Genomic DNA, 55933 nt, shown 5'->3' with positions numbered 1-55933 from the left:
CGACGCCACGCAGCCTGGACGTTCCCGGCGCAGACCTGGACGGCGTGTGGTCTCTGCGCACGTTGGCGGACTCCGATCGGATCGCCGACGCCCTCACTGAGCATGCCCACCTTGTGGTGATCGGCGCCGGCTGGATCGGTCTGGAGATCGCCGCTGCCGCCCGCCAGCACGGCGCCGCCGTGACCGTGGTGGAAACCGCGGACCTGCCGTTGCAGCGGGTCCTCGGCGACGAGGTCGCCCGGGTGTTCGCCGACCTGCACCGCCGCCACGACGTCACCTTCCACTTCGGCGTCGGAGTCCGACAGCTGCGGGGTACCGGGCGGGTGTCCTCGGTGCTGCTGACCGACGGCACTCAACTGGCCGCCGACACGGTCGTCGTCGGCGTGGGCATCCAGCCCAACGTGCAGTTGGCCGAGGCGGCGGGCCTGAAGGTGGACAACGGCATCGTCACCGACGCCCGGCTGCTCACCTCCGACCCGCACATCTACGCCGCGGGTGACGTGGCCAACGCCTACCACCCGCTGCTGGGCCGGCACATCCGGGTGGAGCACTGGGCGAACGCGCTCAACGGTGGCCCGGCCGCGGCGCGGTCCATGCTGGGCCAGCAGGTCGAGTACGCGCGATTGCCGTACTTCTTCTCCGATCAGTACGACCTGGGGATGGAGTATTCGGGGTGGGTAGACGATTACGACCGGGTGGTGTTCCGCGGCGATCCGGCGGTGGTGGATGGCACGGCGCCGGAGTTCATGGCGTTCTGGGTCAAGGACGGTCGGGTACTGGCCGGGATGAACGCCAACGTGTGGGACGTGACCGACCAGATCCAGGCGTTGGTGCGTGCGGGCCACGGGGGCAGGGCCGTCGACCTGGCCACGCTTTCCGACCCGCGGGTGCCACTCGGCGATCTTCTGGGCTGAGCACCGGGTCCCGCCTGGGGCCGACCTGCCGGTGAGCGTGGGCGCAGCGGCGGGGCGAGTCAGGCCGGATGGATCTGTACGCAGCAGGCGCCCGGACTGGGGGCCAGCCGCGCGCGGAGGTCCGTCAGGCCGAGCCCGTCGAGCAGGCCGGCGATGAAGGCCTGGTTCAGGCCGCACACCAGCTCGGTCTGCTGGGCGGCGAGTTCGTGGAAGGGGCAGTTCCGCAGCCGGATCAGCTTCTCGTCGTCGGCCGGTTCGAAGCCGAGTTCGGCCAGGACGGCCCCGACCGGCTCGCCACCGTCGACCTGACGACCGATGGTCAGGCCCCGGTCCTGTGCCAGGCGTAGGGCTGCCGATCTGGCATCGGTGGGGTCTTCGGCGATGGCCTGGGCGAGGATCTCGCCGATCAGGTCGTAGCGGCGCTCCGGGATGGTCAGCGAGATGCAGCCGGGCGCCGCCTCGTACACCTTTGGCGTTCTGCCACGGCCGCGCGGCTGGTCGGTCGGCGCCTCGTACCGAGCGTGCAGCAGCCCAGCGCCGACCAGCTTGTCGAGGTGAAACGCCGCAAGGTTGCGCGAGATGTGCTGTGCCTCGGCGGCCTCGTCCCGCGTCACCGGGTGGTCCTGGCTGCGGACGTAGTCATACAGCGCCCGTCGTACCTGGTCGACGAGGGCCGTCACCGCCTGCCACGGGGCCGTTGCCATGCCGGAAGTTTATCACCAGCAGATCTTGTTGAAATTCTCTACGCGGGCGTGACAGCCGGCAGGTCCCGGCGCAGCCGCACGGCGAGGGCGCGCACGACACCGTCGCCGCCCCGCACCGGGTACTGCTTGACCAGATCGGTCGCCGTGAGCATCAGCTTCTCCACTCGTGCGGGGGCACCCAGCATGCGGCCCGTCCCTGCATTCGCGTCTGTAGCGGAGGGCGGGTCGCGCACGCGTCGACGGCCAGCGAGCACCGCGGCCGAAACGGGCATCCTTCCACCGGGTCGGTGGCGGCCGGCGGCCGTCCGGGGATCTGGGCCAGCGACGGCCGGTCGTCGTCAGTCGGGTCGGGCAGGGCGGCCAGCAGCGCCTTCGTGTACGGGTGCTGCGGAGCGCTGAACACCTGTCGCACGGGCGCGTCCTCGACCACGTGGCCCGCGTACATCACGACGACCCGATCGACCAGGCGCGCCACCACACCGAGGTCGTGGGTGACCCAGATGGTGGTCATGCCGAGTTTCCGGCGCAGTTCCGCTAGCGTGCGCCGGTGAATGACATGCAGCCGAATGCGGCAGACGAGGCGAAGACCGGGGACCCGGCGCCACCGAGGCGAGTGCTCGACAGGTTTTCGGACTGGGGCCCCGACTACGGCCCGGCGATCATCGACGACTACGAGGAGCCCGCGTACGACGAGCCGGAGACTGAGGGCCGCGCGTGATAGCGGCGGCCGAGGCGAACGATGAGCGTGGAGCCTCGGCCACCGCGAATCAACCGACTCAGTCGAGGCGGCGGCCGTCCAGGACGTTGATCTGCTGGTCGTCGCGGCTCACCTCGAAGCCTCATCTGGCGGGTGGCACGGTGAAGGCGGCTCGGAACGCGTGCAGGGCGGCGGTGTCCTCTCCGGATGCCCACCCCTCGAAGCCGACCGTGCCCACATATCCGATGTCTGCGAGGGAGCGTGCGATGGCGGGATAGTTGATCTCGCCGGTGCCGGGCTCGCATCGTCCCGGGACGTCCGCCACCTGGATCTCTCCTATCCAGGGCAGGGCGCGGCGGCACAGCGCGGTGAGGTTTCCCTCGCCGATCTGCGCGTGGTAGAGGTCGAGCATGAGCCGCAGGTGGCCGCTGCCGACCGACTCGACGAGCGCCAGGCAGTCCTGCGCGCGGCCGAAGGGTACGCCCGGGTGGTCCACGGTGGTGTTGAGGTTTTCCAGCACGAAGGTGACGCCGTGGGCCTCGCCGAGGCGGGCGATCCGGCTGAGTGTGTGCCGTGCGGCCAGCCACATGGGGCCGGTGACCTCTGCGGCCGGCACCAGCGGCAGGCCGTCGCGGTCAAGGCCGGTGCCGTGCAGGTTCAGCCTCGGGATCCCGAGCTGTCGGGCCACCGCGATGGACTCCTCGGCGGTGGCGAGCAGTTCGTCCGCACCGGCAGGGTCGGTGAGGCTGCCGCGGACGTAACCGGTCATGGAGGAGTAGACGGCTCCCTCCTTGCGTAGGGCCGCCAGGGTGTGGACGTCGTGTCGGGTCCAGTCCCAGATCTCGACCTGGAAGTCCAGTTCGGTGATCCGCCGGATCCGATCGCCCATGGGCAGCTCCCGGAAGACCATCTCGGCGCAGACGGCCAGGGTGAAGGGTGCCTGTCGGCCTCGGGCGTTCATGCGGCGGCCCCGCTCGGCTCGTCGATGTCGTCGAGGCGGACCGGTGCGCCGGACTGGACGGAGGCGATGCAGGCGAGCGCGATCCGTAATGCGGCTCGGGCGTCGTGGCCCCCGACCGCCGGTGGCGTACGGTTGCGCACCGCCTGGCAGAAGCTGGCGAGCTCGGCCGCATACGCGTCGGAGAAGAGTTCAGTGTCGGCGCGGGCGGTCGGGCCCGCCACACCGGCGCTGCTCCAGTGCCGCACGGGCAGCTGCGCGGGGGTGCCGGCGGTCACCATTCCCGCCGACCCGAAGATCTCGGCGCGTACGTCGTAGCCGTAGGCTGCGGAGAAGCTGGCCTCGGCCGTGGCGAGCGCGCCGTTGTCATAGCGGATGGTTACCACAGCGGTGTCGAGGAGCCCGGCGGCTCTGCAATCGGGTGCGACGAGGGCGTCGGCCATGGCGTGCACCTCCATGGCCGTGGCGCCAGCGTTGAACCAGTTCAAAGCGTCGAAGTCGTGGATGAGCGTCTGGGTGAAGATGGTCCACGCCGGGACGGCCGTGGGGTGGGCCAGGTCCGGGTCGCGGGTGAGCGAGCGCAGCAGCTGCGGGGTGCCGACGGCGCCGTCATCGACCATCCGTTTGGCGGCGGCGAAGTCCGCGGCGAACCGGCGGTTGAACCCCACCTGCAGGGGTACGCCCGCTTCCTGGCAGGCGGCGATCGCAGCGTCGGCCTCTTCGACGCTCATCGCCATCGGCTTTTCGCAAAAGACGGCTTTGCCCGCCGCGGCTGCCCGGATGACGAGTTCGGCATGGGCGGTGGAGGAACAGGTGATGGCGACGGCCTCGACGCGCTCGTCGGCGAGCACGGCATCTGGGTCGGTGGTGGCCTCGACACCGAGCGGCGCGGCGAGGCGCTGGGCGGCGCCGTCGGCCGGGTCGGCGACAATCACGAGTTCGGCCTGCGGCAGCCGCCGGGCGAGGGTGGTGGCGTGGAAGGTGCCGATCCGTCCGGCGCCGATCAGTCCGACGCGGACCGGGACGGGAAGCACGGGGGGAAGCGACATGACGACTCCTCACTAGAGCGCTCTAGTTGGAGAGCATGTCGCACTTCGTTCCGCCCGGCAAGGGACTGTCTGGAGCGCTCTAGTTAGAGTGGTGGCCATGAGTGCGGCCCGCCCGACGATGGAGGACGTCGCGGTGCGCGCCGGCGTTTCCCGTGCGCTGGTGTCCATCGTCTTCCGGGGCGCGGTGGGTGCCTCCGAGGCCACCCGCCAGCGCGTGTTGGCGGCGGCTGCGGCCCTCGGCTACCAGCCGGACCGCAGAGCCAGCCGCCTGGGCAGCACGCGTACCCGCATGCTCGGCGTCGTGTTCGGCGTTGGCCACGCCTTCCATGGCGACCTGATCGACAGCCTGTACGCGGCGGCGGCGCAGTCGGACTACGAGGTGGTCCTGAGCGGTGTTACCCCGCGTCGTGGTGAGGAGGAGGCGGTGCGGGCCCTGCTCGGCGAACGCTGCGAGGGACTCGTCCTGCTCGGCTCGACGCTGCCGCCACGGGCGCTGTCGCAGATGGCGGGTCGACTGCCGACCGTCAGCGTGCTGCGCGGCGTACGGGCCGACGACCTCGACGTGGTCCGTACCGATGACGCCGAGGGACTGCGGCAGGCGGTCGCCCACCTGCACGGACTCGGCCACCAGCGGATCGCCCACGCCGACGGTGGTCCGGCAGCCGGCGCCGCCCAGCGGCGCCGCGGCTATCGGACGGCCGTACGGCGGCTCGGCCTTCCCGACACGCCACTCCTGCCCGGAGGCCTCACCGAGGAGGACGGTGCGCGGGCGGCCGCCGCGCTGCTGGCAGCCCCGCCCCGGGAGCGTCCCACGGCGGTGGCCGCCTTCAACGATCGCTGTGCGCTCGGCATCGTCGACGCCGCGCGGCGGGCCGGGCTGGCAGTGCCCGGGGGGCTCTCGGTGGTCGGGTTCGATGACATCCGGGCCGCTTCCTACGCTCATATCGCCCTGACGACCATCCGTCAGGATGCCGACGCGCTCGGGCGCCTCGCCGTCGAGCGGCTCGCGGCCCGGCTCGATCAGGTCGTGCCGCCGGGACCTGCCGTGGTCGTGCCACCGACCCTGGTGGTCCGGGCCACCAGCGGCACGCCCCGCTGACCGTGGCACCGTCGCCCTGGTGGAGGCCGCGGCGCGGCGGCTCTCCCAGGCATACCTCGACCGGGCCCTGCTCGGGTTGTCGGTCCTCGTCGGCTGCGCCTCTGCTGCGGTGACACCTCAGACAGGCCGCAGCCGCGCCGGAATGTTGTAGGGGGTCACCACCTCCACCCCGGCCGGCACCGAGGTCGGCGCCCCGGCCAGCAGCCGATGGTGGCGCAGCACCTGGCGCAGCGCGGCCCGCGTGTCGGCGCGCAGGTCGTGGTGCAGTACCGCGTGCAGCGTTCCGGCCCGGAGCAGGTCCACGTTGTGCTCGTCGAGGTCGTGGCCGAGGAAGACCTCGCACTCCAGGCCCGCCCGCACCAGCTCAGCGGCGATGGCCCGGTTGCCCCCACCGACGGAGTAGATGGCCCGCACGCCCGGGTGCTCGGCCAGCGCCGACCGGACCAGCCCCGCCATGGCCTCGTCGAGGCCGTTGGCGTCGGGGAGGACGACGATGCGCAGCTCGGGAGCAAATGCTCCCATCGCCGTACGGAACGCCTCGGCCCGCTCCCGCATACCGAAGAACACCGAACAGCTCAGCGTCACCAGTATGGTGCCGGCCTCCGACGCGCAGCCACTGCGCGACGAGGTAGGCCGCAGTGGCGCCCGCCGCCGTGTTGTCCAGACCCACGTACGCGATGCGCGGGCAGTCGCGTACGTCGGTGACCAGGGTGACGACGGGTACCTCACGCTGGTGGAGCCGGCGCACCGCCGCGGCGACCGCCGGGTGGTCCGGCGCCTTGAGCAGCACACCGTGGCATACCCGCCCACGGCCGAGACCGTCGAGGGTGGCCACGAGCTCCGCCGCCTCTCCCGACTCCCGCAGGTGGAACCGCGCCCGCACGGCCGCCGGTCGGGTCCGCTGCAACTCCGCCTCCAACGCCTCGCACACCGCACTGCTGAACCGCTGCGGCGCTTGCATGACCACGTCCAGCATCAGCGCCCGTGTGCCAAGCCTCAGCTGGGTCTGCTGCCGTCGAGATCCAGGAGGGCTTGTTCCACCGCGCGCACGGCCCGCGGACTCACCCCCGGTCGGATGTGCAGCACGCGATCCACCGTGGCTTCGCTCAGCCCGGCCTGCTCGGCGATATCCCGTACCCGATGCCCGCGTGCCATCCGTGCACGCTACCTGGGCGGCGGACACCGGCATGAGGTCTTTTTGAGGGGTTCTGGTGCTGGCAGGCCATACCGGCCGACCGCATGCTGAGGACCACGCCAGGACCGTCATCCAGGAGGACCCGTGACCACCACTCCCACCCGCACCACCGCTCAGGGGTGGCTGCGCGCCGCCGACGCCCACCTCGAGGACCTCCTCCAGGTGCTCGAGGCACAGACGGACCACGGCGACTATCCGCACGCCGCCCGCGTCGAGCAGCAGGTCCTAATGTACGACGCGGGCGCTCTTCAGGCTGCCGGGTCCGACCCCGAGCGCCGGCCCGCCGTGCAGGCGGAGATCACCCGCGCGCTGTCGGCCGGTCCCGGCATCGTCGTCGTCGATAACGCCTTCGAGGCCGCGGTCGTCGACCGGGTGAGCGCGGCGTTCCAGCGGATGATCGAGGAGCAGCGGGCGGCCGGGACGGCGGTCGGCGACCATTTCGCCAAGCCCGGTGCCAACGACCGGGTCTGGAACGCCCTGGAGAAGCTGGCCGTCACCGACGCCGACGCCTTCGTCGACTACTACGCCAACGACGTCGTCGCCCTCGTGGCGACCGCGTGGCTCGGCCCGGGCTACCAGGTCACCTCCCAGGTCAACGTCGTCAACCCGGGGGGCGAGGGGCAGACGGTGCACCGGGACTACCACCTGGGCTTCCAGTCGCCCGAGGTCTCCGCGCAGTACCCCGGGCACGTGCACGCGCTGGCCCCCGCCCTGACCCTGCAGGGTGCGGTGGCCCACTGTGACATGCCGGTGGAGTCCGGGCCGACGCTGTACCTGCCGCACTCGCAGAAGTACGACCTCGGGTACCTCGCGTACTGGCTCCAGGAGTTCCAGGACCACTTCGTCGGCCACCACGTCCAGCTGCCGCTGCATAAGGGCGACGCGGTCTTCTTCAACCCGGCACTGTTCCACGCGGCGGGATCGAACCACTCAGCGGACATCAGGCGCATGGCGAATCTGCTGCAGATCTCGTCCGCGTTCGGTCGGGCCATGGAGACGGTGGACCGCGAACGGGTCGCCGCCGCGGTCTACCCGGTCCTGCTCTCGCGCAAGGCCGCCGGCTGGGACGAACGCGCCCTGGCCAACGTCATCGCCGCCAGCGCCGAGGGCTACGCCTTCCCCACCAACCTCGACCGGGACCCGCCCATCGGTGGCATGGCCCCACCGAGCCAGGCCACGCTCGTCGCGCGGGCGCTCGCTGCCGGAGCGTCCCCGCAGCAGCTGGCCGAGCGGCTCGCGGCCCAGTCAGCCGCGAAGCTGAGCCACTGACCTCACGCCGGCCACCCCTTACGTCGTCCGGGCAATCCGCGCCGCTGGGCACGGGTTGCCCGGAGACGTCTCAGCGGCTGCTGCTGCGGGGACCGTCACCGGCCGGCGGTCGAACGGCGGAGGATCTCAGTCGTTTCGAGGAAAGCCCAGGTTGAGCCCACCGTGGCTCGGGTCGAGCCAGCGCGAGGTCACCACCTTGCCGCGGGTGTAGAAGTGGACGCCGTCCATGCCGTGAGCGTGGCTGTCGCCGAAGAGGCTGTCCTTCCAACCACCGAACGAGTAGTAGGACACCGGCACCGGGATCGGCACGTTGATGCCCACCATGCCGACCTCCACCTGGCTCTGGAAGCGCCGGGCCGCGCCCCCGTCGTTGGTGAAGATGGCGGTGCCGTTGCCGTACGGGTTGGCGTTGATGAGGTCCAGCCCCTCCTCGTAGGACCGCACGCGAAGCACCGACAGCACCGGGCCGAAGATCTCATCCCGGTAGACGGACATCTCCGGGCTGACGTTGTCGAAAAGGGTCGGACCGAGCCAGAAGCCCTGTTCGCCGCCGTCGAACTCGTCCTTGCGGCCGTCGACGACCAGGGTCGCGCCCTCTCCGACGCCCGCCTCCACATAGCCGGCCACCTTGTCGCGGTGCGCGCCGGTGACCAGCGGCCCCATGTCGCACCCGCGGGTGCCGTCGCCGGTGCGCAGCTTGCGCATCCGTTCGGTGATCTTTTCGACGAGCTCGTCGGCGATGGTGTCGACCGCGACGAGCGCGGAGATCGCCATGCACCGCTCGCCGGCGGAGCCGAAGCCGGCGTTGATCGCGGCGTCCGCCGCGAGGTCGAGGTCCGCGTCGGGCAGGACCAGCATGTGATTCTTGGCGCCGCCGAGCGCCTGGACCCGCTTGCCGTGCGCCGTGCCGGTCTCGTAGACGTACCGGGCGATGGGAGTGGAGCCGACGAACGAGACGGCCTTGACGTCAGGGTGGGTCAGCAGCGCGTCGACCGCTTCCTTGTCACCGTGCACCACGTTCATCACCCCGTCCGGCAGGCCGGCCTCGGTCCAGAGGCGGGCCACGGCCACCGCCGCCGATGGATCCTTCTCGCTGGGCTTGAGGACCACCGCGTTTCCGCAGGCGATGGCGATGGGGATGAACCACAACGGGACCATGGCGGGGAAGTTGAACGGGGAGATCACGGCGACGACCCCGAGCGGCTGGCGGAGCGAGTACACGTCCACCTTCGTAGAGGCGTTCTCGGTGAACCCGCCCTTCAGCAGCTGCGGGATCCCGCAGGCGAACTCGGCGACCTCGAGGCCCCGCGTCACCTCGCCGAGCGCGTCGTCGAGCACCTTGCCGTGCTCGGCGGTGATCAGCGCGGCGATGTCATCCCGACGCGCGTTGAGCAGCTCGCGGAACCCGAACAGCACGCGCGTGCGCTTGGCCAGCGACGTCTCCGCCCAGGCCTCCCAGGCGGTCCGGGCCGTGGCGACGACATCGCCGACGAGGCCCGCGGATGCCAGGTCGAGGCGGGCGGTGACCTCTCCCGATGCCGGGTTGAAGACCTCGCTGGTGCGCTCTGGGACGCCATCCCAAGGGCGACCGCCGATGAGATGGGTGATACGGGCAGGTGAGGTGCTCACGATGCTCACGGTCCTTCCGCGTGCGGACTGGCGGCGGTCTGCCGGATGGTCTAGGAGGATTCGAAGGTGGGCGGCGCTGCCCAGCGGCGGAGATGGTCGCGGATGGCGTCGCGCATGAAGGCGCTGGACTCCCGGGCTCGCTCCTCCCAGGCGAAGACACACGTGGTGACGATTCCGTCGAAACCGATCGACTCCAGGCCCGAGAAGAACTCGTCGAAGTCGACCTCGCCCTGCCCGATGTCCAGGTGCTGGTGGACGGTCACCTGCGAGCCGGGCGGATTGACGATGTAGCGCAGCCCGGAGGAGGCGGTGTGGTCGAACGAGTCGGCGACGTGGACCATGGTCAGCAGATCGCCCGCCTTCCGCATGATGCCCGTGCAGTCGTTGCCCTGATGAAAGGTGTGCGGCGCGCAGTAGAGGAACGACACCAGAGGCGAGTTGATGCCGCGGAGAATGTCGACCGCCCGCTTGCCGTCCTCCTCCCAGTCGTCCGGATGCGGCTCGAGGACCAGCCGGATCCCCTCCCGCTCGAACACCGGCAGGAGCTCCTCCATGGAGCGCCAGAACTGCCGCTCGCACACAGCCGCCTGGCGGGGATTGCCGTTGAACTCCGAGTTCATCGTGTCGACCCCGAGCTCGACCGCGATCTGGATCGCCCGCTTCCAGTAGCGCACCGCGGCCTGCCGGTCGTCCTCGTCGGGGCCCGACCACCGGTAGAGCGGCAGCACCGACGAGACACCCACGCCCGCCTCGGTCAGCGCCCTCTTGAAACGCCGCACGGTGCCGTCGTCGACCCGCGGATGGTTGAAGAAGGGCGTGAAGTCCTCCCGCGGCGACAGCTCGATCCACTCGTAGCCCAACTCCGCGACCAGAGCCGGCAGCTCCAGGAGGGGCACCTCCCGGAACATGTACGGGTCGAGGGCCATCTTCACGTGCCTGCACCCCGGAAGACCTCGGCGCGGTCGGCCATGTCAACCGAGACAGGCCTGCCGGTGGCAAGCGACTCCACGCCGGCCATGCACACCGCCGTCGCGGCGTAGCCGTCCCAGGTGGTGGGCCCGACGACCTCGCCCCGGCGTGACGCGTCGACCCACGCCTGAACCTCCAGGTCGTAGGCGCGGGCGAAGCGGTCACGGAAGTCGTCGGGAATGTGGCCGCCGTAGTGGTTGTCGCGGCGGACGAACAGGTTCTGCCCCAGGCCGACCGTCACGTTGCCGAGTTCGGCCACCGCCTCGCAGCGGACCTCGTAGCCGACCTGGCAGTTGACGAAGACCTCCGTCGTGGCCATGCCGCCGCCAGCCATGTGAAAGATGGCCACCTGGGGGTCGACGACTCCGTCGGCCGCCTTGCCGGTCGGCTTCGGCGCGAGGACGGTGATCGCTTCGATCTCGTCATCGAAGAGCCAGCGGCACACGTCGACCTCGTGCACCAACGAGTCGCTGACGATCATGTCGGAGCGGAACGAGTCCGGAACCGTCTTGTTGCGGTGGGTGTTGTGCACGAGCAGGACCCGTCCGAGCTCACCGGAGTCGAGCAGTCGCTTCATCTCGGCGTACTCGGGATCGAAACGCCGCATGAAGCCGACCTGGATGAGCGGCCGGCCGGCCTTGTTGCGCTCGGCCTCGACCACGCGCAGCGAGGACTCGCTGTCCATCGTCAGCGGCTTCTCGCACAGGGTGTACTTGCCGTGCTCGACGCAGGCGAGGACCTGCTCCTCGTGCACGAGGCCGGGCGAGGCGATGAGCACGGCGTCGACGTCCTCGGCGGCGATGAGTTCGAGCGGGTCACGGACGCTGCGTACGCCGTCGAAGCGTCCGGCCAGGTCGGCGGCCCGGGCGGCGTCCGGGTCGGAGACCGCGACCAGCTCCGCTCCGGCGACGCGGTGGACGAGCCGGTCGGCGTGGTCGGTACCCATCATGCCGACGCCGATGATCCCGACCCGCAGGGGCGATGCGCTCATGCCCTCAGCTCCTCCTCTTCTTCGCGCTCCACGCCCTTGAGTTCCTCAGGGCTGAGGGCGGGGGCTCCGACGTGACCGTGCTCGACCTCCCCGGGCTCGATGACCTTGCCCGGGTCGACCCCGCGCAGCTCGTGGCTGAGCTCCGCCAGCTCCTGGCCGCCCGCCATCTCCGTCGTGAGCTGTTCGAGGGTCAGGTCGTCGCGGTGCGCGTCCAGCACGACTCGACCGAGCTTGAGGATGACGAAGTGGTTGCCGACGAGGTAGGCGTGGTGCGGATTGTGGGTGATGAATATGACGCCCAGCCCGGCGTCGCGAGCCTTGACGATGTACCGCAGGGCGACACCGGACTGTTTGACACCGAGCGCGGCCGTCGGCTCGTCGAGGATGATTACCCTCGCCCCGAAGTAGATGGCCCTGGCGATGGCGATGCACTGGCGCTGGCCGCCGGACAGGCCCGCGACCGGCCGGTCGAGATCGGGGACGACAATCCCCATCTTGCCCAGTTCGTCCTCACAGATGCGCTTCATCCGGGCGATGTCCAGAGTGCGCAACGGCCCCTTGCGCAGTTCGTTGCCGAGGAAGAAGTTCCGCCACACCGACATGAGCGGCGCGAGCGCGAGGTCCTGGTAGACGGTGGCGATTCCGCTCGCCTGGGCGGCCCGCGGCGAACCGAAGCGGCGTGCCGCGCCGTCGAGCTTCATCGTGCCGTCGGTGTGGTCGTGCAGGCCGGACATGATCTTGATCAGCGTCGACTTGCCGGCGCCGTTGTCGCCGAGAACGCACGTGACCTCGCCCTGGCGGACGTTGAGGCTGACGCCGCGCAGGGCGTGGACGTTGCCGTAGCTCTTGCCGACGTTCTCGAGTTCGAGGATGGGGGTTGTCGAGTGCCCGGCGGCCTCGTGCCGCTCCGTCGTCGGGGTGCTCATCGCAGGTCCGCCCTCTTCTTGACGTACATGTTCACCAGCGTCGCCAGCAGCAGCATCACGCCGAGGAAGGTCCTGAACCAGTCGGGGTTCCAGCCGGCGTAGTTGATGCCGAGCTGGGTCATGCCGAAGATCAGCGCCCCGAGCGAGGCGCCGACCACCGAGCCGTAGCCGCCGGTGAGCAGGCAGCCGCCGATGACGGCGGCGATGATGAAGATGAACTCCTTGCCGACGCCCTCGCCGGACTGCACCGTGTTGAACTGGAACAGCAGGTGCATGCCGGAGAGCCAGGCGCAGAACCCCACGGCCATGAAGAGGCCGATCTTGGTCGCCCGGACGGGTACGCCGACGGCGCGCGCCGCGGCGGCGTCACCGCCCACCGCGAACACCCAGTTTCCCACCCGCGTACGCAGCAGGACGTAGGCGGCGATGACGGTCAGCACGGCCCAGTACAGGACCGTGATCTTCAAGTTGACCGGCCCGAGGGTCACCTCGGATCCGAAGATGTTCTGCGCGCTGCCAAAGCCGTCCATGTCGCTGATGTCGGCGCTGGCGACGTTGCCGGTGAGCAGCCGCGTGACGCCGAGGTTGACGCCCTGCAGGATGAAGAACGTGCCTAGCGTGACCAGGAAGCTCGGCAGTCCGGTCTTGAGCAGCAGCCACCCGTTGAACGCGCCGATCGCCACGGAGACGACCAGCGCCAGCAGGATGCCGACCCAGACGTTGAGCCCGAAGTTCCAGGCGAGCAGGGACGCGGAGAGCCCGGAGGTGGTCACCGCGACGCCGGCGGAGAGGTCGAACTCCCCGCCGATCATGAGCAGCGCCACGGGGACGGCCATGATGCCGATGGTCGAGGCCCCGTAGAGGATCGTTCCGACGTTGGCGACGTTGCGGAAGGGCTCCGCGACCGCCATGAAGAGCAGGAAGATCACGATCGCGGCGATGAGCGACCCGACCTCAGGGCGGCTCAGCAGCCGTGCCGCCAGGGGGCGGGTGGCCACCCGGTCGTCCCGGGCGGCCAACCCCCTGCTCGGCTCTGTGGCCGTAGCAGTCATATCAGCTCACCTCGTGCCGTTGCTGGCGAACTTCTCGACAACGGCGACGTTGGTGTTGTCGATGAACGCGGGACCGGTCAGGGTCGCCTGGCCACCGCCGATGGTGTTCCCGTTGGTCTTGTAGAGCCACAGGCTGTCGACCGCGAGGTATCCCTGGAGGTAGGGCTGCTGGTCGACCGCCCACTCGACCTGGCCGCCCTTGATCGCGGCCACGAGGTCCTTGTTGGTGTCGAAGGTGACCACCTTGGCCGAGGTGTTGGCGTCCTTGACCGACTTGACGGCGGTCAGCGCGAACGGCGCGCCGAGGGTCAGCACGCGGTCGATGCTCTTGTCCTGCTGGAGCTTTGAGGTGATCGCCGCCTGGACGCTCGGCATGTCGGTGCCGGTCACGTAGATCTTCTCGGTGTTCGGGAACCCGGCCTTCGTCCCGTCACACCGAGCCTCGAGGCCCACGTGGCCCTGCTCCTGGATGACGCAGAGCGCCTTCTTGGCGCCGTCCTTCGTGAGCCGCTCGCCGGCCGCCTGACCGGCGATCCTCTCGTCCTGGCCGAAGTAGCCCAGTACGCCCATGCTCTTCCACGCGTCGATGCCGCCGTTGAGGGCGACGACCGGGACCCTGGCCTGAGCGGCCTTCTGCACATTGGCCTTCATGGCGTCCGGCTTGGCCAGGGTCACCGCGATGCCGTCGACCTTCTTGTCGATCGCGGACTGCACGAGGTTGGCCTGGTTCGCGCCGTCCGGGTCGGACTGGTACTGCAGCTCGACGTTGTCCTTCTTCGCCGCGTCCTCGGCGCCCTTGCGGACCAGGTCCCAGAAGGTGTCGCCCGGGGCCGCATGGGTGATGAAGGCGACGGTCATCCTCGGGGTGGTGGCGGTGCCAGCCTTGCCGGCGTCACCCTCGGTGGTCTGCTTGCCTCCGCTGGAGCTGCACGCCGCCAGGGCGAGAGCGGTCACGGCGCCGGCCGCGAGCAGGGACATGCGAGATCTACGCATCATGTCGTTTCTGCCTTTCTTCATCCGCCACGTCGTCGGGACGGATTTGGGGGGACGGGTCAGGCGGGTGGTGCTGCCTGTTCGGGGGATCGTTGGTTCCTGGTGCGAGCGGTCATCAGCTGCGCCCGCGAAAGCCGCCCGTCAGCGCAGCGGGCCGCAGGACTGCAGGTACGCCAAGGTCCGCGTCGCGATGGGCAGGGGTCTGTCGGCGGGGCACGGGTACATGTCCTGCTCGACGATGGCGAAGATCTCCGCGTCGAGGTTCGCCAGGGCGTCGAGGATGGGGGGCATGTCGGGGATGCCCGTCGGTGGCTCGCACATGGCCCCCATTCGCACGGCCTCGCCGAAGCCGATGCCCTGCTCGTGCACGGCCGTCAGGACAGCGGGGTCGACCTGCTTGAGATGCACGTACCCGATCCGCTCGGGATGGTCGCCGATGAGCTTGAGGTTGTCCCCACCGCAGTAGGAGATGTGCCCGGTGTCCAGGCACAGCCTCACCAGGTCGGGGTCCGTCTCGTGGAGGAACCGCTCCACGTTCTCGTGGGTGTCCACGTGGGTGTCCGCGTGGGGGTGAAACTGGATCTGCAGGCCGAACTCGTCGCGGATGCGGCGCGCGAGCCGGTTCGTCTGCGCGCCGTACGCCACCCACTGCTCGGCAGTCAGGTGCGCGGTTTCCAGGACCGCCCCGGTTTGCGGGTCGCGCCAGAAGTCGGGGATGACCACGAGGTGCTTGGCGCCAATGGCTGCGGTCAGCGAGGCTGCCGCGGAGACGTCCTTCCACGTGGTGTCCCACGAGTCGGCGCGATGCAGGTGCTCGAAGATGGTGCCGGCCGTCACGGTCAGCCCCCGCTTGTCCAGCTCGGCGCGCAGCCGTGAGGGGTCGGTGGGCAGGTAGCCGTACGGCCCCAGCTCGATGCGGGTGTAGCCGGCGCCGGCGACCTCGTCCAGGAAGCGCTGCCAGGGAGTCTGTCGGGGGTCGTCGGGGAACCACACACCCCAGCTGTCCGGGGCGCTGCCGATCATGGCCGGCCTGCTCATCGGTTCGTCCTCTCGGTCGGCGCCAGCAGTGGGCGCTGGGTGGCCTTGTGCCCGGCGTACGTGGTGTGGGCGCGCTGGGTGGTGTCGAGGTCGCTGACCTGGCTGACCGGGACATCCCACCAGGACTCGCTGTCGGGGGCGTGGACGGTGGGGTCGGTCTCCACATGGATGACGACGGGTCCGCCGTCCGCCGGGGCGGCCTTGGCGTCCTTGATCGCCTGCTCGAGTTCCCCGCGGCTGTGTACCTCGATCACCGTCGCCCCGAGGCTGCGGGCATTGGCGGCGAGGTCGATCGGCAGCTTCCCGCCGTCCAGCCGGCCGGTGGCGTCATTGCGGAAGCGGTACTTCGTGCCGAACCGCTGTGAGCCGAGAGACTCCGACAGCGAGCCGATGGAGTGGAAACCGTGGTTCTGGACCAGGACGACGATCACCTTGACCCGTTCCTGCACGGCCGTGACCAGCTCGGTCGGCATCATCAGGTAGGAGCCGTCGCCCACCATGACGAAGACGTCGCGGTCGGGGTCCGCCAGCCGCACCCCGATGCCGCCGGGGATCTCGTAGCCCATGCAGGAGTAGCCGTACTCGACGTGGTAGGCCTTGCGGTCCCGGACCCGCCATAGTTTGTGCAGGTCACCGGGCATCGAGCCGGCGGCGCACACGACGACGTCCCTCGGGTCGGACAGCTCGTTGACGCAGCCGAGCACCGTGCCCTGGGTGAGGACGCCGTCGGCGAGCGCATCGGTGACCTCGGCAGGCGGGTGGTAGGCCGCCTCCACCCGCGCGTCCCAGTCGCGGAACAGCCTCACCTGCCGGTCCCGGTACGCCGGGTCCACGGCATGTCCCTGCAGGGCCACGGTGAGGGCGTTGAGCCCCTCCCGGGCGTCCGCCACGACCGGCAGGCCCCCGTGCTTGCCGGCGTCGAACCGGGCGACGTTGATATTGACGAAGCGGACGCCCGGATTCTGGAAGGCGGTGTGCGAAGCGGTGGTGAAGTCGCTGTAGCGGGTGCCGATGCCGATCACGACGTCGGCCTCCCGGGCCAGCGCGTTCGCGGCCGTCGTGCCCGTCGAACCGATCGCGCCCATGGCCTGCGGGTGACCGTGCGGCACCGCGCCCTTGCCGGCCTGGGTCTCCCCGACCGGGATGCCGCTGGCTTCGCAGAACACGCGCAGCGCCTGCTCCGCGCCGGAGTAGTGCACCCCGCCGCCGGCGACGATGAGTGGCCGCCGCGCCGAGCGGATGAGGGTGGCCGCGTCCGCGACGTCGACGGCCTCCGGTGCCGGCCGGGCCACCCGCCAGACCCGTGGCGCGAAGAGCTCGACCGGCCACGCGAAGGCCTCGGCCTGCACGTCCTGGGGCAGCGCGATCGTCGCCGCCCCGGTCTCCACCGGGTCGGTGAGGACCCGCATGGCGCCCAGCAGGGCCGAGGGCAGCTGCTCGGGCCGGTTGACCCGGTCGAAGAAGCGCGACAGCGGGCGGAATGCGTCGTTGACGGTGACGTCCGCGGCGTACGGCACCTGGAGCTCCTGCAGCACCGGCGCCGGCACCCGGGTGGCGAACGTGCCGGAGGGCAGCAGCAGCACCGGCAGACGGTTGACGGTGGCCAGCGCAGCCCCGGTGAGCATGTTGGTCGAGCCGGGGCCGACGGACGCGGTGCAGGCCCACGTCTGGAGCCGGTCCTTCTGCCGTGCATAGGCCACCGCGGTGTGGACCATGGCCTGCTCGTTGCGGGCCAGCACGTACGGCAGGCGCTCCTCGTCGTCGGCCAGCTCGTTCTGCAGCAGGGCCTGGCCCACGCCCGCGACGTTGCCGTGACCGAAGATGCCCAAGCACCCGGCGAACAGCTTCTGGCGCTGGCCGTCCCGCTCGCTCCACTGGTTGGCCAGGAAGCGCACCACGGCCTGCCCCACGGTGAGGCGTACCTTTTCGGCGCCGGCGGTCATCGGGGTCCTCCGATCGGCAGTCTCGGGTCGACATCCTGCTGAGCCCACGAGTTCCGCACCCAGGCATGGGCGGGGTCGTCGCAGATGAGCCACGCCCTGGTCGCGCCGGGCCCGGCCATGACGTTCAGGTAGTAGAGGTCGTAGCCGGGCGGGGCCATCGCGGGGCCGTGCCAGCCGTGCGGTACCAGGACGACATCGCCCGAGCGGACCTCGGCGAAGACGTCCAACGGCCGCTCCGGGGTGCCGTACACCCGCTGGTAGCCAACGGGGTCGGCCCCATCCGCCGGGGACTCCGCCCGGACCTCGAAGTAGTAGATCTCCTCCAGTTGAGTCTCCACCCCGTCGCGCTCCTCGTCGTGCTTGTGCGGCGGGTAGGAGCTCCAGTTGCCGGCGGGCGTGACGACCTCGCACGCGATGATCGAGTCCGCGTCGAGCACCTGCGGGACGCCGAAGTTGCGCACCTCGCGCGAGGCCATGCCGGCGCCCCGCAGCTCCACGGGGACATCGGCGGCAGCCACGTGGCGGAACGGCAGCGGCGTGCTCTGCTTCGTCGCCTTGGCGCCGCAGACGGCCACCTTGGCTGGGCCGTCGCCGCCGTTGCGCACCGTGAGCCGGGAGCCGCGCGGAACGTAGGCGACGTCGGTCGCACCGGCGAAGACGCTCGTCCGTCCGGCAAGGCGGACCTCGTGGCGCTCTCCGGTCTCGTCGATCGCCGTGACGTCGAAGCTGCCCCGCAGCGGCACGACGATGACCTCGCTGTCGCCGAGATCGAGGCTCACCTCGACAGTCGGCGCCAGCGTGGCCACCCGCAGGCTGGTGTGCTGCCACCCGTCGAGGGCATCGTTGATGGACACCTGGAAGTCGCCGTCGCCGCAGCTGCCAAAGCGATGCACCCAGCGTCCGTTGTCACTCATCGCCGGCCCCCGTGCACGAGTTGCGAAGCGATGTCGACGGCGGCGGCCACGTCACCGTCCGGCGGGAAGAGCAGCGCCCGCCCGACGACCAGGCCGCGCACGGCCGGCAGATCGAGCGCCTTGCCCCACGCGGCGTACGTGTCGTCCGGGTGGCGTGTCGGGTCACCGCCGAGCAGAAGCGTCGGCAGCGTGGTGGCGTCCATGACGCGCTCCAGGTCGTCAACCACGGGCAGTTTCAGCCAGGTGTGCTGGCTGGTGGCGCCCAGGCCGGCAGCGATGTGGATCGACGTGATGGCCGATTCGGGGTCGAGCAGGTTACGCAACCTGCCCTTCTCCCGAACCGAGAGGAACGGCTCCACCATCGCCATCACGCGGTGGGCGGCGAGCTGCGTGATCGCGTGGGCGCTCGCCTGCAGCGTGTCTGCCGTACCCGGATCGTCGAGGCAGATCCGGGTCAGCATCTTGCCGCCATCCAGGCCCCGGGCCGCGATCTCGTCGGCGGTGTACGCGGTGAACCGGTCGTCGAGCTCGAAGACCGCGCCCTGCAGGCCGCCTCGGTTCATCGACCCGATGGCGACCTTGCCCTCCAACGCGCCCATCAGGAGCAGGTCGTCGAGGATGTCGGGCGTGCCGAGAACGCCGTCGACGCCGGGGCGGGACAGCGCTGTGGCCAGGCGCTGCAGCAGCTCGCTGCGCGAGGCCATCGCCTGACCATCGTCACGCACCCCCAGCGCGCCGCGGGCCGGGTGGTCCGCGGCAACGATGAGCAGCCTGCCGTCCGCGCCGACGAGCTGCCGGCGCCTGCGGGCGGCCCAACCGTCGGTGATCCGCCGTGGCTCGCGCACCCGGATCTCGGTCAACTCGGCAATGGTCGAACGGGTCGTCGTCGTCACCGTCACCCCTCCTGTTCCCGAGCGGCGAGGAGCGCCTCGACCTCGGCCTCGGTCGGCATGGCACTGGAGCACTCCAGCCGGGAAGCGACGATGGCCCCGGCCACGTTGGCGAAGCGCAGAATGCGGTGCAGGTCCCACCCGTTGAGCAGGCCGTGGACCAGCGCGCCGCCGAAGGCGTCGCCCGCGCCGAGGCCGTTGACGACGGTCACGGGGAACGGCGGCACCTCGACGCGCTCATCGACGGTCGCGGCCAGCACCCCCTTGGGGCCCTGCTTGACGATGGCGAGTTCCACCCCGCGTTCGAGCAGGGCGTCCGCCGCGCGCTGAGGTTCCGTCTCGCCGACCGCGACCTGGCACTCCTCGCGGTTGCCCACCGCGACGGTCACGTGCTCCAGGGCCTTGGCGACCTGTTCGCCCGCCTCGGCGGGGTCAGGCCAGAACATCGCCCGGTAGTCGAGGTCGAGGACGGCGTGCGAGCGCCGGCCACGGGCCTGCCACGCGGCGAAGTGGGCTGAGCGCGACGGCTCCTGCGACAGCCCGGTGACGGTGGTCCAGAAGACCCGGGCGGCCCGGATCTCGTCGAGCGGAAGCTCCTCGGCCTCGATCATGAGGTCCGGCGCGGTCGGATAGCGGTAGAAGTAAAGCGGGAAGTCGTCCGGGGGGAAGATCTCGCAGAAGGTGACCGGCGTCGGGGGGCCGTCGACCTCGGTGACGAACACGTCGTCGACGCCGAAGTCACGCAGCGACCGGTGGATGTAGCGACCGAACGGATCGCGGCCGGTACGCGTGATGAGCGCCGCCCGGCGCCCGTGCCGCGCCGCGGCCACGGCGACGTTGGTGGCACTACCGCCCAGAAACTTCTCGAAGCGCCCGACGTCCTCGAGGCCCACACCGTGGTCGAGCGGGTAGATGTCCACCCCGCACCGGCCCATGGCCACCAGGTCATAGCCGGCAGTGTCTGCGGCCACCATCGCCTCAGGCCCCTGCCGCGCTCGGTCCGGCCACGGCGAGTAGGTGCTCGATGCTCGCCCGTACGTCGGCCGCCGGGTCCGGTCCCGCCGACCCGCTGGCCGGCGCGGCGGCCAGGATGCAGTCCTGCTCGAGGACGTACCATCCCGCGTACCCGCTGTTCTCAAGGGCCGTCACGATCGCCCTGACGTCGACATCACCCTGGCCGAGCGGGACGTACATGCCACCGGCCACGGCCTCGGTGTAGGTGGCCTCGCCGGACTGGACACGCCGGGCCCAGTCGATCCGGACGTCCTTCAGATGGATGTGCGCGATCCGTCCCGGGCTCTGCTGCGCCACCGCGACCGGGTCACCGCCGCCGATGAGCAGGTGGCCGGTGTCGAGGCACAGGCCGACGCGGCTGCCGGCGAGCACCCGGGCAGTCTCCTCACCGCTCTCGACCATCGTGCCCACGTGCGGATGCAGGGTGGCCACGAGTCCGCGGACGGCTGCGGTGTCGGTGATGCGGTCGAGGTTGCCCAGCAGCGTCGACCAGCCGGACTGGCCGAGGACCGGACGCTCGTCGTAGCCATCCTGACCCGTCGCAGCTGCGATGACCACTGTGGATGCGCCGGCCGCGACCAGAGCGGCCATCGCGCGTTCGACCTCCGGGAGTGGGTCGTGGCCCGGGTCGTGCAGGACGACGGGGACGAACTGTCCCACCGCCTTCAGGCCGTACCCGGCCAGCGTCGCGGCCTTGGCTGCCGGGTCGTCAGGGAGGAAGCCCTCCGGTCCGAATTCGGTGGCGGCCAGACCGAGTTGGCGCATCTGCCGCAGCACGACGGGCGGTTCGAGCTGGTAGCCCCAGCCGGGGACCTCGCAGACGCCCCACGAGATGGGCGCCCCGGCGATGCGGTCGGAGACCGGGCTGCGGCCGGCTGTTGGCGGGGTGGGGTTGGCGCTGACAGCGGTCATGGCATCACAGTCCCTTGATCTCGGTGAGGGCGACGGGCCGGCCCTCCGCCCGGGACAGCTCGCAGGCCTCGGCGACGCGAAAGGCCTCGAGTGCGTCGTGGACGGTGCAGGGGGAGAGTCGGTCACCGCGGGCGACGCCCGCGAAGGCGGTGAGCTCCGCCTTGTACGCCGTGAGGAAACGCTCCATGAAGGACCAGCTCTGGGGGCCACGGGGAAAGTCGATCGCCTCCTCGGCGGACCCCATCGCCAGCGAATGGTCCAACCCGACCCCGATCGTCCCCTTCTCGCCGAACACCTCCATGCGCACGTCGTGGCCGCCGCCGTTGTAGCGGGTCGAGGAGACCAGCACGATGGTGCCGTCGTCCAGGGTGAGCAGGGCGGCGCCAGTGTCCACGTCCCCGGCCTCCGAGAAGAAGTGGGCTCCCTTGTTGGCACCTGTTGCATAGACGGACTCCACCTCCTGCCCGGTGACGAACCGGAGGATGTCGAAGTCGTGCACGTTGCAGTCGCGGAAGATCCCGCCCGAGGTCGGGATGTAGGACGCGTGCGGCGGTGACTGGTCGTGGGTGTTGGCTCGGATGGTGTGGACGAACCCCAGCTCGCCGGACTCCACCGCGCGCCGCGCGCGCTGGTAGCCGGCGTCGAAGCGTCGCTGGAAGCCGACGTGGACCGGCACCTCGCTGGCCGCCACGAGGTTGGTCAGCGCGATGGTCTCTTCGAGGGTGGCCGCGATGGGCTTCTCGCAGAAGGTCGGCACCCCGGCGGCGATCGCCTGCCGTAGCAGCGGGGCGTGCCCGGGAGTGGCCGTCGCGATCACGAAGCCGTCGACGCCCGAGGCGAGCAGCGCCTCGACGTCCGCGGCGACCTCCACGCCGAGTTCCTTGGCGAGGGCACGGGCGGCCTCGACGTTGGTGTCGGTCAAGACGAGCTCGTCGACAAAGTCGAGGCCGGCCAGGGTCCTGGCATGGAATGCGCCAATCCGCCCCACGCCCGCGAGCCCGATGCGCATATGAGTCACCCAATCCACGTCGTCGCTGGCTGCCTGCCGTTGCCTGCGGCTGGTTCCCGCCGCCGGCCATGGGCTGCAGCCTGCCCGTTACATCGATGTCTCGTCAAGAGTTTGTTCTGACATCTTCACGTAACGTCAATCTGCCTTTTGCAGTAGAGTTCGCGCCATGGCCATCCGAGTGGGCGTGACCATCGACCGATCCTCACCAGTGCCCCTGTACCACCAGCTCGCAGAGCAACTCTGCACCGCTATCCGGACCGGTCAGCTGCAGCCCGGCGATCCCTTCGAGAATGAGATCGCCCTCGCCGAGCGGCTCAACCTGTCACGGCCGACAGTGCGACGTGCCATCCAGGAACTGGTCAGCCAAGGCCTGCTGCTGCGCCGCCGCGGAGTCGGCACCACCGTCGCGAACCGCAAGGTGCACCGCCGCGCCGAACTGACCAGCCTCTACGACGACCTCAACCGCGATACGGGCCGACCCACGACCACCGTGCTTCACCACGAGCTGGTGCGGAACGGACGTGTGGCGGCGGCCCTGGATCTGCCCGACGACGCCCAACTGCTCTCGATCGTCCGCCTGCGGTTCTCCGACAACCACCCGCTGGCCATCCTGCGCAACTGGCTGCCGCAGTCGTACGCCGACCTCACCAGGGAGCAGTTGGAAGCGCAGGGCCTGTACGCCCTGCTGCGCGATCGTGGCGTGCGGCCGGTCATCGCGCACCAAGCGATCGGAGCTCGCAGGCCGACCGGGGCCGAACGGCAACACCTGGGGTTGAAGCCGTCCGAGCCGGTGCTCACGATGACGCGAAGCGCGTTCGACTCGGTAGGCAACGCGGTGGAGTACGGCGACCACTGCTACCGGGCTCAGGACTACAGCATCGAGGTGACGATCGATGAACGGTGACGCAGGAACGGCGTCGAGCGGCTCCCGCCAGCGGGCCCGGCCGTCACCACAGCGTCAGCGGCCGGCCTTATATGATCGTTAAGTAACCGTCCAACTGGTTCACCGGCGGGCCCGCACTGGGCAGACTGGGGCAATGCCCCCCGCCGACCCGCCCGCTCCGACTGCCCACCACCGTCGTATCCAAGGCCTCGTCGCGGTGGTCGCCGCGCTCGCCGTGGCGGTCTCGGTCGGCGCCTGGTCGCTGCGGGAACGGTTTGTTGGCGACGGCGGTGCACCCGAGCAGGGTGACGTGGCCGCGGCGGGCGGCACCCCCATCTGCGCCGGCCGGCCCGCCCGGGCGCCCCGGGAGCTGCGCGGCATGTGGATCACGACGGTGAACAACATCGACTGGCCGAGCCGGCGCGGCCTGCCGGCCGAGATGGTGCGGGCGGAGTTCCGGGGCTGGCTGGACCTGGCCGTGCGGCGCAACCACAACGCGGTCTTCGTGCACGTGCGGCCGAGCGGGGACGCTCTCTGGCCGTCCAGGTACGCGCCGTGGTCGGAGTGGCTGACCGGGCACCGCGACGGCCGCGACCCGGGCTGGGACCCGATGGAGTTCATGGTCGCCGAGGCGCACGCCCGCAACCTGGAGTTCCACGCCTGGTTCAACCCGTACCGGGGCGGGCAGCCGGCCGCGGCGGGCGGGCCTGGCCCGAGGCTGGACCAGCTTGCGCCGACACACCCGCTGCGGCGGCACCGCGACTGGGTGGTGACCTATCCCAGCGCCGACCGACCCGGCAGCCGCCTCTACTTCAACCCCGGCGTCCCGGAGGCGCGCAAGTTCGTCGAGGACTCGATGCTGGAGGCGGTCCAGCGGTACGACGTCGACGGGGTGCACTTCGACGACTTCTTCTACCCGTACCCGGAGGCCGGGCAGGACTTTCCGGACGGCGCGGCGTTCGCCCGGTACGGCCGGCGGTTCGCGGACAAGCATGCCTGGCGCCGGGACAACGTGAACACGCTGGTCCGCGAGATGAGCGAGCGGATCAAGGCGATCAAGCCGTGGGTGAAGTTCGGCATCAGCCCGTTCGGCATCTGGCGCAACAAGCGCACCGACCCGGCCGGCTCAGCGACCGCGGGTTTGCAGAGCTACGACGACATCTACGCCGACACGCGGCTCTGGGTACGGGAGCAATGGCTGGACTACGTGGTGCCGCAGCTCTACTGGCACATCGGGTTCGGCAAGGCCGACTACGCCAAGCTGCTGCCGTGGTGGGCGGCGACGGTGAGGGGCACCCGGGTGCAGCTCTACATCGGCCAGGCCGACTATCGGGTGGGCGAGCGCGGCGCCTGGCTCGACCCGACCGAGCTGGACCGCCAGCTCGCCCTCAACCGGCGGTACGAGGTGAGCGGGAGCGTGCATTTCAGCGCCAGGCAGGTGCGCGCCGACAAGCTCGGGGCGGTCAGCCGGTACAGCGGGGCGCACTACGGCGGCCCGGCGCTGGTGCCCGCGATGGCGCAGCTACCGGCGGCGCCGCCGGCCGCACCGGCGGTCACCGGCGCGCGGCGTGAGGGCGCTGGCGGGGTGGTGCTGACCTGGCGCGGGGATGGGGCCGCGAGCTTCGCCGTCTACCGCGTGGACGGCGACGGGGCCCGGCTCGTCGGCACCGCCCGGGGTACCGGCTGGGTCGACCGCGGCGCCCCGGCCGACCGCCCGCTCTCATATTGCGTGTCCGGACTGGATCGCAGCGGGAACGAGGGCGGACTCAGCGCGCCGATGTCCGTCGCCGCGCAGTAAGACCACTGCGGTGAAGGGTGCCCCGCGCGGGGCACCGGTCGAGGTCGCGTCCCGGCCTCGCCCCTCAGGCCAGGTCGAGCTGCACCGTGGCGATCTCCCAGGCGCGCAACGGCAGGCGGACCAGACCGTCGGCGTCGACGGTCAGCCGGTCGCCCGGCCGGCCCATCAGGTCGGCCCGCCACGCCCCCCGGACACCCCGCCCGGCCCCGATGACCGCGCTGGTGCCGGTCGGGGCCTCGGCCACCACCCGCACCTCGACCCGGCCGTGCCGGTCCCGGACGCTGGTGAGCGCCACCCCCGGGCCGGCCACGGTCAGCCCGGTGGCCGGTCCCGGCAGCGCGACGGACGGCTGCCCCGTACCGGGGAAGGTCAGCAGCTCGTGCCGATAAGCCTCGGCCGCCTCGGCCACCCCCGCCGCGTGCCACTCGGCCCGGAACGGCAGCACCGCCAGTTCGACGGTCCGCTCGCCGCGGCACTGGGCCAACGGGGTGGGCAGCTGCGGGCCGGCCGGCTCGTCGCGCAGGGCGTGCCGGTTGCGCGACAGCATCCCGATCGATCGCAGCACCGTCACGGCCAGTTCGCGCCCGGAGTCGGTCAGCTCGTACTCGGTGGGCTGGGTCAGCAGCACCGCCAGCGAGCCGTCCGGCCCGCCGGCGGCCACGAACCCGGACGCCGGGAACGTCGGCAGCGGCACCTCACCGCCGCCGCCCTCCGCCGTCAGCCCGCGCTCCGCCACCGCGAACTGGCCCTCGGCGTACGACGAGCGGGCCGGGGACGGCAACGGCAGGTGCAGCCGGACCCGGTGGTCGTCGCAGCGGTTGTCGAACTCGATGCGGAGCCGGGCGAACCGCTCGCCGGAGCGCAGCTCGACCCGGGTGGTGACCACGACGGGCTCCCGGCCCACCGCGCGGGAGCCGGCGTCGACGTCGGCCGCCACCGGCCAGCGGTACTCGCGTACCACGTCGAGGACGGCCACCAGCGGGCCCGCGTGGCGCAGCACCGTCCGTACCGCGCGGGGCTTGTCGACCAGCTCGTCGGCGGCCGGCGGAGCGTAGTTGTAGCTGTCGCCCACGTCGCCGCCGTCGACGATCCGGCCCACCCCGTCCACCGCGACGCCGTCCGGGGTGGCAAGCCGCAGCGTGCCGTCCTCGGCGACATCGACGCGCAGCAGTCCGTTGTCCAGGCTCCGGCCGGCGACGGTGACCGGTCCGGGGACCGCGGCCTCGCCGGCCGGCAGCGCCACCGGCCGCACCGCGGTGTGGCCGAGCGCGGGGACGTCGACCAGCGCGGCGACGGTCAGCCGGGGTGCGGCGACGATGCGGACCCGCCACCGGTCCGGATGCCCGGCGCCGGCCAGCGCCAGCCGGACGTCCTCCACGTCGAAGGCGGGGTCGCCGTGCCTGGCCACCTCGAAGGTGAGGGTGGCGTCCGCCGGCGACACCGACCACCGGGTGATCTCCTGGCCGTAGAGCTCCCGGCCGTGCACCCGGGTGAGCACCGCGGGCAGGTCGGCGGCCGGCACCAGGTCGTCGGCGAGCAGCGTCCGGGCCCGGTCGAGGACCTGAGCGGCCACCGTCGCGCCGTCCGCGCCGGCCAGCCCCACCGCGGTGTCGTCCGGCGCCTCGACGTCCAGCCGCACCAGCGCGGTCCGGACCGTCGGGCTGGGGTTGAACAGCAGGTACCCGTCGCGCGGCACGGCGGCGGCCAGCCTGGCGCCGACCAGGTCGCAGACCGCCCGGCCGAGCTGGTCGGCCTCGGCCAGGCGGGCGGCCACCTGCTCGGCGGTCTCGTCGCAGCCGCACCCGGTCACCGAGTCGTGGCAGCTGGCGTCGATCAGCCGGGTCCACGCCATGTCCAGGAAGCGCTGGACGGACGGGTCGTGCCAGAGCGCGGCGAGCGGTTCGGCGTACCGCTCGACCCGGCGCTCGGCGCGGCCCATCGCCTGCTTCAGGTGCGCGCGTACGGAGATCACGCCAGGCAGGATGTTGGCCCGGGCGTGCGAGCGCAGCTCGCCGCGCACGGTGGGCAGCCCGTCCACGGTGGCCGGCTGGGTGGCGAAGTACTCGGCGAGCGTGCCGAGCCGAAGCCGGGTGCCGTCGAGGTCGGCGGCGGCGAGCAGGTCGGGGGCGTCCGGGGCCGGCGCGGCGTGGTCGGTGCCGTACATGGCGAGGATCGGAGTGGCGGCGCCCTCGGGGCGCCAGCCGCCGAGCCGGGCAGCCAGGTCGGCGGCCCGGCGGGTGACCAGCGCCGCGTCGTCCAGCAGGCCGGCCGCGTTGCCGTACCCGCCGGGCAGGTACTCGGTGCGCACGCTGGTGCCGTCCGGCGCCTGCCAGGCGAACGCGTGGGTCCGGACCCGGTCGGGGACGCCGCGGAACACGCAGGCGTGGGCCAGCCCGGCCCCGGCCAGGATCTGCGGCATCTGGGCGATGTGGCCGAACATGTCGGGCAGGTAGCCCACCGGCATGGCGCCGCCCAGATCGGCGCTGCGGGTCAGCCCGCGCTCCAGGTTGCGGACGATGTTCTCCCCGGAGCAGAGGAACTCGTCGAGCAGGATCTGCCACGGCCCCACCGCCAGCCGTCCGGCGCGTACCAGGGCGATCACCTGCTCGCGCCGCTCCGGGCGGACCTCCAGGTAGTCGTCCACCGCGGCGAGTTGGCCGTCGAGGGTGAACCGCTGCCGCTCGTCGCGTTCCATCCGCTCGAACACGTCGTCCAGCAGCGCCACCAGCCGCAGCCGGAACCGCTGGAACGGCTCGTACCACTCCCGGTCCCAGTGGGTGTGCGGCACGACGATGATCTCGGTCGGTCGCGTCATCAGCCTGCCGCCTCTCCACCGATCGCCGACCCGGTCAGCTGACCGTAGCGGCGTACCACCTGTTGGCTGGTCCGTACGTCGGTCGCACCCTCGGCGATCCCGGTCAGCGGTGGCGAGCCCGCGGTGACCATCGCGTGGAAGGCGACCAGCTCCTGCTCGAACGCCTCGGTCACCGACCGGAACGCCGCCCGCCGCTCACCGCCGCCGTGGGCCTCCACCAGGGTCAGCGTGGTGGGCGCGTTGAGCAGGTACGGCGACGGGAAGACCAGTTCCAGGGAGCCGCGGGCATGGTGCAGGGTCACCGTCTCCCGGTAGGCCGGGTAGTCCGGCAGGTTGAGCCAGCGGATGCCGTAGCGGGCCCCGCCCGGCAGCCGCCCGCTGATCTCCACCGACGGCTCCACTGGCCCGCCCGGCATCACCGGCCAGGTCGCGACGTGCTCCACGGTGGCCGGGGCGCCGGTGAAGAGCCGCAGCAGGGACAGGTCGTGGGAGATGCTGTTGATCAGGATCTGGTAGAGGGTGCGCGCGCCGGGGTCGCCGCCGACCGCGGCGTCGAGCAGCGCGGCGTCGGCCGCGCGTAGCCGGGCCGCCTCCGCGGGCGGTACGTCGGCGGGGGGCGGCGGCAGGTTGGCGAACGCGAGCTGCCGGTCGCCGCCGGCGTGCAGCACGCTCACCTCCACCGCGTGGACCCGCTCGGCTCCGCCCCACTCGTCGAGCAGACGGGCGGCCTCGGCCACCGCCGGGTCGTACTGCTTCATGTAGCCGACCATCAGCGAAGGGGTACCGCCGCTCAGCTCGGTCAGGCGGGCCGCCTCGGCGAGGGTGTAGGCCAGCGGCTTCTCGCAGAGCACCGGCAGGCCCGCGCGCAGGGCCAGCGCGGCCAGCTCACCATGCGAGCCGGAGGTCGCCAGCAGCGCCGCGTCGTACCCGCCGTCGGCCAGCATCGCGGTGGCGTCGGTGTACCGGCGACCCGGCTCGACGCCGTACCGGCCGCCCAGCTCGGCCACCCGGGTGGGGGAGAGGTCGCCGAGCGCGACGATCTCGAACAGGTCCCCGCGGCGTTGCAGCAGCGGCAGGTGCACCGTACGGGCGATGATGCCGAGCCCGGCGACCGCGATCCGGATCCGCTTGCCCGGTTCGGTCATCGCAGCGCCTCCTCCAGCCAGCGCCGGTTGGCGCGCTGGTCGGCCAGCGTCCGGTCGAGGTCTCGCCCGTGCGCCGGCGCGTCCTGTTCGATCACCAGCCAGCCGGTGTAGCCGATGGCGTCGAGGCCGGCGAGCACCCCGGCGAAGTCGACGTCACCGGCGCCCAGGGCGCAGAAGCCCCCGGCGGCGACCACGTCGGAGAGGCCAGCGCCGGCCGCCCGGACCCGCTCGTGGACGGCCAGGTCGGCGTCCTTCAGGTGCACCTGCCCGATCCGGCCGGCCCACCGGCGTACCGCCGCGACCGGGTCGCCGCCGGCCAGCAGCAGGTGTCCGGTGTCCAGGCAGACCGCGATGTCGGTGAGTTCGAGCAGCCGGTCGGCCTCGGCCTCGGTCTCCACGTCGGTGCCGAGGTGGTAGTGGAACACCGGTTCCAAGCCCCGGTCCCGGCAGCGGCCGGCGGCCCGCTGCACCCGGGCGGCGAACTCCGGCCAGGCGCTGGCCGGCAGCGCCGCGCTCAGCTCGGTCGGGGTACCGGGCCGAGCCATGCGGGCGGGGTTGCCGGGGCAGGCCAGCGTGGGTCGGGGGGCGAACCGGCGGTCGTCGGCCGGTACGGCGGTGAACGCGTCGAGCGCCGCGTCGAGCTGGGCCAGGTCTTCGGTGAAGCCGTCCGGGTCGGCGTAGCGCAGGTCGACCCAGCCGCCGGCGAGCCGGATGCCGGCCGCTGCGAGCCGGCCGGCCAGCACCTCGCCGGTGCCGAGGTAGCCGATGGGCCCCGAGTCCACCCCGTCGTACCCGTCGCTGGACAGGGCCGCCAGCAGCTCGTCCGGGTCGAGGAGTGCGTCGTCCGGCTGGTAGACGCCGTGGTTGACGGGTGCGCCGGCCACCCGGGTGCGTCCGGTCAGCTGCACAGTGCGATCACCTCCATGCGGTGGGATTCCAGGACGTGCAGGCCGTCGCCGGCCGGGAGCCGGCACTGGTCGCCGTGGACGACGCGGTGGCTGCCGTCGGGGTAGCCGAGCAGCGCGCCGTCCGCGTCGAGCGCGAGTAGTTCGTCGCCGAGGCGGAGCAGCAGCGGCGCGTCGGGGTTGGCGGAGATGGCGGTACGACCGGCCCGCAGCGCCTCGAGCACGGCGGCCTCGGGTTCGCGGTCGGCGTCGACCAGCAGCCAGGTGGTGGGGGAGCCGGGCGGTGCGTCGTCGCCGGGGCGGTGGAAGTCGCTGCCGCCGACCGGTACCACGTCCGGGCGCCAGGCTCGCGCCCACGCCAGCGGGGCGCCCCAGGTGCGGTCCCACCAGCCGGAGTGCCACACCTCCGCCAGCCGGGTACGGGTGGTCAGCGGCTGCCGCCACGCGCAGTCACCGCCGAGGGGGTGGTTGACCGACATCAGCCCGCCGGCCCGCTCCGCGGTGGCCAGCCATACGTCGGGCGGCTGCCGGAAGTCGACCCAGCCGACCGGGCCGAACACGTTGGCGTGCCCCCGGTCGGTGGTCACCTCCTGCCCGGGCAGCAGGGTGAGGCCGTACCGGGCCGAGGCGTCGGGCAGCCACGGGTGGTGGCTGACCGTGTTGTGGTCGGTGACGGCGAGGAAGTCGAGGCCCCGGGCGGCGGCGAGGGCGGCCAGTTCGTCGATGGTGGCCGCGCCGTCGCTGTGCACGGTGTGCGCGTGCAGGTCCCCGGCGAGCCAGCGCCGGCCGTCCACCTCGGGCAGCGTGCGGCGGGGCGGGCGGTCCGGGCGGGGCGGTGCCGCCGGCGGCGCCGGGGCGTCCGGCCTGGTGGTGCTGGTGGTGGCGGTGACCTCGTAGTCCAGCCCGTCCGGCGGGATCCGGTGCAGCCGGAGCAGGACCTGCCATTCGCCGGGCTCCAGCTCGCCGGGCAGGTAGCCGGGGGTGGCCCAGCCGGCGGCCACGGTGTAGCCGTCGCGGGCACCGCCCGACCAGCCTCGGAAGCCGGCGGGCCCGACGCAGCCGAGGTCCAGCACCCCGGCCTGCCGGGGATAGTCCAGTCGTACGGTAAGGGCGGCGGTGCCGGGGGGCACGGTGACCGACAGGGACCGCAGCACGCTCTCGGCGCGGTCCCGCAGCGTCCACCTGCCCCGGTGCGCCGCCATGGTCACCGCTCCGCGACGGCGCCGGTCCGCGCGGCGGGTACGGCCGGCGCCGCAGCGGTGCTCACCAGTTCCCCGTCCCGGTAGAGCAGCGACCGGCCGGGCCGCGGCACCACCCACCCGGTGTCGCCGGGCTCGGGCTCGCGCCCCTCCGGCACGACGACCTGGAGGCTGGTCCCCAGGGCCCCGGCGACGTCACCGCCGCCGTCCGTCGCGCCGTCCCCGGTCGACTCGTCCCCGGTCGGCACGTCGAGGGAGACCAGCGAGAAGCTGCCCAGGTTCTCCACCACGACCACCTGCCCGCTCAGGGACCCCGGCACCGGCTCGGGGGAGTAGTCCAGGTACTCGGGACGTACCCCGTAGACGAGCTTCTCGCCGGAGGTCACCCGGTCCCGGGCGTCCTCCGGCACCGGCAGCCGCGTGCCGGCCACGGCCAGTTCGCCGTCGTGCACCTCGGCGTCGACCAGGTTCATCGGGGTGGAGCCGATGAACCCGGCGACGAAGGTGTTGGCCGGGCGGCGGAACACCTCGGTGGGGGTGCCGACCTGGCGGATCCGGCCGCCCTCCATGACGGCGATCCGGTCGGCGAGGGCGAGTGCCTCGGCCTGGTCGTGGGTGACGAAGACGGTGGTCACGCCCAGTTCGCGTTGCAACCGCTTGAGGAAGGTGCGCGCCTCCAGCCGCAGCCGGGCGTCGAGGTTGGACAGGGGCTCGTCGAGGAGGAAGACCTGCGGGTGGCAGGCCATCGCCCGGGCGAGCGCCACCCGCTGCTGCTGCCCGCCGGACAGCTGCCCCGGGCGGCGCTGCAGCAGCGCGCTGAGGCCCAGCTCGTCGGCGGTCTCGGCCGCCTTCGTGCCGCGGCTGCGCCGGTCCATCTTCTTGATCCGCAGCGGGTAGGCGATGTTGTCCTGCACGGTCATGTGCGGGAAGAGCGCGTAGTCCTGGAAGACCATCGCCACGTCCCGCTTCCCGGGCGGCAGGTTGGTGACCTCGCGGTCACCGATGCGCACGCTACCGCCGGAGGCCACCTCCAGCCCGGCGATGGTGCGCAGCAGGGTGGTCTTGCCGCAGCCGGACGGGCCGAGCAGCGCGAAGAACTCGCCGTCGGCGATCTCCAGGTCGAGGGCGTCCAGGGCCCGTACCCCGTTGGGGTAGACCTTGGTCAGCTCGCGCATGGTGATGGCGGACATCAGCGCTTGATCCCTCCGTGGAAGCGGAATCCGTACCGGCTGCTGACGAAGACGAACATCAGCGCCACCGGCAGCGAGTAGAGCAGCGAGAACGTGGAGAGCAACCGCAGGTCGGCCTGGCCACCCTCGGTGTAGAGCGTGTACATGATCACCGCGGCGGGAGCCTTCTCCGGGCCGCGCAGCAGCAGGAACGGCACCAGGAAGTTGCCCCACACGTTGGCGACCGCCCACACCCCGACGGTGGCCAGCCCGGGCCGGACCAGCGGCACCACGATGTGTCGCATGATCTGCAGCGGGCTGGCGCCGAAGACCCGCGCGGACTCCTCGTAGGACGTCGGGGTGCCGTCCATGAAGTCCTTGAGGATGAAGATCGCCGCGGGCAGCAGCCCGCCGCTGAGGATCAGGATGACGCCGAGCCGGGAGTCGATCAGGTTGAGCCGGAAGGCCAGCTCGAACAGCGGCACCATGGTGGCCGTGCCGGTCACGATCGAGGACAGCAGCAGCAGCCCGTAGAGCAGCGCGTCGCGGCCGGGCACCCGGACCCGGCTCAGCGCGTACGCGGCGAGCGCCGCGAACGTCACCACCAGCGCCGCGGTGCCGGCGGCCAGGTAGACCGAGTTGAGCAGTGAGCTGAGCGCGTACGGGTTGTCCAGCAGGGTGCGGAAGTTGTCGAGGGTGAACCTTGGCAGCGACGCGGTGATCGTCGGGGTGTCGTCGAACGGGGCGGTCGCCAGCCAGAGCAGCGGCAGCGCGAAGAAGCCGAGGACGGCGCAGAGGAAGACGTAGCGCCCGATCTGGGCGAGCAGGTGGCGTACGGCGATGGTGGTCCCCTCGTGCGCCGGGTCCGTCGGCGGCGCGGGCGCCGTGGTGGTCGCGCTGCTCACGCCGCCTCCTTCCGCCGGCCCAGCATGCGCAGGTAGACCAGCGCGATGACCAGGTTGATCAGCAGCATGATGAACGAGATCGCGGCGCCGAAGCCCAGCGCGCCGCCGGAGAGTGCCACCTTGTAGACGTAGACGGGCAGGATCTCCGAGCGTTGCTCGGGGCCGCCGGCGGTGATGAGGAACGGCGAGAAGTCGTTGAACGTCCAGAGGCTGATCAGCAGCAGGTTGGTCAGCACGTGTCCGCGGATGCGGGGGAAGACCACGTCGCGCAGCTGCTGCCAGGTGGACGCGCCGGCCAGCCGGGCGGTCTCCAGGTGCGAGCGGGGAACGTTCTCCAGCGCGGCGGCGTAGAGCATCATCGAGAACGCGGTGCCCCGCCAGGTGTTGAAGATGATGATCGACAGCATCGGGTGGTCGAGCAGCCAGGCCGTCCCGGGGATGCCGAGCAGCGCGTTGAGGGTGCCGCCGTCCCGGTCGAGCAGCGCGATCCAGAGGAAGGCGACCACCGAGCTGGGCAGGATCCAGGAGAGCAGGATGAACGCCTCGACCAACCGGCGCAGCGGGCCGCGCCGGTCGCGCAGCGCGAAGGCGATGGCGAACCCGAGCCCGGCCTGGCCGATCACCGCCGAGCCGAGGACGAACTGCAGGGTCAGCAGCAGCGACGTACGGAACCGCTCGTCGCCCAGCGCGGCGGTGTAGTTGTCCAGGCCGACGATCTCCGGGTTGGCGGCGGCCAACCCGGTCAGCCGGTAGTTGGTGATGCCCAGGTAGATCGTCCAGACGGCCGGCACCACGAGGAAGAGCAGGATGAGCACCATGCTCGGGACGAGGAAGCCGGCGGCGCGGGTCCGGCCGAGCCCGGCCGCGTCGGGGGCGGGGGAGGCGCCCGTGACCGGGCGCGCTCCCTCGACCGTCTCGTCAGGACGAGACGTTACCTGGGCCACCGACGATCCCTTCGACCTTCTTCTGGTACGTGGTGGCCGCCTCGTCGACGCTCTTGCCCGACGCGGCGGCGGCGGTCGCCTCCTGCAACGCCACCGACACCTGCGGGTACACCGCCAGCGGCGGCCGGTACGCGGTCACCGGCAGCACCTTCTCGGCGACGAAGGTCAGCATCGGCTCGCCGGCGAGGACCTCCTTGTTGACGTCCGTCCGCGCTGAGATCCGCGCTTCGCCGGCGAGTTCGGCCTTGACCCCCTCGGCCGAGTGCATGAACGCCAGCAGCTCGAACGCCTGCGACGGGTACTTGGAGTTCGGGTTCAGCACCCGCACCCCGCCACCGGACATGCTGACGAAGTCCTGCCCGCGGAGGCCGGCCCCCGGCTGCTTGGCGGGGATCATCGCGTACCCGACGCTGGTGTCCCGGTCGGCCATCTTCGCGATGCCGTCCTCCGGGTTGATGACGCTGCGCCAGAAATAGTCACCCTCGGCCAGGATGCCGATCTTGCCGGCCGCGAACTCCGCGAAGGACTTGTCGCGTCCCTTCGCCTCCTGCTGGAGCTTCGGGTCGCCCAGCCCACCACCGTAGACCTTCGTGTAGAAGTCCAGCACGTCCTTGACCGGCTGGTTGCCGCCCGCCCACTTGCCGTCGGCCCAGATCTCGCCGCCGGCGCCGACCAGCAGCGGCAGCGCGCCCTGCATCGAGGTCGCCTCGCCCATCGCCGTACCGGCGTTGATCTGGATCGGCGTCACCCCGGGCAGCGCCTTGAGCTTCGTGCCGGCGTCGAGGATCTCCTGCCAGCTCTTGGGCTGCCAGTCGGCCGGCAGGCCAGCCTGGGCGAAGAGCTTCTTGTTGTAGTAGAGGACCCGGCCGTCGGTGCCGAGCGGGATGCCGTACCGCTTGTCCTCGAAGCTGCCGAGGCCCTGCACGCTGTCCGGGATCTGCGACCAGCCCTCCCACTTGTCGGCCTGGTCGCCGGCGACCTCCGACAGTGGCTTGAGGTATCCGGCCTGGACGAACTCGCCCACCCAGATGCCGTCCACGGCGATGACGTCGGCGCCGCCCTTGGACCGCAGGTCGAGGGCCAGCTTGGTCTTGTACTGCTCGTCGTCGACGCCGCTGGGCGCGAACGTCACCTTGGCGGTGACGCCCTTGGCCTTCTGGGCCTCGATGAAGCGGGGGATGACCCACTTTTCGATCCACTCCGCCCCGGCGGAGTTCTTGCCGCCGACGATGGAGTTGGCGGCGATGGTGAGGGTGATGTTCTTGGCGTCCTTGCCGGCGGGCTCGGACGAGCCGCCGCACGCCGTGGCGGCGAGGGCGACGGCGGTGAATGCGGCGAACACGCCCACTGCGTGTCTCGGCTTGGCTGACATGGGCTGCTTCCCTTCGCAAGGAGGGACTTCGAAGAGACTCGCGGGTCGCCCGACGGCCGCACGTCCGCCGCCGGCGGTGCTTGCGGCCACAATGTCATGACAGCCTGACGACGTAAATACCTGTCACTGAAATGAGCCCGAAACATTCACCGTTACCGCTCGGCGACGGTCACCTCGAGCGAGTAACGGCTGGCCCGGTAGATGTGCGCGCCGTGTTCCACGTAGCGGCCCTGGTCGTCGTACGCGGTGCGGGTCATGGTGAGCAACGGCGCGCCACGCCGCTCGCCGAGCATCTGCGCCTCCGCCGCGGTCGCCGCCCGCGCGCCGATCCGCTGGTGGGCGCCGCGGAAGCGCATGCCGCCGGCGCGCAGGATTGCGTACAGGCCCTTGGCCTGCAACGCGTCCATGCTGAGTCGCACCAGGTCGGGCGGGAGCCAGTTTTCCATCACCGCGAGTGGCTCCCCGTCGGAGAACCGCCGCCGGCGCAGGTGCTGCACCTCGCTGCCGGCCGGTACGCCGAGCGCGGTGGCGACGTCGGCCGGGCAGGGCACGGTGGCCAGTTCGAGCACCGAGGTCGACGGCTGCTGGCCGGCGCGCAGCAGATCGTCGTGGAGGCTGGTCAGCTCCACCGCCCGCCGCACCTCGCCCCGCACCACCTGGGTGCCCACCCCGCGGCGGCGCACGATCAGTCCCTTGTCGACCAGGTGCTGGATCGCCTGTCGCACGGTCGGACGGGACAACCCGAGCCGGTCGGCGAGCTGCAACTCGCTGTCCAGCCGGTCGCCCGGCGCCAGGTCGCCGCGCTGAATCGCCGCGGCGAACTGCTCGGCGACCTGGAAGTAGAGCGGGACCGGGCTGCTCCGGTCGACCGCGATCTCGGGGCCGGCCACGGCACCTCCTCGCTGGGGACGCGCGGGATCTCGGGGCACGATGATGGGCGTCACTGTACCGAAGCGGTCACCGACCGCAGAGGACGGATGTCATGACGACACATTGACAGGACTCGCAGCGCGCCGTCACCAAGCAGGGACAGGGCTGGCCGGCACGGCGTCGCCGGCCGGGACGAAGGACGCCGCATGCTCGATGTGCTCACCATCGGCCGGGTCGGGGTGGACATCTATCCATTGCAGATCGGCACGCCACTTGCCGAGGTCGAGACGTTCGGCAAGTTCCTCGGCGTGCCGGTCGCCGCACCGGCCGCCTTTGTGCTCCACCCCGCCCTGCTCGCGCGCACCGGCAGTCACCGGCTGACAGTGGCCTTTCCACCGTCGCCGGACTGCCCGTAGTCGAGGTACCTCGTCATCGTCGTGTCCTCCCGCCGGCCGAAGATCACTCGCCCGGGCGGCTACCCGGCGGGTCCTCACGCCAGGGTGGCGCCGAGTCGTCGTCTTCTGACGGTACGAGGTTTATCTGTGCTGGTTTCGGTCAGTCGGTACCCGGTAGCGTCGTCAGGTCGGTCCGGGACGGTGGGGTGATCCGCTCGTGAGCCTCTTGCGCAGAAAGCCGGTCGAGCAGTCGATCCGCGACACGGAGCAGCCGGAGCACCGGCTCCGCAAGGATCTGTCCGGCCTTGATCTCACCGTGTTCGGCGTCGGGGTCATCATCGGTACGGGTATCTTCGTGTTGACCGGGGTGGCCGCGAATCAGACCGCCGGGCCGGCGGTCGCGCTGTCCTTCGTCGTGGCCGCTGTCGCCTGCGCTCTGGCCGCGCTGTGCTACGCGGAGTTCGCGTCCACCGTGCCGGTCGCGGGCAGCGCCTACACCTACTCGTACGCGACGCTCGGCGAGTTGATCGCGTGGATCATCGGTTGGGATCTCATCCTGGAGTTCGTCCTGGCCGGTGCCACGGTGGCGGTGGGCTGGTCGCAGTACTTCGCGGTGCTCCTGGAGACGCTCGGTATCACGCTGCCGCCCGCTGTCACCGGCGGCGAGGGCGGCGTGTTCAACCTGCCCGCCACGCTTATCGTGCTGATCCTCACCGCGGTCCTGGTCGCCGGTGTCAAGATCTCGTCACGGCTGAACGCCGTGGTGGTCACCATCAAGGTGGCGGTGGTGCTCTTCGTGATCGTCGCCGGGCTGTTCTTCGTCAAGGGCGGCAACTACACGCCGTTCGTCCCGCCGGCCGAGCCGGCATCGGGTGGCTCCGGCGCCGACGCGACCCTGCTGGAGGCCGTCTTCGGGCAGGCACCCGCCAACTTCGGGATCAGCGGCATCTTCGCTGCGGGCGCGTTGGTGTTCTTCGCGTTCATCGGCTTCGACATCGTGGCCACCGCGGCCGAGGAGACCCGGGTGCCGCAGCGCGACGTGCCGCGCGGGATCCTCGCTTCGCTGGCGATCTGCACCACGCTCTACGTCGCCGTCTCGCTGGTGGTGGTGGGCATGCAGAACTACACCGAGCTGGATACGGAGGCGCCTCTGGCTGCGGCGTTCCAGGCGGTCGGCCAGCCGTTCATCGCCAACCTGATCACCGTCGGCGCTCTCGCCGGGCTCACCACCGTGGTGATGATCCTTATGCTGGGGCAGAGCCGGGTCGCGTTTGCCATGAGCCGTGACGGATTGCTGCCGCGCTGGCTGAGCCGGGTGCATCCACGGTTCGGCACCCCGCACCGCATCACCATCATCGTGGGCCTGGTGGTCGCCGTGCTCGCCGGGTTCGTCTCGCTGGAGGAACTAGCCGAGCTGGTCAACATCGGCACGCTCTTCGCGTTCGTCCTCGTCGCGGTCGCGGTGATCCTGTTGCGCCGCACCCGGCCGGACCTGCCGCGCGGCTTCCGCGTTCCCTGGGGGCCGGTGATCCCGGCGCTCGCGGTGGTCGCCTGCGTCGTGCTGATGCTGTTCCTCACCGTTGAGACGTGGGTACGGTTCCTCGTCTGGATGGCGGTGGGGTTGGTCGTCTACTTCCTCTACGGCCGCCGCCACAGCCGGCTCGGCCACGGTGGGAAGGAAACCCAGCCGATGCCCGAACCGCCTCAGGACCTGGACACCGGGTTCGGCTCCGCGTCGCCCCCGCCGCACTAGACGGCTGGTGAGGCTCGCGGACGCGCTGCCACTGGTGCTGGTGCACCGGCTCGCCGACCGCCGGACCACCGTGCACCGGCGCTCCTCCTCCGGGAGGTCGTCTCGATCCTCGACCGGTCGCCATGCTCACTCCGCCCGACGAGGACGAGGGCTTCGGCTGGATCCTCACCGGCGACACCGAGCTCGCCGACGCCACCGGCCAGAACGAGCGGGATCTCTCCGTCACCCTGGCCCGCACCTTCGGCGTACGGGCGCTGGTCGACGACGGCAGCCTCACCCGACCGGTGGCTGTTCCTCAGCACGGACGGCAGCAGCGGGCGTGTCCTCACCAACGAGGACGCGGCGGCCGACGCGACCTCCGCATCGTGCACGCACTCGAGCCGATCAGCGGCGAACCGCAGCTCGCCGTGGTGCCGCCGCCGGACTGCGCCCGCGACTGGTGACCGGCACCTGCCGAACCGTCCGCACGACTAGCGCCCCCGCAGATCACGGTCGCTCGAGGTCGTGAACCGCCGACGGGTGCGACGCGGGTTGCCCAAGTCAGGCAGGCGTCACGCACCGCTGACGTGTGGTCGCTGGTGGTCGGTCAGCCGGAACCCGACACCGCGCACCGCGTCGATGGTGACGCCGGTGCCGAGCTCGTTGAGCTTGCGCCGCAGCCGCTTCACCAGGGACTGCACGTCCGCCTTGCGCTGCAGCCCTTCGTCATGCCAGACCGACCGGTGTAGCTCGGCGTAGCTCCAGACCCGGACGGGCTCGGTGTTCAGGCAGGTCAGCAGGTCGTGCTCGAGTCGGGTCAGGTCGATCTCGTGGTCCCGGCAGCGGGCGGTGGACCGGGTCGAGTCGATCAGCAAAATGTCGGCTGTGTCGGGTACGGCGTTGGGCGCCTGCGTGGACGATGCCCGGGGAAGCTGCTGCGGGACCGCGATCAGCCTGCGCAGCTCGTCGAGGTCGGCGACCAGCAGCAGTGGCGCGATGCCGTCGAGGCGCTCCGCGAGCCGGATCCGCTCGGCCGGCGACGGCGTCACCGCGATCAACAGCGGGAACAGTTCCTCGGCCGGATCGGACCCGCCCGGCACAGTGCTCTCGTCGTCCTCGGCCATAGCACCCCACCCGGAAACGATGGGCAATTTCTGCCCAGCTTCGTCATGACCGTGACAATAATTGTCAAGCTCGCTGCTAGCCAGGCAACCGTTGGTGACAAGTTGCTTACGTGATGTGCTTGATCGTTCTTTCTCCTAGATCATAGTGTCCAGACGGGCAACCGGCGTGACCCGCGCGGCGCCTGGGGGGCATGGAGGGGGTTCGTCCGATCCGGTTTCATCCAAAGGGGAGACGAGCCTCCTGCGCCCTTCACCATGACTCGATCAACTCTGGGTCGTTCTGAGGGAGGCAGCACCGATGCTGAAACGTCCACACAGGAGGCGCACAGCCAGATCTCTGGTGAGCGCCGGCGCGGCGATGATTCTCGCCGCGACAGGTTTGGCCACAACCGGTTCAGGCGCGCAGGCCGCGCTGGCCGGGACAGGACAAGGTGCAGCCGCCCCAGCGGACAAGATTCGCCCCGAGCTCGAGAAGCAACTCCAGGCCAAGAGCGAGGGGGATTTCTGGATCCGCTTCAACGACAGAGCGGACCTGAGCCAGGCCAGTGCGATCAAGGACTGGGCCAAGCGTGGCACCGCGGTTGCGGACGCATTGAAGAAGACCGCCGCCGACAGTCAGGCCAAGATCCGGGCTGAGCTCGACGGCGCGGGGGCGAAGTACCAGACCTTCTGGGCGGCCAACGCCATCAAGGTCAGCAGCGGCTCGCTGGCGATGGCGCAGAACTTCGCCGCCCACGCCGAGGTCGAGGGCCTGTACGCCCCGATCGAGTACAAGGTGCCCGAGGTCACCAAGGGCACCGATGAGAAGACGGTGAACGCCCTCGAGTGGGGCATCGCGAACATCAACGCCGACGACGTCTGGTCCCAGTACGGCGTCAAGGGTGCGGGCATCACGGTGGCGAACATCGACACCGGGGTCCAGTTCGACCACCCGGCGCTGGTGACCTCCTACCGCGGCAACAACGGCGACGGCACGTTCGACCACAACTACAACTGGTTCAACGCCGCCGGGACCTGCGCCGCCGCGCCCTGTGACAGCAACGGCCACGGCACGCACACGATGGGCACGATGGCCGGCTCCGCCGGTGCGAACCAGATCGGCGTCGCGCCCGAGGTCAAGTGGATCGCGGCGAACGGCTGCTGCCCCACTGACGCCGCTCTGATCTCCTCCGGCGAGTGGATGCTCGAGCCGACGGATCTCACCGGTCAGAACCCGGATGCCAGCAAGCGGCCGAACATCATCAACAACTCGTGGGGAACAACGCTGCCCTCCAACGATCCGTTCATGGAGGACGTGACTCTGGCCTGGACCGCATCGGGCATCTTCGGGACCTGGTCCAACGGCAACAGCGGTTCGGCGTGCCAGACCAGCGGCTCTCCGGGCAGCCGGATCAGCAACTACTCGGCCGGCGCCTACGACATCAACAACAACATCGCCAGCTTCTCGGCGCGTGGTGCCGGGCAGGACGGCGAGATCAAGCCCAACCTCGCGGCACCCGGTGTGAACGTCCGGTCAAGCGTTCCGGGCGGCAACTACGCCAGCTTCAACGGCACCTCGATGGCGGCCCCGCACCTCGCGGGCACGATCGCGCTGCTGTGGTCGGCGGCGGCAGGGCTGGTCGGTGACGTCGCGGCGACGCGTGCGCTGCTGGACAACTCGGCGATCGACAAGGCCGACACCCAGTGCGGCGGCACCGCGGACGACAACAACGTCTACGGCGAGGGCCGGCTGGACGCCCTCGCGCTGCTCAACTCCGCCCCGATCGGTGACACCGGCACCCTGGCCGGCACGATCACGGACGCGGCCACCGGTAGCCCGATCGCCGGCGCCACGGTGGCCCTGACCGGTCCGGCGACCCGCCAGCTGACCACCGGGACCGACGGAAAGTACTCGTCCCTCCTCCCGGTCGGCGACTACCAGGCCGCCGTGACGGCGTTCGGCTACGAGAGCAAGACGGTCCCGGCGACGGTCACCAAGGACGCGACCACGACGCTCAACGTCGCGCTGACGGCGGTGCCGAGCGTCACCGTCAGCGGATCGGTCACCGACGGCTCCGGACACGGCTGGCCGCTCTACGCGAAGGTGAGCGTCGAGGGTCCGTCAGGTGTGTCCGACTACACCACACCCGCCGATGGCCACTACAGCGTCAAGCTCCCGGCCGGAGCGACGTACAGCCTGAAGTTCGAGCCGCGGTACCCGGGCTATCAGACCGTGACCAAGGAGGTCGTCGTCGGCTCGGGTAATGTCACCGCCGATGTCGCCGTGCCGGTGCAGGCCAACGCCTGTACGACGGCGCCCGGATACCGGTACGGCTCCGACGGTGAGTACGAGACCTTCGACGGCACCACCGTGCCGGCCGGCTGGTCCGTGGTGGACCACCTGGGCACCGGTCAGGTCTGGGAGTTCACCGACACCGGCGATCGCGGCAACCTGACCGGCGGCAACGGCAACTTCGCGGTCATCGACAGCGACAACTACGGAAGCAGTGGGCGACAGGACACGTCGCTCGTCAGCCCGGTCGTCGACCTGACCGACGTCGCGACACCGGTGGTCCGGTTCAACCAGGACTTCAACTGGCTGAGCCCCGAGCGCGCGGATGTCGACGTCAGCGTCGACGGCGGTGCCACCTGGACCAACGTGCTCCGGCAGGCGGCCGACTTCCGCGGACCGCGGGTGACCGAGGTCCCGATCCCGCAGGCCGCGGGCCAGGCACAGGTCCAGGTCCGATTCCACTACTACAACGCCACATGGGAATGGTGGTGGCAGGTCGACAACGTGCTGATCGGCAGCGAGGTCACCTGCGAGCCGACCAACGGTGGCCTGGTGCTCGGTCACGTCCGTGACAAGAACGACGACGGTTATGTCAACGGCGCCTCCGTCACCAGCGACGACCGACCGACGGAGAAGGCCACCACCGCGGCGACCCCGGACGACACCGAGCTGGCGGACGGCTTCTACTGGATGTTCTCGTCGCTGACCGACCAGCACAAGTTCACCGCGACGGCCGGCAACTATGTCAGCCAGACCAAGCAGGTCGACGTCCAGGCCCACGGGGCGACGGCCGCGGACTTCCAGCTCGCGGCCGGCCGGCTGTCGGTGCAGCCGACCGAGGTGAGTGGGACGGTCCAGATGCCCACCGGGAAGGTCAACAGGACGTTCACGGTGACGAACACCGGCGGGGCACCGGTTGACGTCGAGTTCGGTGAACGGGACGGCGGGTTCGTACTCCTGCGGGCCGACGGGTCCGGGATGAACAAGCAGGAGGTCCTCGCGTCCGACGGCGCACCGGAGCAGCGGCTGAACGCCCCGACGTCGTTCGCCGCGACGGCGTCCGGCAAGGCGGCCACGGCAACCTCCGCCGCGGTCGGCCCGCAGGCCGAGCCCTGGACGGACATCGCCGACTACCCGGCGAACGTGATGGACAACCGGGTGGTGAACCTGGACGGCAAGGTGTACTCGATCGCCGGCGGCAACGGATCGGCGTCTTCGGCGAAGAACTACGTGTACGACCCGATCGCACAGAGCTGGACGTCGATCGCCGATCTTCCCGGTGCGCGTAACGCCATGACCGTGGGCGTCGTGGACGGGAAGATCATCGCGACCGGCGGCTGGGGGGCGTCCGGCCCCGATGGCACCACCTGGTCGTACGACCCGGCGGCCAACACCTGGACGAAGAAGGCCGACAACCCCGCGCCGCGGTCCGCCGCCGGGCAGGCGGTCGTCGACGGCAAGCTGTACGCCGTCGGCGGTTGCACGACGTCGAGCTGTCTGCCGATGTCCAACGCCGTCGTCCGGTACGACCCGGGCAGCGACACGTGGGAGACGTTGCCCGCCTACCCGAAGTCGGTGGCGTTCCTGTCCTGCGGCGGGATCGACGGCGTCGTCTACTGCACGGGCGGTAACGACGGGTCTGCGGTACTGAAGGCAAGCTATGCCTTCGATCCGGGCGCCAACGCCTGGACCGCCATCGCCGACGCGCCGGCGGACAGCTGGGCCAGCTCGTTCGCCGTCGCGAACGGCAAGCTCCTCGTTGTCGGCGGCGTGCAGGGCGGAGCCATCACCAACGCCGGCTTCGCCTACGACCCGGCCACCAACGCGTGGTCCAACCTGCCGAACGCCAACACCCCGCGGTACCGCGGTGGCGCCGCGTGTGGCTTCTACAAGATCGGTGGCTCGTCGGGCAGCTTCAACGCGATGCCGGACAGCGAGGCGCTGCCCGGGCTCGAGGAGTGTGCCGAGGGCCCCGCGGACGTCAGCTGGATGACGATCGACAAGACGGCAGCCACGCTGGCGCCGGGTGAGAAGGTCACGGTCACCGTCGGGATGACGGCGAACGTCGACCAGCCGGGCACCTACTCCGGGTCGGTTTCGATCAAGGAGAACACGCCGTACACGGTGCAGCCGGTGGCGGTGACGATGAACGTGCAGCCTCCGAAGTCGTGGGGCAAGCTGATGGGCACTGTCACCGGGACGAGCTGCCAGGGCGCCAGCTCACCGCTCCCTGGTGCGGTCGTCCAGGTCAACTCGTCGGCGATGTCGTGGACATTCGCCACCGACGGGGCGGGTAAGTACGCCTACTGGATTGACCGCCAGCACAACCCGCTGACGATCATCGTCGCCAAGGACGGCTGGCAGCCCCAGACCCGTAAGACGACGATCGCCAACGCCCCGCGGGTGGAGAACTTCGCACTGTCCCCTACCCGCTGCTGACAGCTGACGCCAGCTGACAGATCCGGCCCGCCTGGTTTCCGACCAGGCGGGCCGGACCGGTTCCGAAGGTTGCGAGTCGCGGCCTCAGACGCGACTGGTGGTCAGGCCGAGGCGAGGCGGAAGCCGACCCCGCGGACCGCGTGGATCGTCGCCGAGGCATCCAGCCGGGCGAGCTTGTGCCGTGCCCTCCGTACCAGGGAGTGCATGTCGGAGCCGCGGCCGAGGTGCTCGTTGCCCCAGACCTCGAGGTGCAGCCGCTGGTAGGTCCAGACCTGTCCGGGCGCGCCGACCAGGCACAGCAGCAGGTCATGCTCGAGTGGGGTCAGTTCGATCTCGCGGTCCAGCCAGCGCAGCACCCGCCGGTCGGAGTCGACGCTCAGATCGGGTGGTGGCGGTGTAATGGTGCTTCCCACGGCCTCGGCCAGCACGGTCTGGGCGGGCGGAGCCATCGCCGCGGCGTCGGGCGTCTCGGCAAGGTCGAGGAATTCCCGCGCCTGATCGACGCTCGAGACGATCAGGAACGCCTCGGTCCCGCCGAGCAGTTGTGCGAGCTGTCTGCGTTCGGCCGGCGAGGAGGCAATGCCGATGACCAAGGACGCGGCCGGGATCCCCCTCATCCCCCACCCCTTCCGGTTCCCCACCCATTCCGGGATAGTTCGTCCGTGACGCCGATCAATCGGCGCCCTGACCCTGGTGGCTCATCTCCGTTGGGTTAGAAATAGCCGCGGGCAAGCGTTGGTGAGTCGTTGGTCCAGTGCGGACAAAGTTTGGGTTCGGCGTTTCGTGATGGTCTGGCCGGGTTTGCCAGATTGTGTTCGGTCGTTCTTGACCCGGGCTGGGTAGCAGGACCGAGCCCAGTAAGCTGGATCTTCAACGTGTGGGGCGGGAAACGGCTTGCTGGACGGGTGCGTTTCGTCTTCGCGATGCCTCGCTGGGCACGTGGTCTGGGGCCGCCGCGCGTCTTCCGGACAGTCGCTGAACCTGTTTCCTTTGCTGCGAGCTGTCGGTTCAGGTACTCGTGATGGACCTCTTCCGGCGTCTTATAGCCGCGTCCTGAATGGAGACGGTTGGTATAGTAATGTACTTCGATGTAATGGGCAACGCCTCGGCGTGGCGTTCGCAGGTCGGGTACTGGGTCTGCATGTCCCGTTCGGTCTTGAGTGCGGCGAAGAACGATCTGGCCGTCGCATTGTTGTAGCAGATGCCAGTCCGAGCGATCGACTGCCGAAGGTTCAGGTCAATCAGAGCGTGGTGGAGATGGGCTGATCAGGCCCAGGTGAAGGTGCGGCAGGCTTGCCGTCTGGCCCGTTGCTCCCGGGCGATGCGGCGGGTCGTCCCGGCGATGGCGGGACAGTCGGGGCGCAGCCAGGCCGACGGGCCTTCGTCGACGTCACCCCGATGACGACCGCAGCCGACGCCGAGGCACGCCGGCAGGGCTGGACCCGTAGCGACGGCGGTCGCGGCTTCCGGCTGGAGCATTGGGACCATGGCGCCGACCGCGTGGCGGGCAAGCCGGCCACGAGGATGCGGTCAACGTCGTCTGTCCCGGGCGCTGGCTCCGGTGACAGCGCGGCCACGACAGAGGCTCCCGGGTAGACCGGGAGCCTCTGTCGTGGGGCGGGCGTCAGCGGTAGATGTGCACCGGCGTACCGACGCCAACGATCGACCACAATCGGTTCATGGCCGGTACGGTGACCCGGACGCAGCCGTGACTGGCCGGGTAGGTCGGGACGGACGTCGCGCCGTGCACCGCGTAGCCGTAGTAGAAGTAGTTCGGCCGCCACAACAGGCCGAGCGAGCTCTGCCGCCAGCCGTCGATGCGGCGCTGGGTCTTGTAGTTGCCGGTCGGCGTCGGGGTGCTGGCCTTGCCGCTGGAGGCGTCCAGGATGCGCACCACGGACCCCTGGCGCGCCAGGTACAGGACCTGCTTGGTCAGGTTCGCCTCGACGGAGTAGCCCGAGTGCGTGTACTTCGGCTTCGGGATCAGCGGTCGGGCGAGGGCTGCCCAGGTCTTCGGCCCCACGATCCCGTCCCGGACCAGGCTGTTCACCTTCTGGAAGGCGACGACCCCGTGGTGCGTCGAGGGTCCGAAGACCCCGTCGATGGGGCCCACGTCGTAGTGCAGCGCGGCGAGCCTGCGCTGAAGGCTGGTCACCGCTGTGCCGCGCGAACCCTGCCGCAGTACGGGCTGTGCGATTGCCGTGGCCAAGGTCCGGGCGGCGGCAGGAGCCGTCCTGACTTCTGTGGTGGTGCGGACGCCAGCGGACGCTGAACTGGCGGGGATGACCAGGCCGCCCGTGGCCATGAGGATTGCCACCCCGAGAGCGGTGCGTGAACGGCGGTGGCGTTGGTGAGTAGTGCGTCCTGAGAAGGAAATCATCGTCCCTCCTTTCCGAACTGTCAGGATCTGACGGTAGTCCGTGGAGGCAAGGGACCGCTGCCCCTTACGTTGATCATCCCCAGCCGGGGACTCCTCGTGTCACCCGCCGAGCAACTACGTACCTGATGCTCACCATGGGAAGCCTGCAGGCCGTTCACGCTGGCCGACCCCGGATCGCCAGTCGTCCAGCACGAGGTTCCCGGTGCTCGGGAAGCATGCGCTTCGCGTCACCGTCGGTCCCGCTCGCCCTCACCGGTTGCGCCCGCTCGACGAGCGGCCAGACGCCGCAGGCCGGCGGCTACGCCTCGGTCGCCGCCGGCGCCAAGGCCGCCGACCTGGTGCCGGCCGCCCTCAAGGACAAGGGCGTGCTCCGGATGGCCACCGCCGAGGGCTACCCCCCGATGGAGATGTACAAGGAGGGTACCCAGGACCTGATCGGGGTCGAAGCGGAGCTGGCCGCGGGTTCGGTGCACCGCCGCATCACACGAATGAGTTGGATCGGCTAAGCCAGCTCCTGGCGCGGCGCGCCCTGCACGGAGTAACCGCCAGGTGAGGATCGACGTCCGGGCATCTGTTGACCCGCTCCGACCCGATCTCCTGATCCACGTCGTCGGCCAGATGGGGAGCCGTCTCCCGCCACGGGAATCCGCTGGGGTCAGTAGCGCTGCTCCGAGTTGTCACCCGCCGTTGCCGCTGGCCGCTGCGCCGGGCGGGCCGGGTTCACCGCGAACGGATCGCGCAGCCGCCGCATCGCCTCCTCGCTGCCGTCGAAAGCCACGTCCGGGCCGTCGAGCCCTTCGGTGGTCGGCGTGGCGAGAAACAACGCCGGTCGATCATTGCCGTTCGATGTCATGCAGCAGTCCTATTTCAGCAGAGGGGCACGTTGGGTCGCGGGGAACTCTTGCCGCGCAATTTCGTAACAAGCCGGCGCTCGCATTGGCGCCCGATGGCGGTGTCTCGATCGCGGGCGACCGCCCAGCGACACCGACACACCACACCATACCCGGCGTCGCCGTCCGTCATGCGCCGCCGCCCCAACGACGCCCGCCCGTTACCCCCCTCGACGCGGCCCCAACTCACCATCGAGATCGACTAGATGATCAATCGTCTTGCGGCGGACGGTTGCGTCGAGTAGATTCCCGGGCACGCCGTCGAGCTGGGAGGAGGTCGGAACATGTCCGATGTTCTGCGCCCCCTCCGCGCCCCGGCGTCCACGCGGATCTGACCCCGGGGCGCTCGCTTTCCGGAGGATCAACCTATGACCGATCTGGTCATCCGTCCGCTCGTCGCGGGCGAGGAAAATCTGTTCGAGTCCATGCCTGACCCGCTGCCCCAACTGCGCCAGGTCGGTTACGCCGACGGGATCGCCGGTGGCGGCTACCGGCCCGAGAACACCTGGGTCGCCCTCCGAGCCGGCCGCGTGATCGGCCGGGCGGCCTGGCTCCTCCCGCCGGGTGCCGTCGGCGCCCCCTGGCTGGAACGGTTCGACCTGGACGCCGAGCCGGAGGTGGGTGCCGCGCTGCTACGCGCCGCCCACGAGGCATTCGGCGGTCCCCAGTTGTACTACGCCGCCATGCCGGCGCACTGGCGGCGCCGGCCGGAGGTGCTGGCCGTCGTCAAGGCGCCGATGACGGCGGCCCGGCTCGTCGGGCTGGTCGAGCGCGGGGAGCGGCTGAGATGCTCCTGGACGGGTACGCCGTTGCCGGCGGCTTCCGGGCGGTACACCTTCCGCCCAGCCGCCGACGTGGCGGAGATCAACGCCCTGGTCGCCCGAATCGCTGAGCCGGACGTGCTGACCGGCGTGGAGATAGCGCGGGCGGTCGGCGGAGTGGACCTGGCCACCGCCCCGCTGGCCTGGCTGAACAGCTCTCCCGGGGAGTGGCGCATCGCGTTGGACTCAGGGGAGCCGGTCGGCCTGGTCGGAACGGCCGGGGATGCCTGCTACCCGCTCATAGCCTACCTCGGCCTGCTCGACGAGGCCGTGCGGAGTGAACTGCTGGCCGAGGCGGTCGGGGTGCTGGCCGCCGGCGGCGCCCGGGAGGTGGTCGCCGACGTCGACGCCCACCGGGTGGCGGTACTGGCGGAACTGGAACGGACCGGGTTCCGGCAGTTGCGGTCCCGGGTCGTCTTCGAACCCGCCGCCAGTCCGCCGTCCGGCTCAGCCGTCACGCCCGGCTCGGCGGCCGCTGCCGGGTCCGTAGCCGACCTGGCCGGTCAGGACTAGATCATCTGGGTGCGCCCTGGCCCTGCCAGGGCGCACCCGCGAAAGATCAAGAAACTCAGACACGCGCTGACAGCGACAACCCGGGGTACCTTGGCGCTTCCACCCAACCATCGGACATTTGTGATGTAATCGGATCTCGCGATCCCCTGTCGCCGATACGGTTTCATCGCCTCATGGCGATGATGCAAGGAGAAGACCGCACCGCACCGCACTAGCGCGGGTGCGGCGCTGTTTCGCGGTCTGGCCGACCCGACCCGGCTGGCGATCCTGCGCCGGCTGGCCACCGGTGAGGCACGGGTGGTGGATCTGGTCAAGGAGTTGGGGTGGGCGCAGTCGACGGTGTCGGCGTATCTGAGCTGCCTGCGCGAGTGCGGCCTGGTGGATTTCCGGGCGGTGGGCCGGCAGTCGTTCTACTTCCTGACACGCATGGAGCTGATGGATCGTCTCGTGGCCGCTGAGGCGCTGCTCGCGGCAACCGGGGAAAGCGTGGCGCTGTGCCCGACCTACGGCGACGGTCAGCGGTGATCGGGCCGCACGTCGCCGCGACGTCACGACGATGGGGATGGCTGGGCGCTGCCGCCGCCATCGCCCTGATGTGCCCTGGTCGACTTCCTTCACCTCAGTTGGTGGCCGACGGTCAACCTGGCGGACAGCTTGCTGGTCTGGGGCGTCGCCGTGGCGGTGTTGCTGAGCTTGCGCAACGTCCCGATGACCGCCGCCGAGCCAGCGACGAGCGACACGGCCCACGTGGCAAGCACTACCGGGGCGGCGATGAGCTCTGAGATCGAAACCACCGTGACCGGTCGTGGGGCAGCGGCCCGCGTCGGCGTCATCGTGGCTGTCGCCGTCTCCGCCGTGGCGATGCGACTGGCCGGGGTGGAGTTGCCGCCGGTGGCCGCGGTGGCGGTGTTCGGCGGCGCCGTTTTCGCCGCGGTGGCGCTGCTGATGTGGGCCTCCGAGGCCGCCCGGGTGGACATCTCCGGCAGCCTCGCGCTGGCCATCCTGGCGTTGGTGGCGATGCTGCCCGAGTACGCCGTGGACATCTATTTCGCCTACACCGCGGGGCACGACCCCGCTTACGCCGCCTACGCCGCCGCGAACATGACGGGCGCCAACCGGCTGCTCATCGGGGTGGCCTGGCCGCTGCTGGTCGCCTTCGCCATCTTCGCGGTGCGGCGGCGCGGCGCCCGCGGGGACCGCGACGCGGTCACCTTGGAGTCGCACCGCCGCACCGAGATCGTCTTCCTCGCCGCCGCCGCCTTCTATGCCCTGGTCATCCCGCTGACCGGTCGGCTGGCCTGGTACGACACCCTGGTGCTCGGCGGGCTGTTCGCCGCATACCTGTGGCGAATCCGCGGCAACGAGGAAGGCGAAGAGGAACTCGTCGGAGTGGCCGCCACTGTCGCGGTGCAGCCGGCCGGACGCCGCCGCAGCCTGGTCGCGGCGCTGTTCGTCGCCGCCGGCGTGGTCATCCTCGCCGCAGCCGAACCGTTCGGCGACGCCCTTATCGGCGCCGGCAGCGACCTCGGCATGGACGAGTTCCTGCTCGTGCAGTGGCTGGCCCCGATCGCCTCGGAGGCACCCGAGGTCATCGTCGCGATCACCTTCGCCCTGCGCGGACGCGCCGACGACGGCATGGGCGCCCTGCTCGCCGCGAAGCTCAACCAGTGGACCCTGCTCATCGCCTGTCTGCCGATCGCCTACTACCTCGGCGGCGGCCAGTTCGCAGGGCTGCCCCTGGATGCCCGGCAGACCGAGGAGCTGGTGCTCACCACCGCCCAAACCCTGCTCGGCGTGGCCGTCCTCGCCGACCTCCGGCTGACCCGCGGCGAAGCTGCCCTGCTGTTCGGCTTGTTCGCCGCCCAGTTCGTGCTGCCCTCACCGCACGTCCGCTACGTGATTGCGGCCGCGTACACCCTGTTGGCGATCGTGCTGCTCATCCGGCAGCGCCGGCACGTCCCCGACCTGATCAAGTCCCTGTAGTTCCCGATCGAAGACCGCACGCCATGATGGGCGTGATGATGAAGGCCTCCGGTTGTGGAGTGGAGCCGTCGAGGAACCGCTCCGGCAACCAGGAGGCCTTCTCAAGGAGTGGCCCCGGTGCCGGCGGATCAGCCGAGTCGATTGGTCCAGGCAGTACCGAGGATTACCTTGTACGCGCTGATCCGTATAGGCGAGAGCGTCAGCCGCTCGTGGGCTAGCAGCTCACCTGTGTTCGGGTCGAATATCAGCAAGGACTGCCCGTCGTGCTCGCGGTCGTCGAAGGTGATGGCTACGCCCCTCCGGCCGGCCCGGTCGGTCACCTCGCCCCGCCACAGGAACCCAGGTACGTCGGCGAGGACCCGCAGAATCTCCGCGCGGGTCTGGCGCGGGACGGCGTACCGCCCGAACACCGTGCTGACCTCCTTGCTTACGGGGCCCGCGCCGAACCTGACCTTGAGCAGTTCGCTCAGCTGCGCCCGATCCGACGGCAGCGGCGCGAGGTCAAACGGTGGCAGCGGCACGCTGGCGGGCGCGGCATCGTTGGCCTTGAGATTGCGCTGCCAGTAGTCCTGGGACTCCTGGTCCGGGAACTGCGGCTCGAGTTGGATCGTGATCTGCGTACCGGTCCCGTCGGCGGCTTGCCAGACCTTCGTCTCGTCGGCGAAAGCAACGTGATAGCGACCGTCGGCGGACGTCATCACCGGGTCGCCCCACACCTTCATGTGGTGATACATGTAGCGCCCGGTGCGGTTGTCGTGCTCCGCGTCGATGAGCTTGCTGGCCAGCGCGCGCAGCTGGGCGCCGGCGGCATACGCGTTGGAGTCGAACTGGTACGCGACGGGCACGAGTACCATCCCCGGTTGCGCGCCCGGCGGGCTGACGATCTTCGAGGCGTCCTGGGTGGATGCGTCAAACGTGTGGACGATTGCTGAGGCGCCAGCCACCACGGCCAGCGTCCCGGCCGTCAGGACCAGTCGGCGGGTCGGCCGTGCGTGGCGACGACTGACGACCGGCTCGGCGGAGGCCTCGGCGCGGTCGAGCAGGTCGCGCGCCGAGAGCCGGGGCGGTGCGACGGCAGTGTTCCGGGCCGGGTCAACCGGACCGAGGAGGGTACGGGTTCGCTGTTCTCCAAACATCACAGAGCCTTTCGAGGACTCGCGAGCACGGGGTGCTGCGCCGGCGGTACAACGCAGCTCGACATCGCTTCGGTGAGGCGCCTACGGGCGCGGTGCAGGCGCACCGCCGCGGCGGCGCGGGTACAGCCGAGGACCTGGGCGGCCTCGGAAACCGTCAGCTCCTCCCATCCGACCAGCCGGAGGATCTCCTGGTCGAGGTCGGTGAGGGTGACCAGGGCGGCCAGGAGGTCTGCGACCCCCACGGTCGCGTCTGCGCCAGAGGAACCCGTCTCTTGCAGAAGGTCCGCATCGGTGATCGGCAGTACGTCCGGAGCAGCCCGCCGTGCCCGCCACTGGTTTGCCAGTAGGCGCCGGGCCACCCCGTACAGCCAGGGCAGGCTGCGGTCCGGCACATCGCGGCGGCGCCGCCAGGCGATGACGAACACCTCCTGGGCGAGTTCAGCCGAGGCTTCCGCATTGGCGAGCCGACGCTGGCCGTACTTGACGATGTGTGCGTACTCGGCGGCGTAGGTCCTGGTGAACCAGCCCTCGTCGCGTTTTCCCGGTGGCCCCATCCGAACTCCCGACTGTTTCGGCAACTCTCACCCCGGCTTGTGTCACCACCGGCCCGATGATTACCGACGATGACCCTCTTCTAAGGCGTAGTGGGAGTGCCCGACCACTCGCCGTGCCGTTCGCCATCAGGATTCCGGCCCGGTCGGGCCGGATCCGCGAGATCCTGCAAGAAGCCCAAGGCAGCGAGGGCGCGAGGAGCGGCCGTGGAATCGACACATGGCCGGTTGGCGGCGTTGCTGGTTCTCGCCGTGCTGCCGCCGGTGGTGGAGGCGGCCGTGCTGGTCGGCATCGGGTTCCACTCCGCCCAGGGCGTCGCCCCGCAGGTCACCGCGGTCTGGCCGTACGACTCCTACCACGACCTGCGCTGGCTGATGGTCTACCACAACTCCTGGTTGTCGTTCCTGCTCGGCTTGCTGGCCCTCATCGGGATCCGCGGGTTGCTGTCGGCGGGGCTGACCTCGCTGGCCTGGCCCGAGGGGGTGGACCGTCCCTCGTTCCGCTGGCTGGTCACGCGCAACGTGGAGGTCGCGGCGCTCGCCGCGGTGATCATCTCGCCATGGGCGGCGCTGTCGTTGGCCTTCTCGGCGGTCGCGCTCTCCTGGTACCTGCTCGCCTCGCTGATCCCGATGCTGCTGCTCGCCCCGTTCCTGCAGCGGGCGGGAGTGGTCGGACAGTGGGGGCGGGGCCTGCCCACCATCGAGCTGCTGGGCTGGTCGCTGCTCAACTTCGCCGTGCTCACTGTCGCCGGTGCGCTGATCGCGAGTACCCCCGGCTGGTGGGTGGTCGCGGTGGCCGGCGCGGCCGGCGTGGCGAATGCGCTGCTCTGGCGACAGGTCGTGTCCGCGGCCGTGCGGCCCGCGCGGGTCCGCTGGCCGCGGGTGCCGGTGACGCCGGTGGCGATCGTCCTGGTCATGGCCGCGGCCGTGGCTGCTCAGTCGGTGATCGGCATCGCGGCGGGTGAGCAGGGGGAGTGGCGTCCACCCATCGTCGCCGAGCGGCTCCCCGACCGTGTTCCGCACGCGGTGATCGCCCTCGCCGGGCACGACTCGAGCTGGGACGGGCAGCCGCCCGCGGATCCGCGGGTCGAGCGCTTCTCGTACCGGGGCCTCGACGGCCAGGGCCGGCCGTTGCCGTACCGGCCGCAGGACACCCACCGGTCCCTGGACTCCAGCGCCGCCCTGCTCGCGGCGCACGTCGACGCGCTGCACCGCAGGACCGGCCGGCCGGTGGCCCTGCTCGGGCAGAGCGAGGGCGCGATGGTCGCGAGCACCTACCTGGAGAAGTGGCCGAAGCCGTCCCCGGTGGAGGCGGCGCTGATGTTCAGCCCGCTGATCCGGCCCGGGCGCGCCTACTACCCGCCGCCGGGCCACGAGGGCTGGGGGGTGGCCGCGGGATGGGAACTGCGGGGGATCTTCGCGTTGGCGAATCTGCCGAAGAAGGTGAAGACCGGCCCGGACGAGCCGTTCGTCCGCTCGGTTCTCGTCGAGGCGCCCTTCTACCGCAACCGCACCCTGTGCCCGGTCGCCGCGGTACGCATGATCGCCTTCCTGCCCACCGCCAGCGCCGCCGAGGCACCACCCGGCGAGTACGCCCGGATACCGGTCTTCCAGGTGCCCGCCTTCCACGGTGGCGTGCTCGGCCGGCGGGCCTCCCAGTCGCGCGTGGTCGCCTTCCTGGCCGGCGAGAAGGTCGACGTGCCAAGGCGGGAGTACGACCTGTTCCAACGCCTCGGTGCGGCCTGGCAGGCACCGTCGCTCGCCCTGTCGATCAACCCGGTGTGGGCGGCCACCCGGGAGGCCGACCCGGCCTTCACCGGCCGCATCTGCGAACCGCGGTGAGCGGACGCGCCGGCGCGGGCCGACCCCCGGCGCTCCGGATAGCGGGCGACGGCGCGGCGGTGAACCGGGCGGGCGGCCGCGGCGGTGCGGTCGTTCAGCCGGACGGTCGGGCGCGGTGGTGCCTGATCAGCAGACGGATGGCCGAGCCGCTCAGCGCGACCACCAGGACGGCCCGGAACGGCGCGAAGGGGAAGACGAGCACGTCGATGCCGATCGTCAGTACGGCGCAGACGATCGCGACCCGCGCCGTCCACCGTCGACCGGTGACCACCAGGAGCCCGGCGATCGTGACCGCCGCGCCGAACGCCACGTGCAGCCACGCCCAACCAGTGATGTCGACCTCGTAGACGCCCCCACGGGTCACCACCATGAACGAGTCCGCCACCGTAATGGCATAGGAGGCGACCACGTTCACCAGACCGGAGCCGGCCAGCAACCCAGCGGCGAGCAGCGGCCGACGCGGTCCGGACGTACCGGGCGCCACCACCGTCCCGGCGTCGCTCGCTGCCCGCGGAGAGCCCATTTCCCCAGGTTAAGGCCCATGTGACGTGACCGGCCCCGATCCCCGCGACGCCGTCGTCGGCTGGTCTTCCACGGTGATCGGGCAGGGTGCCAGCATGCCCGATGCGGATCCCGCGCACGTCGGCGCAGTGCGGAGATCCTCTGCCCAGCTCGGCCGGCTCCTCCGACCGCGGCATTTGATCAGTCGCTTCTACCGCCTGCGCTCCCGCCCGGGGGAAGTTCCGGTGTTCGCGGCCGGTTGAGCCGCTGGTCAGGTCATGATGACCTCGTGCCTTGTGGGTAACGGTGCGGCGAGCGGGGGAGCTGTCGTGCAAGACGCGAGGGTCGAGCCGGTGGTTACCGGCGCCCAGGTGCCGGGTTTGGCGGAGGTGGTGTGGGAAAACGCCCGCCAGGATCCTGAGGCGGTGCAGTTCCTCCGTCCGGATCCGGTTTCCCGGTCCTGGCCGGCGCGGCGGGGGGTGCGGGGTGGTGCGCTGCCGGTGACCTGTCGGCAGTTCCGCGACGACGTGCTGAGCCTCGCGCGGGGCTTCGTCGCCGCCGGTGTCGGGCACGGCGACCGGGTGGGGTTGATGAGCCGCACCCGCTACGAGTGGACCCTCGTCGACTACGCCTTGTGGTCAATTGGTGCGGTCACCGTTCCCGTCTACGACACCTCGAGCCCGGATCAGCTGGGGTGGATCCTGCGGGATTCGGCCGCGGTGGGGTGTGTGGTAGAGACAGCCGAGCACGCCGCGATACTTGCTGGCCTGCGCGATGACCTGCCGGCGCTGCGCCACACCTGGCAGATCGAGGCGGGAGGCCTGCTCGCCTTGGCGGGACTGGGCCGCGACGTCGACGACGCGCAGATCGACGCCCGACGGCGGGCGGTGTCCAGCGGCGATGTCGCCACGATCGTGTACACCAGCGGCACGACGGGCCGGCCGAAGGGCTGCGTGCTGACGCACCGCAACATCCTCTGCGACGTCAGCAGCGCGACCGCGGTGCTGCCGGAGGTGTTGCATCCGGGTGCGTCGACGGTGTTGTTCCTGCCGCTGGCGCATGCGTTCGCCCGGCTGATCCAGGTCGGTGTGGTGCACGCCCGCGTGACGATGGTGCACAGCGCCGACACCACCGGCGTGCGGGAGCAGCTGCGCAAGTACCGTCCCACCTTCGTCCTCGCGGTG

51 protein-coding genes and 1 pseudogene (2 of these 52 only partly in view) are annotated in these 55933 nt (G+C 70.8%); 16 read left to right on the top strand and 36 right to left on the bottom strand.

Features of this window, described 5'->3' with window-relative positions:
* Positions 1-914 carry the 3' portion of an NAD(P)/FAD-dependent oxidoreductase gene (locus tag ACLQ2U_RS19740; RefSeq protein ID WP_425752162.1) on the top strand. 334 nt of this gene lie to the left of the window's left edge, so only the last 914 of its 1248 coding nucleotides appear in the window; its start codon lies off the left edge, out of view; the stop codon is at positions 912-914.
* A 59-nt stretch (positions 915-973) separates the two neighbouring features.
* Here ACLQ2U_RS19740 and ACLQ2U_RS19735 read toward each other — a convergent pair whose 3' ends face one another.
* Together ACLQ2U_RS19735 and ACLQ2U_RS19730 are read right to left on the bottom strand one after the other, a co-directional pair.
* Positions 974-1618: a helix-turn-helix transcriptional regulator gene (locus ACLQ2U_RS19735; protein ID WP_425752161.1), complete on the bottom strand. Its 645-nt coding sequence runs from the start codon at positions 1616-1618 to the stop codon at positions 974-976.
* Positions 1619-1769: 151 nt separating this feature from the next.
* Positions 1770-2129, bottom strand: a complete 360-nt coding sequence (locus ACLQ2U_RS19730; protein WP_425752160.1) for an oligopeptide/dipeptide ABC transporter ATP-binding protein — start codon at positions 2127-2129, stop codon at positions 1770-1772.
* Positions 2130-2165: 36 nt separating this feature from the next.
* On the opposite strand from ACLQ2U_RS19730, the gene ACLQ2U_RS19725 reads away from it, so the two are divergent.
* Positions 2166-2336, top strand: a complete 171-nt coding sequence (locus ACLQ2U_RS19725; protein WP_425752159.1) for a hypothetical protein — start codon at positions 2166-2168, stop codon at positions 2334-2336.
* Between the two features lie 121 nt (positions 2337-2457).
* Here the strand turns inward: ACLQ2U_RS19725 and ACLQ2U_RS19720 are convergent, their stop codons facing one another.
* Positions 2458-3276, bottom strand: coding sequence for a TIM barrel protein (locus tag ACLQ2U_RS19720; RefSeq protein WP_425752158.1), 819 nt, complete (start codon positions 3274-3276; stop codon positions 2458-2460).
* Positions 3273-4322, bottom strand: coding sequence for a Gfo/Idh/MocA family oxidoreductase (locus ACLQ2U_RS19715; RefSeq protein WP_425752157.1), 1050 nt, complete (start codon positions 4320-4322; stop codon positions 3273-3275). Before ACLQ2U_RS19715 ends, ACLQ2U_RS19720 begins: the two co-directional genes overlap by 4 nt.
* Positions 4323-4419: 97 nt before the next feature.
* Here ACLQ2U_RS19715 and ACLQ2U_RS19710 point away from each other — a divergent pair, with 97 nt between their 5' ends.
* Positions 4420-5421: a LacI family DNA-binding transcriptional regulator gene (locus ACLQ2U_RS19710; protein ID WP_425752156.1), complete on the top strand. Its 1002-nt coding sequence runs from the start codon at positions 4420-4422 to the stop codon at positions 5419-5421.
* A gap of 117 nt (positions 5422-5538) precedes the next feature.
* Here the strand turns inward: ACLQ2U_RS19710 and ACLQ2U_RS19705 are convergent, their stop codons facing one another.
* The 3 genes and pseudogenes from ACLQ2U_RS19705 to ACLQ2U_RS19695 all read right to left on the bottom strand — a co-directional run bounded on the left by ACLQ2U_RS19705 (position 5539) and on the right by ACLQ2U_RS19695 (position 6576).
* Positions 5539-6006 (bottom strand): substrate-binding domain-containing protein, encoded by a 468-nt coding sequence (locus ACLQ2U_RS19705; RefSeq protein ID WP_425752230.1) that lies wholly within the window; start codon positions 6004-6006, stop codon positions 5539-5541.
* Positions 6007-6082: 76 nt separating this feature from the next.
* Positions 6083-6382 (bottom strand): annotated as a pseudogene (locus tag ACLQ2U_RS19700) (LacI family transcriptional regulator); the annotation flags it as partial.
* Positions 6383-6417: 35 nt separating this feature from the next.
* Positions 6418-6576, bottom strand: coding sequence for a LacI family DNA-binding transcriptional regulator (locus ACLQ2U_RS19695; protein ID WP_425752155.1), 159 nt, complete (start codon positions 6574-6576; stop codon positions 6418-6420).
* Positions 6577-6700: 124 nt separating this feature from the next.
* On the opposite strand from ACLQ2U_RS19695, the gene ACLQ2U_RS19690 reads away from it, so the two are divergent.
* Positions 6701-7885 carry a phytanoyl-CoA dioxygenase family protein gene (locus tag ACLQ2U_RS19690; RefSeq protein ID WP_425752154.1) on the top strand — a complete coding sequence of 395 codons (1185 nt, stop codon included), beginning with the start codon at positions 6701-6703 and terminating at the stop codon, positions 7883-7885.
* A 126-nt stretch (positions 7886-8011) separates the two neighbouring features.
* On the opposite strand, the gene ACLQ2U_RS19685 is transcribed toward ACLQ2U_RS19690, so the two are convergent.
* The 13 genes from ACLQ2U_RS19685 to ACLQ2U_RS19625 all read right to left on the bottom strand — a co-directional run bounded on the left by ACLQ2U_RS19685 (position 8012) and on the right by ACLQ2U_RS19625 (position 22165).
* The gene (locus ACLQ2U_RS19685) at positions 8012-9493 is read right to left on the bottom strand and encodes a CoA-acylating methylmalonate-semialdehyde dehydrogenase (protein WP_425752226.1); all 1482 of its coding nucleotides are present in this window, start codon (positions 9491-9493) and stop codon (positions 8012-8014) included.
* A 71-nt stretch (positions 9494-9564) separates the two neighbouring features.
* On the bottom strand, positions 9565-10440 hold the full coding sequence (locus ACLQ2U_RS19680; RefSeq protein ID WP_425752225.1) for a sugar phosphate isomerase/epimerase family protein: 876 nt from the start codon (positions 10438-10440) through the stop codon (positions 9565-9567).
* Positions 10441-10442: 2 nt separating this feature from the next.
* On the bottom strand, positions 10443-11474 hold the full coding sequence (locus tag ACLQ2U_RS19675) for a Gfo/Idh/MocA family protein (protein ID WP_425752153.1): 1032 nt from the start codon (positions 11472-11474) through the stop codon (positions 10443-10445).
* On the bottom strand, positions 11471-12400 hold the full coding sequence (locus tag ACLQ2U_RS19670) for an ATP-binding cassette domain-containing protein (protein ID WP_425752152.1): 930 nt from the start codon (positions 12398-12400) through the stop codon (positions 11471-11473). The genes ACLQ2U_RS19675 and ACLQ2U_RS19670 overlap by 4 nt, the downstream gene beginning before the upstream one ends.
* On the bottom strand, positions 12397-13452 hold the full coding sequence (locus tag ACLQ2U_RS19665; RefSeq protein ID WP_425752151.1) for an ABC transporter permease: 1056 nt from the start codon (positions 13450-13452) through the stop codon (positions 12397-12399). The genes ACLQ2U_RS19670 and ACLQ2U_RS19665 overlap by 4 nt, the downstream gene beginning before the upstream one ends.
* Positions 13453-13458: 6 nt before the next feature.
* The gene (locus ACLQ2U_RS19660; protein WP_425752150.1) at positions 13459-14448 is read right to left on the bottom strand and encodes a substrate-binding domain-containing protein; all 990 of its coding nucleotides are present in this window, start codon (positions 14446-14448) and stop codon (positions 13459-13461) included.
* A 138-nt stretch (positions 14449-14586) separates the two neighbouring features.
* Complete coding sequence (locus tag ACLQ2U_RS19655) at positions 14587-15483, bottom strand: TIM barrel protein (RefSeq protein WP_425752149.1); 897 nt, start codon at positions 15481-15483, stop codon at positions 14587-14589.
* Entirely contained in the window at positions 15480-17426 is a 1947-nt protein-coding gene (iolD, locus tag ACLQ2U_RS19650) for a 3D-(3,5/4)-trihydroxycyclohexane-1,2-dione acylhydrolase (decyclizing) (RefSeq protein ID WP_425752148.1), read from the bottom strand. The genes ACLQ2U_RS19655 and iolD overlap by 4 nt, the downstream gene beginning before the upstream one ends.
* Positions 17423-18340: a 5-deoxy-glucuronate isomerase gene (gene iolB / locus ACLQ2U_RS19645; protein ID WP_425752147.1), complete on the bottom strand. Its 918-nt coding sequence runs from the start codon at positions 18338-18340 to the stop codon at positions 17423-17425. Before iolB ends, iolD begins: the two co-directional genes overlap by 4 nt.
* A complete protein-coding gene (locus ACLQ2U_RS19640) occupies positions 18337-19233 on the bottom strand; it encodes a Cgl0159 family (beta/alpha)8-fold protein (RefSeq protein ID WP_425752146.1) in 897 nt (298 codons plus the stop codon). Before ACLQ2U_RS19640 ends, iolB begins: the two co-directional genes overlap by 4 nt.
* A gap of 2 nt (positions 19234-19235) precedes the next feature.
* Entirely contained in the window at positions 19236-20201 is a 966-nt protein-coding gene (iolC, locus tag ACLQ2U_RS19635) for a 5-dehydro-2-deoxygluconokinase (RefSeq protein WP_425752145.1), read from the bottom strand.
* 7 nt (positions 20202-20208) lie between these two features.
* Positions 20209-21156: a TIM barrel protein gene (locus ACLQ2U_RS19630; RefSeq protein WP_425752144.1), complete on the bottom strand. Its 948-nt coding sequence runs from the start codon at positions 21154-21156 to the stop codon at positions 20209-20211.
* A gap of 4 nt (positions 21157-21160) precedes the next feature.
* A complete protein-coding gene (locus tag ACLQ2U_RS19625; RefSeq protein WP_425752143.1) occupies positions 21161-22165 on the bottom strand; it encodes a Gfo/Idh/MocA family protein in 1005 nt (334 codons plus the stop codon).
* A gap of 178 nt (positions 22166-22343) precedes the next feature.
* Here ACLQ2U_RS19625 and ACLQ2U_RS19620 point away from each other — a divergent pair, with 178 nt between their 5' ends.
* Together ACLQ2U_RS19620 and ACLQ2U_RS19615 are read left to right on the top strand one after the other, a co-directional pair.
* Positions 22344-23069 carry a GntR family transcriptional regulator gene (locus ACLQ2U_RS19620; protein WP_425752142.1) on the top strand — a complete coding sequence of 242 codons (726 nt, stop codon included), beginning with the start codon at positions 22344-22346 and terminating at the stop codon, positions 23067-23069.
* Between the two features lie 133 nt (positions 23070-23202).
* A complete protein-coding gene (locus tag ACLQ2U_RS19615) occupies positions 23203-24846 on the top strand; it encodes a family 10 glycosylhydrolase (protein WP_425752141.1) in 1644 nt (547 codons plus the stop codon).
* 64 nt (positions 24847-24910) lie between these two features.
* Here the strand turns inward: ACLQ2U_RS19615 and ACLQ2U_RS19610 are convergent, their stop codons facing one another.
* The 9 genes from ACLQ2U_RS19610 to ACLQ2U_RS19570 all read right to left on the bottom strand — a co-directional run bounded on the left by ACLQ2U_RS19610 (position 24911) and on the right by ACLQ2U_RS19570 (position 36190).
* Positions 24911-27661 carry a hypothetical protein gene (locus ACLQ2U_RS19610; RefSeq protein ID WP_425752140.1) on the bottom strand — a complete coding sequence of 917 codons (2751 nt, stop codon included), beginning with the start codon at positions 27659-27661 and terminating at the stop codon, positions 24911-24913.
* Positions 27661-28806: a Gfo/Idh/MocA family protein gene (locus ACLQ2U_RS19605; RefSeq protein ID WP_425752139.1), complete on the bottom strand. Its 1146-nt coding sequence runs from the start codon at positions 28804-28806 to the stop codon at positions 27661-27663. The genes ACLQ2U_RS19610 and ACLQ2U_RS19605 overlap by 1 nt, the downstream gene beginning before the upstream one ends.
* Positions 28803-29714, bottom strand: coding sequence for a sugar phosphate isomerase/epimerase family protein (locus ACLQ2U_RS19600; RefSeq protein WP_425752138.1), 912 nt, complete (start codon positions 29712-29714; stop codon positions 28803-28805). The genes ACLQ2U_RS19605 and ACLQ2U_RS19600 overlap by 4 nt, the downstream gene beginning before the upstream one ends.
* Positions 29705-30913: a CehA/McbA family metallohydrolase gene (locus tag ACLQ2U_RS19595; RefSeq protein WP_425752137.1), complete on the bottom strand. Its 1209-nt coding sequence runs from the start codon at positions 30911-30913 to the stop codon at positions 29705-29707. The genes ACLQ2U_RS19600 and ACLQ2U_RS19595 overlap by 10 nt, the downstream gene beginning before the upstream one ends.
* Positions 30914-30915: 2 nt before the next feature.
* Positions 30916-32100 carry an ABC transporter ATP-binding protein gene (locus tag ACLQ2U_RS19590; RefSeq protein ID WP_425752136.1) on the bottom strand — a complete coding sequence of 395 codons (1185 nt, stop codon included), beginning with the start codon at positions 32098-32100 and terminating at the stop codon, positions 30916-30918.
* Positions 32100-32984 carry a carbohydrate ABC transporter permease gene (locus ACLQ2U_RS19585; RefSeq protein WP_425752135.1) on the bottom strand — a complete coding sequence of 295 codons (885 nt, stop codon included), beginning with the start codon at positions 32982-32984 and terminating at the stop codon, positions 32100-32102. Before ACLQ2U_RS19585 ends, ACLQ2U_RS19590 begins: the two co-directional genes overlap by 1 nt.
* Positions 32981-33928, bottom strand: coding sequence for a carbohydrate ABC transporter permease (locus ACLQ2U_RS19580; RefSeq protein WP_425752134.1), 948 nt, complete (start codon positions 33926-33928; stop codon positions 32981-32983). The genes ACLQ2U_RS19585 and ACLQ2U_RS19580 overlap by 4 nt, the downstream gene beginning before the upstream one ends.
* Positions 33903-35270, bottom strand: coding sequence for an extracellular solute-binding protein (locus ACLQ2U_RS19575; protein WP_425752133.1), 1368 nt, complete (start codon positions 35268-35270; stop codon positions 33903-33905). The genes ACLQ2U_RS19580 and ACLQ2U_RS19575 overlap by 26 nt, the downstream gene beginning before the upstream one ends.
* A gap of 182 nt (positions 35271-35452) precedes the next feature.
* Positions 35453-36190, bottom strand: a complete 738-nt coding sequence (locus ACLQ2U_RS19570; protein WP_425752132.1) for a GntR family transcriptional regulator — start codon at positions 36188-36190, stop codon at positions 35453-35455.
* 186 nt (positions 36191-36376) lie between these two features.
* Between ACLQ2U_RS19570 and ACLQ2U_RS19565 the strand changes: the two genes are divergently transcribed.
* The 3 genes from ACLQ2U_RS19565 (at position 36377) to ACLQ2U_RS19555 (ending at position 38761) form a co-directional block, all read left to right on the top strand.
* Complete coding sequence (locus ACLQ2U_RS19565; protein ID WP_425752131.1) at positions 36377-36586, top strand: hypothetical protein; 210 nt, start codon at positions 36377-36379, stop codon at positions 36584-36586.
* Between the two features lie 196 nt (positions 36587-36782).
* Positions 36783-38318 carry an amino acid permease gene (locus ACLQ2U_RS19560; RefSeq protein ID WP_425752130.1) on the top strand — a complete coding sequence of 512 codons (1536 nt, stop codon included), beginning with the start codon at positions 36783-36785 and terminating at the stop codon, positions 38316-38318.
* Between the two features lie 122 nt (positions 38319-38440).
* The gene (locus ACLQ2U_RS19555; protein ID WP_425752129.1) at positions 38441-38761 is read left to right on the top strand and encodes a hypothetical protein; all 321 of its coding nucleotides are present in this window, start codon (positions 38441-38443) and stop codon (positions 38759-38761) included.
* 108 nt (positions 38762-38869) lie between these two features.
* On the opposite strand, the gene ACLQ2U_RS19550 is transcribed toward ACLQ2U_RS19555, so the two are convergent.
* Positions 38870-39421 carry a winged helix-turn-helix domain-containing protein gene (locus tag ACLQ2U_RS19550; RefSeq protein ID WP_425752128.1) on the bottom strand — a complete coding sequence of 184 codons (552 nt, stop codon included), beginning with the start codon at positions 39419-39421 and terminating at the stop codon, positions 38870-38872.
* A 340-nt stretch (positions 39422-39761) separates the two neighbouring features.
* On the opposite strand from ACLQ2U_RS19550, the gene ACLQ2U_RS19545 reads away from it, so the two are divergent.
* The gene (locus tag ACLQ2U_RS19545) at positions 39762-44132 is read left to right on the top strand and encodes a S8 family serine peptidase (RefSeq protein ID WP_425752127.1); all 4371 of its coding nucleotides are present in this window, start codon (positions 39762-39764) and stop codon (positions 44130-44132) included.
* Positions 44133-44233: 101 nt separating this feature from the next.
* Here ACLQ2U_RS19545 and ACLQ2U_RS19540 read toward each other — a convergent pair whose 3' ends face one another.
* Entirely contained in the window at positions 44234-44749 is a 516-nt protein-coding gene (locus tag ACLQ2U_RS19540) for a winged helix-turn-helix domain-containing protein (protein ID WP_425752126.1), read from the bottom strand.
* 1007 nt (positions 44750-45756) lie between these two features.
* Positions 45757-46287, bottom strand: a complete 531-nt coding sequence (locus ACLQ2U_RS19535; RefSeq protein WP_425752125.1) for a L,D-transpeptidase family protein — start codon at positions 46285-46287, stop codon at positions 45757-45759.
* A gap of 440 nt (positions 46288-46727) precedes the next feature.
* Here ACLQ2U_RS19535 and ACLQ2U_RS19530 point away from each other — a divergent pair, with 440 nt between their 5' ends.
* Positions 46728-47018: a hypothetical protein gene (locus ACLQ2U_RS19530; protein WP_425752124.1), complete on the top strand. Its 291-nt coding sequence runs from the start codon at positions 46728-46730 to the stop codon at positions 47016-47018.
* Positions 47019-47167: 149 nt separating this feature from the next.
* Here the strand turns inward: ACLQ2U_RS19530 and ACLQ2U_RS19525 are convergent, their stop codons facing one another.
* A complete protein-coding gene (locus ACLQ2U_RS19525; RefSeq protein WP_425752123.1) occupies positions 47168-47365 on the bottom strand; it encodes a hypothetical protein in 198 nt (65 codons plus the stop codon).
* 405 nt (positions 47366-47770) lie between these two features.
* Between ACLQ2U_RS19525 and ACLQ2U_RS19520 the strand changes: the two genes are divergently transcribed.
* The 3 genes from ACLQ2U_RS19520 (at position 47771) to ACLQ2U_RS19510 (ending at position 50719) form a co-directional block, all read left to right on the top strand.
* Entirely contained in the window at positions 47771-48736 is a 966-nt protein-coding gene (locus ACLQ2U_RS19520) for an acetyltransferase (protein WP_425752122.1), read from the top strand.
* Positions 48737-48964: 228 nt separating this feature from the next.
* Positions 48965-49261 carry an ArsR/SmtB family transcription factor gene (locus tag ACLQ2U_RS19515; RefSeq protein ID WP_425752224.1) on the top strand — a complete coding sequence of 99 codons (297 nt, stop codon included), beginning with the start codon at positions 48965-48967 and terminating at the stop codon, positions 49259-49261.
* 246 nt (positions 49262-49507) lie between these two features.
* Complete coding sequence (locus ACLQ2U_RS19510; protein ID WP_425752121.1) at positions 49508-50719, top strand: sodium:proton exchanger; 1212 nt, start codon at positions 49508-49510, stop codon at positions 50717-50719.
* A gap of 128 nt (positions 50720-50847) precedes the next feature.
* Here the strand turns inward: ACLQ2U_RS19510 and ACLQ2U_RS19505 are convergent, their stop codons facing one another.
* Positions 50848-51855, bottom strand: coding sequence for a CU044_5270 family protein (locus ACLQ2U_RS19505; protein WP_425752120.1), 1008 nt, complete (start codon positions 51853-51855; stop codon positions 50848-50850).
* Positions 51855-52409: an RNA polymerase sigma factor gene (locus tag ACLQ2U_RS19500; RefSeq protein ID WP_425752119.1), complete on the bottom strand. Its 555-nt coding sequence runs from the start codon at positions 52407-52409 to the stop codon at positions 51855-51857. Before ACLQ2U_RS19500 ends, ACLQ2U_RS19505 begins: the two co-directional genes overlap by 1 nt.
* 204 nt (positions 52410-52613) lie before the next feature.
* On the opposite strand from ACLQ2U_RS19500, the gene ACLQ2U_RS19495 reads away from it, so the two are divergent.
* The gene (locus ACLQ2U_RS19495) at positions 52614-54248 is read left to right on the top strand and encodes a hypothetical protein (RefSeq protein ID WP_425752117.1); all 1635 of its coding nucleotides are present in this window, start codon (positions 52614-52616) and stop codon (positions 54246-54248) included.
* 94 nt (positions 54249-54342) lie between these two features.
* Here the strand turns inward: ACLQ2U_RS19495 and ACLQ2U_RS19490 are convergent, their stop codons facing one another.
* Positions 54343-54771, bottom strand: coding sequence for a DUF7144 family membrane protein (locus ACLQ2U_RS19490; RefSeq protein ID WP_425752115.1), 429 nt, complete (start codon positions 54769-54771; stop codon positions 54343-54345).
* Between the two features lie 259 nt (positions 54772-55030).
* On the opposite strand from ACLQ2U_RS19490, the gene ACLQ2U_RS19485 reads away from it, so the two are divergent.
* Positions 55031-55933, top strand: the start of a protein-coding gene (locus ACLQ2U_RS19485; protein ID WP_425752223.1) for an AMP-dependent synthetase/ligase. The gene runs 981 nt beyond the window's last position; 903 of the gene's 1884 nt are visible here — the first part of the coding sequence; the start codon lies at positions 55031-55033; its stop codon lies off the right edge, out of view.

This window comes from Micromonospora sp. DT47 (assembly GCF_049844475.1).
In the GTDB taxonomy this organism is placed as follows: Bacteria; Actinomycetota; Actinomycetes; order Mycobacteriales; family Micromonosporaceae; genus Micromonospora.
Note: the sequence above shows the minus strand (reverse complement) of the source record. Positions and strands in the feature narration are given on the sequence as shown.

Coding starts and splice junctions, on each gene's coding strand:
- ACLQ2U_RS19490 (WP_425752115.1), bottom strand. CDS start 54,771: ATGGGCTCTCCGCGGGCAGCGAGCGACGCCGGGACGGTGGTGGCGCCC.
- ACLQ2U_RS19665 (WP_425752151.1), bottom strand. CDS start 13,452: ATGACTGCTACGGCCACAGAGCCGAGCAGGGGGTTGGCCGCCCGGGAC.
- ACLQ2U_RS19625 (WP_425752143.1), bottom strand. CDS start 22,165: ATGCGCATCGGGCTCGCGGGCGTGGGGCGGATTGGCGCATTCCATGCC.
- ACLQ2U_RS19525 (WP_425752123.1), bottom strand. CDS start 47,365: ATGACATCGAACGGCAATGATCGACCGGCGTTGTTTCTCGCCACGCCG.
- iolD (WP_425752148.1), bottom strand. CDS start 17,426: ATGACCGCCGGCGCCGAAAAGGTACGCCTCACCGTGGGGCAGGCCGTG.
- ACLQ2U_RS19715 (WP_425752157.1), bottom strand. CDS start 4,322: ATGTCGCTTCCCCCCGTGCTTCCCGTCCCGGTCCGCGTCGGACTGATC.
- ACLQ2U_RS19555 (WP_425752129.1), top strand. CDS start 38,441: ATGCTCACTCCGCCCGACGAGGACGAGGGCTTCGGCTGGATCCTCACC.
- ACLQ2U_RS19530 (WP_425752124.1), top strand. CDS start 46,728: ATGCGCTTCGCGTCACCGTCGGTCCCGCTCGCCCTCACCGGTTGCGCC.
- ACLQ2U_RS19710 (WP_425752156.1), top strand. CDS start 4,420: ATGAGTGCGGCCCGCCCGACGATGGAGGACGTCGCGGTGCGCGCCGGC.
- ACLQ2U_RS19505 (WP_425752120.1), bottom strand. CDS start 51,855: ATGTTTGGAGAACAGCGAACCCGTACCCTCCTCGGTCCGGTTGACCCG.
- ACLQ2U_RS19720 (WP_425752158.1), bottom strand. CDS start 3,276: ATGAACGCCCGAGGCCGACAGGCACCCTTCACCCTGGCCGTCTGCGCC.
- ACLQ2U_RS19540 (WP_425752126.1), bottom strand. CDS start 44,749: ATGAGGGGGATCCCGGCCGCGTCCTTGGTCATCGGCATTGCCTCCTCG.
- iolB (WP_425752147.1), bottom strand. CDS start 18,340: ATGAGTGACAACGGACGCTGGGTGCATCGCTTTGGCAGCTGCGGCGAC.
- ACLQ2U_RS19550 (WP_425752128.1), bottom strand. CDS start 39,421: ATGGCCGAGGACGACGAGAGCACTGTGCCGGGCGGGTCCGATCCGGCC.
- ACLQ2U_RS19735 (WP_425752161.1), bottom strand. CDS start 1,618: ATGGCAACGGCCCCGTGGCAGGCGGTGACGGCCCTCGTCGACCAGGTA.
- ACLQ2U_RS19565 (WP_425752131.1), top strand. CDS start 36,377: ATGCTCGATGTGCTCACCATCGGCCGGGTCGGGGTGGACATCTATCCA.
- ACLQ2U_RS19630 (WP_425752144.1), bottom strand. CDS start 21,156: ATGACCGCTGTCAGCGCCAACCCCACCCCGCCAACAGCCGGCCGCAGC.
- ACLQ2U_RS19675 (WP_425752153.1), bottom strand. CDS start 11,474: ATGAGCGCATCGCCCCTGCGGGTCGGGATCATCGGCGTCGGCATGATG.
- ACLQ2U_RS19510 (WP_425752121.1), top strand. CDS start 49,508: ATGAGCTCTGAGATCGAAACCACCGTGACCGGTCGTGGGGCAGCGGCC.
- ACLQ2U_RS19670 (WP_425752152.1), bottom strand. CDS start 12,400: ATGAGCACCCCGACGACGGAGCGGCACGAGGCCGCCGGGCACTCGACA.
- ACLQ2U_RS19605 (WP_425752139.1), bottom strand. CDS start 28,806: ATGACCGAACCGGGCAAGCGGATCCGGATCGCGGTCGCCGGGCTCGGC.
- ACLQ2U_RS19655 (WP_425752149.1), bottom strand. CDS start 15,483: ATGAGCAGGCCGGCCATGATCGGCAGCGCCCCGGACAGCTGGGGTGTG.
- ACLQ2U_RS19680 (WP_425752225.1), bottom strand. CDS start 10,440: ATGGCCCTCGACCCGTACATGTTCCGGGAGGTGCCCCTCCTGGAGCTG.
- ACLQ2U_RS19520 (WP_425752122.1), top strand. CDS start 47,771: ATGACCGATCTGGTCATCCGTCCGCTCGTCGCGGGCGAGGAAAATCTG.
- ACLQ2U_RS19590 (WP_425752136.1), bottom strand. CDS start 32,100: ATGTCCGCCATCACCATGCGCGAGCTGACCAAGGTCTACCCCAACGGG.
- ACLQ2U_RS19610 (WP_425752140.1), bottom strand. CDS start 27,661: ATGACGCGACCGACCGAGATCATCGTCGTGCCGCACACCCACTGGGAC.
- ACLQ2U_RS19660 (WP_425752150.1), bottom strand. CDS start 14,448: ATGATGCGTAGATCTCGCATGTCCCTGCTCGCGGCCGGCGCCGTGACC.
- ACLQ2U_RS19595 (WP_425752137.1), bottom strand. CDS start 30,913: ATGGCGGCGCACCGGGGCAGGTGGACGCTGCGGGACCGCGCCGAGAGC.
- ACLQ2U_RS19730 (WP_425752160.1), bottom strand. CDS start 2,129: ATGACCACCATCTGGGTCACCCACGACCTCGGTGTGGTGGCGCGCCTG.
- ACLQ2U_RS19615 (WP_425752141.1), top strand. CDS start 23,203: ATGCCCCCCGCCGACCCGCCCGCTCCGACTGCCCACCACCGTCGTATC.
- ACLQ2U_RS19695 (WP_425752155.1), bottom strand. CDS start 6,576: ATGGCACGCGGGCATCGGGTACGGGATATCGCCGAGCAGGCCGGGCTG.
- ACLQ2U_RS19500 (WP_425752119.1), bottom strand. CDS start 52,409: ATGGGGCCACCGGGAAAACGCGACGAGGGCTGGTTCACCAGGACCTAC.